Source organism: Chryseobacterium sp. TB1-D10 (assembly GCF_059803555.1).
Map to the genome: position 1 here is coordinate 115,344 of NZ_JAPFHB010000002.1, position 57,671 is coordinate 173,014.

Consider the following 57,671-nt stretch of genomic DNA (forward strand, 5'->3'; position numbering starts at 1 on the left):
ATTTGAAAACAAATTTAAGAAAGTATTCATAGCTTATTAATTTTAATTTTGTTAAAAATTGTTATAGTTTGATATTTAATTCAGATTATATTAAATAAATTTATGGCAGCTTTATCCGTCCTCCGTTCCCGCTATTTTTTTGCACTACGGTTTTACACTTTTTTAACCGTTTGACCAGGCAAAAAATGAGCTCCACTCAGGCCGGGCTGCGGGCAATTCAGGACAGAATTTAGAATCTAACATTTAGAAAGGATATGAAAAAAATATATCAGCTTTATCTTTTAATTATAATATCATTCACAGTTATTTCCTGTGCAGTTCAAAAAGCTGATTACGGGAAAAATGTCAAAAATTTCGACAAAAATTCCACCATAAAAGACAGCATTATTCACACCTTTTATTTGGTTGGCGACGCTGGAAATCTCGATAAGGATGAAGCTTTCCATAATATGAATATTTTAAAAGATTCATTGTCCAAAGCTTCTGAAAACAGTACATTAATATTTCTTGGCGACAATATTTATCCAGTTGGAATGCCGAAAAAAGAGGATGAGAACAGAGGTTTGGCTGAGAAAAAAATGGATAATCAAATCTCATTATCCAACCAATTCAAAGGAAAAACGATTTTCATTCCCGGAAACCACGATTGGTACAACAACGGCATCAAAGGTCTGAAACGTGAAGAAGACTATGTGACAGAAAAATTAGGAGACAAAAACACCTTTGCGCCCAGAAATGGCTGTCCAATCGAGACCCGAAAAATCAGTAAAAAACTGACTTTAATTCTCATTGATACAGAATGGGTTTTGGCTGATTGGAGTAAAAATCCCGGAATTAACGAAAAATGTGATCTCAAAACGAGAGAAGATTTTTACACAGAATTAGAAGATCAGCTTAATAAAAATCAAAACAAAACGATTGTAGTTGCCACGCATCACCCACTGATTACGCACGGCTCTCACGGAGGATATTATTCTTGGGACAAACAGATTTTCCCTTTAGAAAATAAAGTTCCGTTACCGGTTTTAGGCTCGGCTATCAATTTGACAAGAGCTACCGGTGGAATCACGCATCAGGATATTTCAAATCAGAATTATAAAAACCTGGCAGACAGAATCAAAACGTTGATTAGTGGAAGGAAAAATGTGGTTGTAGTTTCCGGTCACGATCATAATTTACAATATATCGAGCAAGGTGACATCAGACAAATTATCAGCGGCGCAGGTTCCAAAACCGAAGCTGCAAAAGCAGTTGGAAACAATGATTTTTCATTTGGAAAGAATGGTTATGCTGAGTTGAAAATCTCAAAATCTGGAAATGCGGAAGTGAGTTATTTTAATCTTGATTCCAAAAAATCTGATCTGCTTTTCAGAAAAACGGTTCTTGGAAAAGAAGAAATTGCAATCAAAGATTATCCGAAAAAATTCCCTCGAAATTCGGAAGCATCGATTTATGATTCTGCAATGATGAAGAAGAATAAGTTCTATGAATTCCTTTGGGGAAAACATTACAGAGAATATTATTCAAAGAGAATCAATGTCAGAAATCTGGCTTTGGACACGCTTTTTGGCGGTGTGAAAACCGATAGAGCAGGAGGTGGACATCAAACCAAATCTTTGCGATTGGAAACCAAAAATGGGGAAGAATATGTGATCCGTGCGCTTAAGAAAAGTGGTGTCAGATTTTTGCAGTCAGTAGCTTTCAAAAATCAATATGTGATTGATGATTTTTCAGGCAGTTATGCAGATAAGTTTCTTTTGGATTTTTACACCACCTCGCATCCTTACACGCCGTTGGTTATCGGAGATATGTCGGATAAATTGGGAATTCGTCATTCCACGCCGCAACTTTTTTATATTCCGAAACAGAAAACTCTGAAGAACTTTAATGATCAATTCGGAGACGAACTGTATTATCTGGAAGACAGACCAATGGAAACGGATGATAATCCAAACAAAGTTCTCGGAACAGACGAAGTAATTCTTAATCTGGCCAAAGACGAAAAATATAAAATCGATGAAAAAGCCTGGATTAAAGTGCGTTTGTTTGATATGCTGATTGGCGATTGGGACAGACATCACGACCAATGGAAATTCGAAGAAAAAATGGAAAACGGGAACTTTATCTACAGCCCGATTCCTAAAGACAGAGACCAGGCTTTCGCAAAATATGACGGTTTTGTCACAGGAGTTTTGATGGAATTTCCGGAACTGAAACATATGCAGACTTTTGATAGTGAAATTGAAAGTGTGAAGTGGTTCAACCGAGAACCTTATCCGTTGGATTTGGTTTTTGCTAAAAATTCAATACAAAAAGATTGGCTGACGCAAGCAGAATTTATTCAAAATAATCTGACAGAAAACGATATTAGAGAAGCTTTTAAAAATCTGCCAAAAGAAGTTCAGGACAAAGTTTCAGAAGATTTGATTCAGAAATTATTGGTCAGAAAAAATGACCTTCAGAAGTATGCTTCGATTTATTTCAAATTCCTCCAGGAAAAAGTGATTCTTACCGGAACCAACAAAAAGGACAAATTTGTCATTACAAGGTTGCCGAATAACGAAACTGAAATCAGAATCTACCGCTTGAAAAAATCCGGCGAAGAATTAGCTTCTTCCAAATTATATTCAGGCTTATTGACGAAAGAAATTTTGCTTTACGGACTGGATGACGATGATGAATTTATAGTGGAAGGCAAACAAAAATCGAGTATAGAAGTTAGGCTTCTGGGTGGTTTGGATAATGATAAATATTCAGTTTCCAATTCCAAAAAAGTAAAAATATACGATTATAAAAGCAAAAGGAATGATTTCGAAAATAAAGGAAATACAACACTGAAACTGACAGACGATTACGACATCAACCAATACAATTACCGAAATCCGAAATACAACGTTTTCACAACGTATATGAATTTTAATTTCAATCCGGATGACGCTTTGGCTGTAGGTTTCAATGCAGATTATACAGTAAATGATTTTATCAAAAATCCGTATTCCCAGAAGCATCATTTTGCAGCGAATTATTTTACAGGAACTGAGGGCTACGAATTGGCTTATCAGGGCTTATTTCCTACGTTGACAGGCGGTTGGTTCTATGGTTTGGATACGAGAATCACAAGTTCACATTACATCCGGAATTTCTTCGGAATTGGAAACGAAACCATCAAGCTAAGCAATGAATTGGGAGAAAGGTTTAATAATGTGAGAGCACGTGAATTTGCATTTTCACCATCAATTAATTGGAATAGAAACGCCGCAACTTTCTCGGCAAAATTGAAATATGAAATTCTGGAAATTGCCAAAACAGCCAATCGGTATATTTCTTTGCCAGGCGTTGTGAATGAGGATGTCTTCAGTGCAAAACAATTTGGAGGCGCCGATGTTTCATTCAATTATGAAAATTATGATAACAAAGCGAATCCAAAATCGGGAATGAAATTCGATGTCAGAACGGTTTATAATATCAATCTTCAAAATACGGACAGACAGTTTACATCAGTCGAAACCGGACTCGGTTTTCTGCATTATCTGACACAAAATCAAAAACTGGTTTGGTCATCTTATGCGAAGGCAAAATGGCTTTTAGGAAACGATTACGAGTTTTATCAGATGTCGACTTTAGGCGGAAATACAGATTTGCGCGGGTTTTCTTTCAACCGTTTTTATGGAAAAAATTCTTTTTATCAAACTTCGGATTTTCGATATGAAGTTGGCAAGATTAAAAACTCGATTTTACCTTTGAGTTACGGTTTTTTTGGTGGATTTGATCTGGGACGAGTTTGGGTTCCGAATGTAACTTCCCACAAATGGCACAACTCTTACGGCGGTGGATTTTGGATGAATGCTGTTGATGCAATCTCTGCGAACGTTTCTTATTTCACGTCTTCCGATGGTGGAAGATTGGTTGTGGGAATTGGTGGGACTTTTTAAACCAATGTAATGATAGAAACAGAACGTCTTATTTTGAAACCTTATTCTCTGGATTTTGTAAAGGAATTTTATACTAAATTTCAGAATGACAAAACTTACCTTGAAGACTATTTTTCAAAAACTTTAAGCGTTACCAAAACTCTCGAAGAAACCGAACTCTACTTCACGAAGAAAATTGAAAGTTTTCAAAATAATGAAGGTTTTTATTTCGGAATTTTTCTCAAAGAATCATATGAATTAATTGGTCATATTTCTTTCCGAGAAATAGATTGGACGGTTCCAAAAGGTGAATTGGCATATTTTATTTTCAGTGATTTTTCAGGCCAAAAATACTCTTACGAAGCTTTGAAAATTTTTAGAGATTTTTGTATCAATGAAAAAGAAATGCTTCGAATCTTTATGAAAATTGCGCCTGACAATATTGCCAGCAAAAAAGTGGCAGAGTTTTGTAGTTTTGAGTTGGAAGGTTTATTAAGAAATGACTACAGAAAAAGACAGGAGATTCTGACAGATATGTTGCTTTATTCTTTTACGAAGTAAATTTATTTTAGCTTCAACTGATAAAGATTCCCCGTAATTTTCTTATCACCTTCATCGGTCATTAGAATCGTATTTTCATCCTTGAAACAAAGTCCTTCTTTTTGTGTATGATGATTCAGTTCTATTTTTTCAACATTTCCGGAGAAGAAATTATCGCCTTTCCAATTGGTAAAGATCCAGACTTTATCAGAGCTCAAAATCGCAACTTTATCTTTATCTGGACTTATACCTGCGCTTGTCACAGCACAATGATTAAATTGGTCGCAAGTCACAAAACTGCCGAGTTTCTTAGCCGGCAATTTCTGAAGTGGATTATTTTCAACTTCATAAAGAACAGTTGTTCCATCAAATTTTGAGCTTCGGTTTTTCGTGAACAGATAAAATTTGTTCTTGTAAATAAAGAAAGATTCAACGTCAAAAATTCTGTCTTTTTTCTTCGGAGGAAATTCCGTTTGTTCCGGATAATAGAATTGAACGATAAAATGCGCTTTTGCTTCGTCTTTGTTTAGATCTGCAGCATTTATTTTATAGATAGCGAGATTTTGTCGGTCGTTATCATTATTTCCAAAATCGCCGATGTAGATATTACCCTCATCGTCAGAAGTCAGATCTTCCCAATCATTATTTTCGACGTTTGTGATGGTAATCTCCTTCACCAATTCTCCTTTTTCATTGAAGCCAAAAAGAATATTATGATTGTGATTGTCTTCAATTGTCCAGATCAACGGCGAGCCTTTCGAGATTTCGCAAGCCGAAGCTTCTTTTATTTTTTTTGGTAATGAAGCGATTACAGAAAAATTTTCCTGAGTCTGCGAACAGGAAAATGTGATGGATAATAAGGCCAAAAAGGAAAATGCTTTCATCTGATGAAATTAAAGAAAATATGAGACATAAAAAAATGCGCAACCAAAGCTGCGCATAATTTTGTTTTTATTTTGCTACAGATGCACGAATAATTAATACAATATTTGTGCATTTGTAGCCATAAATATTCTTAAAGGATCAGCATTGCGTCTCCGTAAGAATAAAATTTGTATTTTTCTTTGATTGCTTCTTCATAAGCTCTCATCACAAAATCTTTGTTCGCAAAAGCAGCGATCATCATAATTAATGTAGATTTTGGTGTGTGAAAATTGGTAATCATCGCATTAGCAACACCAAAATCGTGAGGCGGATAGATGAATTTGTTGGTCCAGCCTCTGTAAGCAGAGATTTTTTTGTTAGAAGAAACAGATGTTTCCAAAGCTCTCATCGTAGTTGTACCCACGGCACAAACTCTGCGTCCTTCCTCAACAGCTTTATTGATTTTCGCTGCATTTTTCTCATCGATGATGGCTTCTTCAGATTCCATTTTGTGCTTGGAAAGATCTTCAACTTCAATTGGGTTGAACGTTCCAAGACCCACGTGAAGTGTAATTTCAGCAAAATCGATTCCTTTGATCTCCAATCTTTTCATCAAATGTTTTGAGAAATGCAAACCAGCAGTTGGAGCTGCAACAGCGCCTTCTACTTTTGCGTAGATCGTCTGATATCTTTCAGCATCTTCCGGTTCTACATCTCTTTTGATATATTTTGGAAGTGGCGTTTCACCAAGTTCTGTCAGTTTTGTACGGAATTCTTCATAAGAACCATCGAATAAAAATCTCAAGGTTCTTCCTCTTGAAGTCGTGTTATCGATAACTTCAGCAACCAAAGATTCGTCCTCTGTGAAGAATAATTTGTTACCGATTCTGATTTTTCTTGCAGGATCTACCAAAACATCCCAAACGCGGGTTTCACGATCTAATTCTCTAAGCAGGAAAACCTCTATCTTAGCACCAGTTTTTTCTTTATTTCCGAATAATCTTGCAGGAAAAACCTTCGTATTGTTGAAGATGAAAAGATCTTTCTCGTCGAAATATTCTATAACGTCTTTGAAAAGTCTGTGGGTAATGGTTTCAGTTTTTCTGTCAAGAACCATCAATCTCGCTTCGTCGCGGTTTTCTGATGGGTGTTCTGCTAATAATTCTTCTGGCAGATCAAAGTTAAAATCGGATGTCTTCATAAAATTTACGGATTTTATTGTATTATGCAGGAAAGCCTGCGTTTAAATTAAGGTTTGCAAAGATACAACATTAGAAAGCCTTTGTCAAGTAAAACTGGCTTTTTGAAAATCGAATTGATGACATTATGAATTATTTTATATTTTTTTGGAAAATTAGTAATGTTATTTGGTGTTTTCTACAAAAAACATTTAATTTAGTGCATTTAAAAGTTGTTATCGCCAATTAATTCGCTTTGTTATGAGTATTGAAAACGAAAATCCTGAAATTGAAAAACCAAATTCTGAGGTCAATCCTGCTGAGAATCAATCAGTAGAGGAGGTGAATCCAGAAGATGTTTCGGAAAATGAAAAACCAGAGTCTGAAGTAGAATCTGCTGAAAATGAATCAGTAGAAGAGGTTACTGCAGAAGAAGTTTCAGAAACTGAAGCTGAACAAGAAACTGAACATCAGGAAATCGAAATTGCAGAAGAAAATTATTCCAATCTTTCCCTAAAAGAAACATTAGATGAAATGGAATCCATCGTCAATAAAGATGATGCGCATTCTTCTTCAAAAAAATTCACTGCGCTGAAAGATCACGCAAATCATAAAATAGCGGACGAAGTAGAAGATAAAAAGCACGAGTTTGTAGAACAGGGAAATGAGGAAGAACATTTTGAATTCCATCATCCGCAAGCTTCAAAACTTTCTGCTTTGGTTAATATCTTCAGAGAGAAACAGGACAAATTCCACAAATCTCAGGAAGCGGATCATCAGAAAAATCTGGACGAAAGATTAGGTATTATTGAAAGACTTAAGAATCTGTATTCCAATTCTGAACCGGGCGTGAATCTTTTTAAATCGATAAGAGAAATCAAAGAAGCTTGGGGGAATGCTGGTCAAGTCGCAAAATCCGAATTTAAAAATCTTAACAATAATTATTTCCATCATCTGAAAATGTTCAATGAGATGTTGGATCTGAATAAAGAATTTCTTCATCAGGAATTTGCCCACAATCTTGAAAAAAGACAACATATCATTTCCAGAGCAAAAGAGCTTCTTGACGAAAAAGTAGTTCAAAAAGCTTTGAATGAATTGCAATATCTTCACAAGCTTTGGAAAGAAGAAGCCGAGCCTGTTGCAGAGGAATTCCGTGAGAAAACATGGGAAGAATTCAAAGAAGTTTCCAACAAGATTCACGAGAGAAAATCTGAATTGATTGCAGTAATTGAATCTGAGCAACTGGAAAATCTTCAGAAGAAAACTAAAATTATTGAGGAACTAAAAACGCTTGCAAAGCCAGAATCCATTAATCATACATATTGGCAGCAGGCAATCAAAAGAGTAGAAGATCTTCGTGCTGAATTCCTAAAGTTGGGACCAGTTCCCAAGAAAGTTTCCAACCAGAACTGGACAGATTTCAAGGTCGTTTTGAGAGAATTCAACACAGGAAAAAATGATTTCTATAAAAATTTGAAAGGATCTCAAATCCATAATCTTGAAACAAAACAAGGATTGATAAAAACCGCTCAGGACAACATGAATTCTGAAGATTGGGATGTTGTGGTGCCGCTTTTCAAAAAACTTCAGGAAGACTGGAAAACAATTGGTCATGTTCCGAGAAGCCAGGCAAATAAAGTTTGGGATGAGTTCCGTGACGCTTGCAATACATTTTTCAAAAATTACAGAGAGAAAAATAATGCAACCGGCGACAACTGGAAAGAAAATTACAAAAGCAAAAAAACGTTACTTGATGACTTAAAAGCTTTGACAGATGAAGAGGGTTCTGTTGAGAAAATTGAAAATATCAAAAATGCATGGAATGCAATCGGAAAAGTTCCGAAAGATAAACTGTCCATCAATACGGAATTCAATAAGACGCTTAGAGAGAAACTCAAACTCAACAAGATCAATGAATTTGATTTGAAAGAAGAAAACCTTTCTGAAAGCCAGCTGACAGACAAAGCAAGAAAAATCAAAAATCAAATTGCTGATCTGGAATCTGAGATTGTACAATTGGAAAATAACCTGTCGTTCTTCGGCGCTGCAAAACGAGATAATCCCCTTCTGAAAGATACTTACGATAAATTGGACAGTAAAAAAGAACAACTGGATAGCTTGAAGTTAACACTTCATAATATTATTTCTGGAGAATAAGTCCATTATTTTTATATACAAATCCCCTCTTTGCAGGGGATTTTTTTATTTAGTTAATGAATGTAAACTATTATTAATAATCAATTTCAAAATAATAAATGAAATCTTGTAAAAAAATGATATTTTTATGACTCAATTCTAAGAAACATTTTATATTGAAAAAATACTTATTTATACTATCTGTTTTACCGGCTTTTGCAATAGCGCAAGCTCCGGCAGGATACTATTCCGGAACAGAAAGTTTGACAGGTTATGCCCTGAAAACCAAACTTCACGATATTATATCCACAAAGACTTACAATTATCATTATGATGATCTGAAGACTTTGTACGGACAAACGGATATTGATAAATATTATGATTATGATGCAAGTAACACAACTTATTTGCTCGATATTTATTCTAATAATCCAACGGGTACAACAGCATATCATTATACACTTAATAATATTATTGGAAGTGCAAATGCAGAAGGACTGGGATGGAATCGTGAACATATGATGCCGCAAAGTTCCTTTAATAGTGCCTATCCGATGTATTCTGATTTGTTTTTTGTGATTCCGACGGATGCAAGAATCAATCAGTTGAGAAGTAATTATCCATATGGGAAAGCAGGTTCAACGGTTTATTATAATTTTACAAATGGATCCAAACAGGCCTCCAACGGAACGGCAAATGCGACTTACACAGGACGGGTTTTTGAACCGGTTGACAGATTCAAAGGTGATGTTGCAAGAGCGCTTTTGTATTTCGCAGTAAGATACGAAGGGAAATTAGGCGCTTTCAATTTTACAACAAATGCTGCTGATCCTACAAAAGATCAAAATCCTCTGGACGGAAGCGAAGAAAAGGCTTACGAAAACTGGTACATCGCCATGTTGCTTAATTGGCATCAGCAAGATCCTGTTTCGCAAAGAGAAATCGATCGAAATAATGCAATTTTTAATATTCAGAAAAATAGAAATCCTTTTGTAGATCATCCGGAATGGGTGAGTGCCATTTGGAATCAAACACCGGACAGTGTCGCGCCATCAGCGCCTTATTCATTAGTATTAGCCAGAAATTCAGCTTATTTTGTAGATCTAACCTGGGCGGCAAATGCAGAATCTGATGTGATTGGTTACAGGATTTATCAGGATAATATTTTAGTTGCCACTTCAAAAACAAATTCAGTTTCTGTCGATCATTTGACTCCCGGAACTGGTTATAATTTTACTGTAAAAGCTTATGATAATTCTTACCTGGAAAGCCCGCAAAGCAATACTTTGAACGTTACAACTTTAGTTAACGATGTGTTTGCAAAAGATTTACAGATAATTAAATATCTTGAAGGAACTGGTAATAATAAAGCCTTGGAAATTGCCAACAAAACAGGTCACGCCATTGATCTTGAAAAATATAAATTGGGAATCCAGTTGAAAATCAGTAATTATTTTTTTGGAGAACCAACGGAATTAGAAGGTAAAATTGAAAATAATCAAAGCTTTGTCGTAATCAATCCAAATGCAAACTTCAGTTGTTTCAATATTTCTAATGCGAAATTTGTAACTGCAGCGCCAGCACTTACTTTTACAGGGAGCAATTATGTGGAATTATCTTATAAATCTACCACAATAGACGCCATCGGAAGCAAAGGTGTGGACAATACGAACGCAAACAAATCGCTTTACAGAAACTCAAATGTTAATGATCCAACTTCGACTTTCGAAATTAATGAATGGACTGCTTATGCTTCAGACTACTGTTTGAATCTTGGAACATTAGCTGTTAATGATATTAATAATAAAGTGTCTGATTTTAGTGTTTATCCAAATCCGGTGACAGAAATTCTCCATATCAACGGCGATGTCAGCAAAGCGAAATCAGTTAAAATTTATGATATTTCAGGGAAATTAGTAAAAAATATTACCAATACATTTGTGAATCAAAAATCAATAGACGTTCGTTCTTTATTGCCAAATACTTACATTCTGAGTATCGATGGACAATCAATCAAGTTTATCAAAAAATAAATTATAAGACTTTATACTTAGAAACTCCTTTTTTACGAAAGGAGTTTTTTTTATTAAGATTTTGTGTGAATTCAGAAATAGCATTATCGTTTTTATCAATTTAGATTTAACAAATAATTTCGTAAATTTGTGCATAAATCTAACAGTAAAAGGTTTAAACGGAAATCGTAGTGAAAGCGAATTCTGTTTAAAAAAATGAAAGTCATTATGAGTCAAAAGAAAGAAATGCTTTACGAAGGTAAGGCTAAACAGGTTTTTGCTACAGACAAGCCTGACGAAGTTGTTGTACGTTACAAAGATGATGCTACAGCCTTCAATGCACAAAAACGCGGACAGTTCGATAGAAAAGGCGAACTGAACAATGCAATTTCTACACTTATTTTCGGATATCTTGCAGAAAAAGGAATTTCAACGCACTTTATCGCAAAGCTGGATGACAGAGAACAGCTGGTAAAAAAAGTAGATATCATTCCTTTGGAAATGGTCGTTCGCAATTATGTTGCCGGAAGTATGGCTCAGAGATTGGGTGTTGAAGAAGGACGTAAATCTCCGGTTACCATTTTTGATCTTTGTTATAAAAGAGATGATTTGGGAGATCCGTTAATCAACGATCATCACGCCGTTTTCTTAGGAGCAGCAACTTACGACGAACTGAATGAAATGTACGCTTTAACAGATAAGATCAACAAACTTTTGATCGATCTTTTTGATAAAGCCAATGTGATCCTTGTCGATTTCAAAATCGAATTAGGGAAAACTTCAGACGGTAAAATTGTTTTAGCGGATGAGATCTCTCCTGATACTTGCAGACTTTGGGACAAGGATACAATGAAAAAGCTGGATAAGGATAGATTCAGAAGAGATCTTGGCGAAATCACAGAAGCCTACGTTGAGATCTACGACAGACTACAAACCGCTTTAGCTAAATAATCCAAAAACAAAAAAATGGATTTAGAATTTCAAGAATATAGCACATTACCGAAATATGCTTTCCAAAACCGCTATCAGGAATTCGAAGAAACCAAACATCTCTCAAAAGAAGAAAAGGAGGCTCATTATCCTTTCGATAAAATGGAAGAGGAATGTGGCGTTTTTGGATTGCATTCAACGGAAAATCAGGATACATTTTCGCTTTCGCAGTTTGGACTTTTTGCCTTGCAGCATCGTGGTCAGGAAGCTTGCGGAATAGCTGTTGGGAACAATGGGAAAATCCTTTCTGTAAAAGATGAGGGTCTGGTTTTGGACGTTTTCAAATCAATAGAAGATCCTCAGCAATATATGGGAAGTACCGTCATCGGTCACACCAGATATACGACTGCGGGAGACAAAAAGAAATATAACTTTCAGCCGTTTTTTGCGAAGAATGAGTACGATCAGATTATACTTTCGATAGCTCATAACGGGAATCTGACCAATGCAAAGCAACTTAGAAAAGAACTCGAAGATGAAGGCGTGGTTTTCCGTGCAACTTCCGACACCGAGGTGATTTTGAGGTTAATTCAGAAAAACCTGGATCTTGGACTTCGTGGCGCAATAAAAGCGACGATGGAGAAGATAGAAGGTGCCTATTCTGTAGTCGGAATTACTAGAAATAAGTTTTTTGCTTTTCGGGATTTCAACGGCATCAGACCTTTGGTTTTAGGTGCAATCGATGAAAATACATTTGTTGTCGCTTCAGAAAGTTGTGCGTTAGATGGAGTAGGAGCGCAATATGTGCGAGATATTTTGCCTGGCGAGATTATTTACACCAGCGATAACGAAGAAGGTTTGCAGTCTTACATTGTGAAAGACGACTGTGTCAACAAAATCTGTGCTTTCGAATATATCTATTTTGCAAGACCGGATTCTACTTTGGAATGCATCAATGTTCACGAAGTGCGTGAAAAATCCGGAATGAAAATTTGGGAACAGGCGCCAGTGGAAGCCGATATTGTGATTGGTGTTCCGGATTCAGGCGTTCCGGCTGCAATTGGATTTTCCAAAGCTTCAGGTATTCCTTTTCGTCCGGTTTTGATCAAGAACAGATATATTGGACGTTCATTCATTATTCCTTCACAGGAAATGAGAGAACATTTGGTCAACCTGAAACTGAATCCAATTGTTTCTGAGATCAAAGGTAAACGAGTCGTAATCATAGATGATTCTATTGTTCGTGGGACAACTTCCAAGCGTTTGGTTAAGATTTTGAAAAATGCTGGTGTTAAGGAAATCCATTTCCGAAGTGTGTCTCCACCGATTATTGCGCCTTGTTTCTTGGGAATTGATACACCAACTAAGGATGATTTGATCTCTGCGAATATGGATAAGGAAGAACTGAGAAAATACCTTGATGTTGACAGTTTGGAGTTTTTAAGTGTTGATAATTTGATTAATATTTTAGGCTCTCCGAATCATTGCTTTGCGTGTTTTACAGAAAAATATCCGGTTAAAAACCCAGACGAATTGGCATTTGTAGATCAAGGAGATTAGAATTTGACTACTTTGAACCATTGCATTAGGTTTGGGCAGCTTTTCCGCCTTCCGTTCTCAAACCTAGCGAAGTGGTTCGACGAAGTCAATCTTTTTTGCAGAAGATTTCCAATTCGATAGAACTTGAAGATCACGCAAAAAAGGATTTCCACTCAAGTCGGGCTGCAGATTGCATATATAAATAAGATACAGAATAATTTTGACATAAGTCAATTATAATATTAACTGCCAAAACAAATCAGTTCGTTTTGGCGGTTTTTTTATGTTCTTACCTAAGTTCTGAAAACAAAAAACCCTGCCGAAGCAGGGTAAAAACTAATAACCATGAAAACTCAAATTAAACATGAGAATCGAATATTAAGTAGCAAACTGTGTGCCAAAAAATATCTTTTCCCAGAAAAGAATTTCCGAGAGCAAATGTAACAAAATATTATTGTAAATTTGCACTTCTTTAAAAATAAAATTAAAATATGTCAGGAAAAATCACATTTACCATGATCAAGCCGGATGCTGTTGCAGACGGACACATTGGTGCGATCCTTGGAAAAATCAGTGAAGCTGGTTTTAAAATCAAAGCTTTGAAATTGACGCAGCTTACAGTTGCTGATGCTAAAAAATTCTACGAAGTACATTCTGAAAGACCTTTCTATGGAGAGTTGGTTGACTTTATGTCTTCTGGACCAATCGTAGCGGCGGTTTTAGAGAAAGATAATGCAGTAGAAGATTTCAGAACTACAATTGGCGCTACAAACCCTGCTGAAGCGGCTGAAGGAACTATCAGAAAGCTTTTCGCAAGAAGCATTGGAGAAAATGCAGTTCACGGATCTGATTCAGACGAGAACGCGCTTATCGAAGCTCAGTTTCATTTTTCCGGAAGAGAGATTTTCTAATCCCTTCTGAAAATTAAAATATAAAATAGGCTATCAAAACTGATAGCCTGTTTTTTTGTCTTATGGTCTTATAGCCCCGATGGGAACGGCATCCTTTTTATTTTTTTTGTACAAATTTTGTTTGGTGTGACAAATCGTCTTAAAAAAATAAAAAGATATAGTGGACAGCGGGAATTAGCTCCTAAATAATTTTAGAACTTCAAAAGTTCAATTGTTTTTTCCGGATCTTGTGATGAAAAAACGGCGTTTCCGGCAACCAAAACGTCGGCACCAGCATCAAATAATTTGGAAGCGTTATCCAGATTTACGCCGCCATCAATCTGAATCAATGCGGTGGAATTGTTGCTCAAAATCAAATCTTTGGTTTCACTGATTTTTTTATAAGTATTCTCAATGAACTTCTGTCCGCCGAATCCGGGGTTGACGCTCATCAATAACACTAAATCGACGTCTGCAATGATATCTTCCAACATCAAAACCGGAGTTGCAGGATTCAGAACTACGCCAGCTTTTGAGCCTTTGCTTTGGATGAGATGAATCGTTCTGTGGAGGTGAACGCAGGCTTCGTAATGTACAGAAACCAAATCTGCTCCAAGATCGATGAATTCTTCGACATATTTTTCAGGCTCAACGATCATCAAATGTACGTCCACAAATTTCTTAGCGTGCTGCTGAACGGTTTTCATTACTGGAAATCCGAAAGAAATATTAGGAACAAATCGCCCGTCCATAACGTCTACGTGGAACCAATCTGCCTGTGAATTGTTGAGCATCTCGATATCTCTCTGAAGATTCCCAAAATCTGCGGACAGCAGGGAAGGTGCTATAAGTTTTGTTTTCATTTTTACTTTATTAGATATTAGGATTTAGGTCTAAGGATTTAGGTGCTAATTAACTGAGGCCTAAATCCTAAAACCTTAATGATATTTCAGTTTCATTGTAGGTTCAATTTTAAGAAGACTTTCGTAAATTAATTTGATTACATTACTGACGTCTTCTTTGGAAACCATTTCAACTGTTGTGTGCATATATCGCAGAGGTAAAGATATCAACGCGCTCGGAACGCCACCGTTGGAATGTGCGAAAGCATCTGTGTCTGTTCCTGTGGCTCTGCTTGCAGCTGCTCTTTGGAAAGGGATTTCTTTTGTTTTAGCAGTGTCAATAATTAATTCACGGATGGTGTGATGTACACTTGGTGCGAAAAATACAACTGGTCCGTCGCCACATTTTTGATCGCCTTCTTTTTTCTTTTCGATCATTGGTGTTGTGGTGTCATGGGTGACGTCTGTCACAATGGCAATGTTTGGTTTGATGGTGTCAGCAATCATATCTGCGCCATAAAGTCCAACTTCTTCCTGAACAGAATTCGTGATGTAAAGTCCGAAAGGTAATTTCTTTTTGTTTTCTTTCAGAAGTCTGGCAACTTCAGCGATCATAAATCCGCCAATTCTGTTGTCTAATGCGCGGCAAACGAAATATCTGTCATTAAGTTCAAAAAACTCGTCAGGATAGGTAATCATACAGCCGACAAAAATTCCTAATTCTTCAACTTCTTTCTTGGAAATTGCCCCACAATCAATAAAAATATTTTCGATTTTTGGAACTGGTTCATTCGCATTCGCGCTTCTGGTATGAATTGCCGGCCATCCGAAAACACCTTTTACAATGCCTTTTTCTCCGTGGATGTTCACAACTTTAGAAGGCGCAATGGTTTGATCTGAGCCTCCATTTCTGATAACATAGATTAAACCGTCATCTGTTATATAATTGACATACCAGGAAATTTCGTCTACGTGAGCTTCTATCACAACTTTGAAGTCGGCTTCTGGATTAATAATTCCGTAAGCGGTTCCGTAATGATCGACTTCTATTTTGTCAACAAAAGGTTTGATGTAATCCATCCAGACTCTTTGTCCTTTGTGTTCGTAACCAGTTGGAGAAGCGGTGTTTAAATATTCTTCTAAGAATTTAATTGATTTCTTTTCGAATTTCATATCTAATGGGAATGATTTTTGATAATGATATTTGTTATTATAGATGATGTAAAAGTAATGATTTTTCGTAAACTGATCCCGATCCTTTTCGTATTTACAGGCATATTTTGTTATTCACAGCAAGATACTTTGCAGGTAAATTCTTTTGATGATATTCCTAAAAGTAAGTTACAAAAAGACGAATTCGGGAACGAATTTTTTTATGATGAAGTTCAGAAAGCCAAGATTTATAAGATAAATGGGGAACAGGTGATTGTACTGGATGAGTTAACTCTCAGAGCAAATCCGCATTTTAATAATCAATTAGATAGAAATTTTTATTTTTTTCTTAATAAAAAGCTCAACCGTGTTTATCCGTTATTTCTTGACGCATTGCAACAATATCGTGATATTCAAAAAGAAAGTGCCAATATGAAAGGTGCTGACAGAAGTCGCTACATGAAGCAAAGACAAACAGAATTGGCCGCCAGCTATGAAAAACAACTAAGACAGCTTACAACAACAGAAGGGCAGGTTTTTGCAAAATTAATGAACAGGGCAACCGGAAAAACGGTTTATGATATCATTAAAGAATTGAGAGGAGGATGGAGTGCATTTTGGTGGAATGTAAAAGGTAATATTGCAGATGTAAGCCTCAAAACACCTTATGATCCTCATAAATTTCGAGATGATCTTTTTATAGAATCATTGTTGCAATCCAATTGGAACCTGGGTTATCTTCAACCATATCCTGGTGCTAATGAATTTAAAATTCAAAAATAACTTAATGTTTAGTTATATAGTCAGTTTAAAATAAAAAACGCATTACAGATTTTTGTAATGCGTTTTTTATTTAATATTTTTATGTTTTATAATTCTGTAATCAGATAATTTTGATATTTGGATTTGTCAAAAGTAAATGTAGAAGGTGAAAGTGTCTGATTTTCCTTATAATTATTAATGCTAATGACGGCTAAATCATTATTATTAGAAACCTGCTCAAGTTTGATTAGTTTTTTCTGAGGTGTATTCACGTACAATGTAACACTCTTCAAACCGTTAGATTTTACAGGAGTCATTTTAATAATATCAACAGGGATTCCACTCATCGTTTTTTTACCGGAGTAAGTTACATTGTAATCTTTTTTATAAGAATCCAAATAACTCAAAGGAGAAAAAGCTGTTTGATTTTCGTTTGGTTTTGCAATTGTGATTTCTTTATCTTCATCACTTATACTATATACTTTGTTCCCATCAAAAATCTGCTCTGTTCCCATTATTTTTAATTTATATCTATTATTGTCTGAATAAAAGATACCTGTTTGGCTGGAACCTCCAGATGTGTACAAAAATTTGAAATAAGAATTTTTTTTGCTTTTGTAGCTTTTGGTAATGTCGTCTAATATTGTTTTTGATTTAGAATCAATAGTCTGACCAAAAAACATTAGATTTATTCCTAATAAAGCAATAGCAGAAAAAGATTTTGTGATATAATTTGTCATTTAATTTTTGCAATTTATTGTTATGCAAATTTAAGTTTTCAAGATTGATGCCAATTATTATGAATGATAAAGTTTGTTAACATCTTAAATAAAAAAACCTTTCCAATAGTTGGAAAGGTTTTGATTGGAAATATTTTTATTGATTATTCTACGATCAATTTTTCTGCATTGGATTTGCCATTTTCTGTAATTACAACAAGATAAATCCCTTTTAGAAGACCTTTTGTAGAAATAGCATCTGAACTGTTTTTCTTTCTTTCGAGAGATTTTACAAGTTTACCATTGAGGTCAAGAATCTCAACTTTAACAGTTGCATTTCCAACTGTAGGGGCAGTCTTGATGAAAAATTCTCCTCTTGCAGGATTCGGATAGATTCCAAATGCTTTGTTTTTAGCAATATCTTCTGTTCCAAGAATGATACAAGCTTCAGGAACATCAAATTTCTCAACCTGATCCGTGATACTTGATGCAGTTCCCGAAGAAGCTGTAAGACCTAAGCCTCTTTTTGCAAAAACATTCCAGATAAGGCAATTGTCTGCACCTCCTGCCAATTGATCTGCCTGTAAAATAGCATCTCTGCCAGAAATAAAATCAGGATTACAAGGTTGAAGTTTAAGGCCATCCATAACTAATTGAAGCGTTTTTGCACTTCCGGAATTTGCATCTGAAGTTATGTCATAATTATATCCATATTTTGCTGCCATTGCCCAATGAAGATCCCAAAGCATTGTAGCCCAGATTTCTCCAACTGCATGTGGTTGTCCTCCAGTAGAATTAGTGTCTGCATAAGTGTGAGGATTTACCGTCATATTGGTTGTATATCTGTACTGTCTTATTCCTGGGGATGTTGTTGAAGAATTGGTGGAATATGTGCCAATACCTCTGGCAGTAGTTGATGTATAACTTGGCGTATTTGTAAGCATCAGAGCAAAGAAATCAGACCAACCTTCTCCCATTTGTTCAAGGTTTGTTAAACAGCTATATCCTTGTCCAGTTAATCTATTTGAGATTCCGTGACCATATTCATGTATCATAACGCCATTGTCAAAACTTGAATTTTTATAACCTACAGCAAGATTTTTTAAATTCACATTTACCGTTCGGCCAGCAGTTATCTCCGAGGTAATAAAGTCTCCTTCATCTTTAGGTATCATTATGGACGGAATGCTAACATTTGTTACGTTGTTTACACTAATATTTGCGATAGTATTGGATGTCGTTCTGTGCACAATCAATCCTATTGCACCTGCATCCTGCATTGTTTTTGCCTTAATATTGTATCCGCAACCTCCCGTGGTGATTGCATTTACCATCGCAATTTTTCCAGTCAGGCTACCAGCTGCCATTGCTGTACATCCATTAGCAACAGGAGGAATTACAATATCGCCAGTGATTCCTGCTTCCATCAATTGTCGTCCGAAATTTGCAGAACCTGTATTTACAGGCGGTCTGGTGGATAATGCAGGATCTGTATAGAAGAGTCTCCTGTTTATCGTAACGCCGTAATTCCATAAGTACATCTGCATTCTAGGTGCTTGTGTAGAATATGAGCCGTTGCTATTTAATATCTCGTATCCGGATGCAAAATTAGCATTATTATAACCACTTCCGTCAAAGGCTTCTGCTCTTACAGCATCATTTCCTGCGCCTCCTTTTCCAAAATTATTGGATTGGAAGTTTCTTGTTGACTCTGTAAATCCAAATTTGTACATAATATCGTGAATCATGTTATTAGCATAAAACAAATTGGTTACAGCAGATGCTCTGTTGTCATAGGCACTCAAAGTTGTTCCTTCAGCAAAAGAAAAATCGAAAGTCAAACTGCCAGTTGTAGTACTTGCTGGCGAAAAACCAGCTGAGTTTGTGGCATTATTGTCAACATATGCAAGAACATTGTTACCATATGTATTGGTATAATTAGTTGTTCCGTTAGAATGCCAACCTTCTGGTGATGCTGTTAAATCCCAAGGATTTGTAACCGTGCTTTTGGCTCCAAATGTTGGTGCTTCAATTGGGAAAGGGAAAACACTGTAAGAAGCATCTGTAGCTGCTTTAGTTTGGTTTTTTGAAGCTGTATGATTATTAAAATGAACTACTAAATGATTTGAAACTTCTGAAGACGATTTTCCAGAAAAATGATCTGCTTCGAAGGAACATTCGTCAATCATTTTGTTATTTTCAAGAATCTCACCAGTTGTAAGACTTACCAAAGTTCCATAAAACTTGTTTTCTTTACTTTGATTAATGAAAAACAATTGCGCAGGAATCAAGCTATTATTTTTCTCAAAATAAAATCTGACACTTGCAACCTTATTGTCAGGAAGATTTATCAGATCTCCATCTTTTTCATCCATAAGTTGGAATCCGGTATTTTGGATATCCAAAAATCTTAATGCTGTGGAAAAAGCTTCTGATTTATCTATTTTATCGGCAACAATATTGCTGTTGACTTTTCTAAAATTATTATTAAATGAGACAACCTGCCCATCTCTTATCACAGCTTTTGCCAGAGATTTATAAATAGGAGTTGTACCATAATATTGCTGAACATTCACAATATTAGATTTCAAACTTGCAGAATTATCTTCATTTAAGATTTTGAATTCTGCACTCTCATTGTTACGGAAACTTACATCAGACTTGATGAAATTCTTGATAATTTTCTCACTAGATTGTGCATTCAGATTGGCAAAGAAAAAGAAAACGCCAATTCCTGCACATTTAGATAGTTGATTTATTTTCATATTAAAATTAAATTTATTTAAAAATCGGATTAACAAAAATATTGAAAATTTTCTTTTTTAATGAATTAAATATAAACAATTTTCAAATATTTAAGCTTTTGATAAAACTTTAACTATAATTTTATTAATAATATAATTAAAAAAGTTTGTTGCCTATGTAAACTACGTTTGGATTTTCTAGCAAAGATGAAATGGAATCACGGAATTTCATCATATGATCAGACACCTGATGGCTGTGAAGATCTTCACTGGTTTCCCAGGTTTCGTGGATGAAAAACACACCCTTGTTTCTATGATCTTCGAAAAGGTCATATTGAATACAGCCTTTTTCCTTGCGGGTTTCTATCACTAGTTTTTTAAGTAATTCTATCGCATCCATCATTGAGTTTTCTTTGATATGAATAACTGCGCTTAAGTAAATATTCATTATTTAATTCTAAAAATTTTGATTACCAAATGTATAAAAAAATGACTCTCGCAAATTTTAAAAAATAGAATTATATAATTAATAAAAAAAAATGTACTTTTGGACAAATTCAAAAACCAAGACAATGGCAGAATACAAACTATTGCTCCCGAGTATGGGCGAAGGAGTTATGGAAGCGACAATTATCAGCTGGATGTTCAATGAAGGTGATTTTATAAAAGAGGATGAATCTGTGGTAGAAATTGCTACAGACAAAGTAGATTCCGATGTTCCGACACCAGTTTCGGGGAAAATTATTAAAATCCTGAAGCACAAAGATGATGTTGCAAAAATTGGAGAAGCCATTGCGATTTTGGAAACAGAAGGAAGTTCTTCAAATGATCAAAGTCAAGAAGTTCCCGAGTCAAAATCTTATGAAGATGTGAAAGACCAGATTCATCAGCCTGAGCCGGAAGTGATCACTACTTTGGAGCAGCCTTTGTCTAATGTATCTGCATCATTTAATAATCAAAATTCTGATTTATATCTTTCACCTTTAGTGAAATCTGTTGTTCAGCAAGAGAATATTTCAGAATCTGAGCTTAAAACTATAAAAGGCGGCGGACTGGAAGGCAGAATTACAAAAGAAGACATCCTTGATTTTGTGAAAAATAGAGGAAATAAAGTTGAAGTTCAATCAACTCCTGTTCAGCAAGTGGTTTCCCAATCTATCCAAACTTTAGCACCAGCCCCAAAAGTTTCAAACACTCCAATTAAGGTTGGTGAAGGCGACGAGATCATCCAAATGGACCGTGTGCGCAAGATCATTGCAGAAGCGATGGTGAATAGCAAACATACTTCGCCACACGTAACATCATTTATCGAAACTGATGTGACTAATGTGGTAACCTGGAGAAATGCCAACAAAAATTCTTACCAAAAAAGAGACGGTGAAAAACTGACTTTTATGCCAATTTTCATCAGAGCGGTTGTGAAAGCAATTCAGGATTTCCCGATGATCAACGTTTCTGTGGATGGTGATAAAATTATCAAGAAAAAGAATATCAATATCGGAATGGCAACAGCTCTTCCAGACGGAAATCTAATTGTTCCTGTAATCAAAAATGCAGATCAATTAAGTTTATCAGGATTGGCAAAAGCGATTAATGATTTAGCTTACAGAGCAAGAAATAAAAAACTGACTCCAGCAGATACACAAGGTGCAACTTACACAATTTCCAATGTTGGAACTTTCGGAAACCTTATGGGAACGCCGATTATTCCTCAACCACAAGTTGCGATTTTGGCAGTTGGAGCGATTGTGAAAAAACCTGCTGTTATAGAAACTGAATTTGGAGATGTGATTGCAATCCGTCAGAAAATGTTTATGTCGCATTCTTACGACCATAGAGTAGTGGACGGAAGCTTGGGCGGAATGTTCCTGAAACACGTCAACGATTATCTCGAAAATTGGGATCTCAATACAGAAATATAAAATCAAAGCCTCAGAATTTTCTGAGTCTTTTTATGTTTTTCTTTTATTAGGAGATTGTCTATTGGAGAAAAATGATAAAATTTCAATATTCTCATTTTTTACACGATAATACATCGAATTGTATTTCAGTAAAACTGCTTTATGAATATTGTGATTTTCTGAAACTGGAAAAAAATTTGGATTTTTAGAGATTAGTGAAATTGTACTTTCAATTTTATTAGCCAGCATTTTTATTTCTTTTTCAGAAAAATTCTTTTCGAGATATTCAATTGTTTGATCTAATTCCTTTAAAGCGTTTGGTGTCCAAACGATATCATAACCACTTTTCATAGAGTTTCTTTGCTTCAGAATGTGGCTTTAAATCATTGTTGTCGGCTTCAGAAATTCCTTTTTCAATGGATTTTTTTTCTTCATCAGAAATTGATTCCCACCAATCTTTGGTTTCTTCTTGTCGGAATTTTAAAAGTTTTTCTATAATGGACTTATCCTCCAAAGTTGATAACCATTGGATTAATTCAAGTTTTTTATTGAGAATTTGTGTATTCATTATTTCAATACTTTATACCAAATTTAGAAATATTATTTCAAATTAACTTTAAATTTCTACAACTCATCCATTTCCCCACTTCCAGCTTGCCCTTCATTCATCAGATAAGCTTTTAGGAAAGGCGTGATATTCCCGTTCATTACACTGTCTACGTCGGAAGTTTCGTGCCCAGAGCGGACATCTTTTACCAATTTATACGGTTGCATTACATAATTTCTGATTTGGGAACCCCATTCTATTTTCATTTTTCCAGCCTCGATTTCATTTCTGGCTTTTAGGCGTTCATCAAGTTCAATTTGGTAAAGTCGGGATTTCAGGAGTTGCATTGCCTTTTCTTTATTTTGAAGCTGAGAACGAGATTCTGAATTTTCAATGATAATTCCCGTTGGCGCGTGACGAAGACGAACGGCCGTTTCCACCTTGTTCACGTTCTGTCCACCAGCTCCTGAACTTCGCATTGTTTCGAAGCTGATGTCGGCTGGATTGATGTTAATCTCAATCGTATCGTCTACCAAAGGATAAACATAAACGGAAACGAAACTCGTGTGACGTTTGGCATTGCTGTCAAAAGGCGAAATTCTCACCAATCTGTGAACACCATTTTCACCTTTCAAATATCCAAAAGCAAACTCGCCGTCGATTTCTATCGTTACGGTTTTGATTCCTGCAACATCGCCTTCCTGGAAGTTGAGCTCACGGAGTTTGTAACCTTGCTTGTCGGCCCACATTGTGTACATTCGCATCAGCATACTTGCCCAGTCGCAAGATTCTGTTCCGCCGGCTCCAGCTGTGATTTGAAGAACGGCAGAAAGTTCGTCGCCTTCGTTGGAAAGCATATTTTTGAATTCCAGATTTTCGACTTTTTCAACTAATTTTGGAAAAGCTTCGTCCAGTTCTTTTTCAGATTCCGGGTCTTCTTTTGCGAATTCTATTAATACTTGCAAATCTTCAAATTCTATTTTGATATCGTCGTAACCTTCCACCCATTTTTTCTTGGAACGGAGCTGTTTCAGGAAAACTTCGGCTTCTTTTGAGTTGTTCCAGAATTCGGGTGCTGCGGTTTTCTCGTCGTCGTTGGAAATTTCGATTTTTTTCTTTTCGATTTGGAGGAACTTGTGCAGGTCTTCGATTCTGGATTGAATATCTTTTATTTGGTCTGTGTTTACCACGTTTGTTTTAATTTTTGCAAAAATAAGAAGAAATTGATGAATGTTGAGAATTAATGATTGAAGTAGAAATTAAACGCAAAGTCCGCTAAGATTTTTAAATGATTGAAAATATTTTTAAGGTTCGCAAGGTCGCTTCGCTCAGCAAAGATTATGTAATTGAAAATTTCAATTGATGACGAATCCTGCAATAGGGATAGTAGTGGAAATCCTTTTTTGTGGCTTGGATATGTTGAATCAAATGGGAAAACGTCTTCCACAAAAATGATTGTAGCGGATAGCCCGACCCGAGCGGTGGCATTTGGAAAGGCGAGGGGATTGCCCAAGTATTGTAAAAAGTAGGATGTAAAATGTAAAAAGTATTTAAATTTATTTGACTGATAGTCAGTGGTTTGAAACTTAATTTTGATTAATTTTAAAAATCGAGGCAACCATTTTGGTATTTTGCCGTCTTATAGTCAGAAAGAGAAAATGAAAACAGATTTACAACATATCTTTTCCAAAGCAAAGAAAAATGACCGACTGGCTCAGAAGAGTTTGTTCGAGATGTTTTCGGGGAAAATGTTGTCGGTCGCCAATTCTTACATCAATAATCGGGATGATGCGGAAGATGTGTTGATGAATGCTTTCTACAAGGCGTTTACGAAGCTGGAAGATTGTAAAAACTATGAATCGTTTCCGTTTTGGCTGAGGAAAATTGTGGTGAATGATGCAATTAGTTTTATTCGGACAAACAAACATATTCTTTATGCGGAAACTGAGTTTACGGACTCGATTGCAGAACAAACGCAAGATATTAATGAGCTTTCTCGGGACATCGATTTGGAAGTGATTTTCAGGGAAATGCCGATTGGTTATAAGTTGGTTTTCAATCTTTCGGTTTTTGAGGAAAAGAAACATCAGGAGATTGCGGAAATCCTGAATATCACGGAAGGAACCAGCAAAAGTCAGCTGAGTAAGGCGAAAAAATGGCTAACAGATTATTTTAATCAACAAAACACGAAACAAAATGCAGAATCTGAAATCTAAATACGAACAAAGGGAAATGCGCGTTTCCGACAGTCTTTGGGACAGATTGGAAGAGAAACTCGACCAAGTTCCTGCAAAAGAGAAAAAGCCGAAAATATTTTGGTGGAGGTTTGTTGCAGTGATTATTCTAATTGTAAGTTTTAATGGTGTTTCCTGGATGACTAATATCGAAAACAAGGTGAAAAACAGTCAGGATTTTGAATTTCGAACTGACCAAATTTCAAGCGTACGTCAGCAATCTGAAGATAGTGATGAAATTCAACCATCAATCCCAATAGAAAATTCTGAAACTGAAAATCAAAGATTGGCAGTTGAAAATGTAAAAGATTCTTCGACTCCGCTCAGAATGACAGAGAGAATCAAAAAAGAAAATCAAACTGTTAATCAAGTTTCTGAAAAAGAAATTTTAATTAAAAAAGAAGAAATTTCTATTCCTCACCCAGAAGAAAAACTGGCTCAGAGTGAGATTCAGAAACCTAAAGAACGACCAAAATATATTACATCTTCCGATTTACTTTTCGGAGTGGAAATAGACAAAGCGAAATCTGAAACGCCAAAATCAGCAATGGGAATCAATGTTTCAAAACTAAGAAATGATTCGGATTTTCCCAATCCAAAACGTATCAAACTCTTCGGAATTACGCTTTACGACAAAGATTCTATAACAACTAAATAAACTAAAATGAAAGTCAAAATTCTACTTTTGGCAATGCTTTCAAGCTTTGCTACAGCTCAAACTACGCTCGATAATCAGATGAAATCTTACACGGAAAGAGTCAATTCCATCGTTTCAACAGAAAAAGCGAATATGAAATCTGAAACGGACAAAATCGATGAAGCTTTCTCTTCCGGAAAAATCACAAAAACGGAACAGATTGCTCAGAAAGAAGCGGTTTCTAAAAGGTACGAAACGCTCATCAATGAAAAAATTGAAAACGAGCGCGAGCAATTGGAAAATATTACGAAAACTGCGGTTACGAATTCGGTTTACGATATTAAGCCAGATACAATCAGAAACAAGAATTCTGTAAGTTTTGGAACTTCCGGACTGTCAATTAATATCAAAAAGAATGATAAATCGCCGAAGGAATACATCAATTCAAGTTCTTTAAGTGTTGGTTACGCGTTCGCAAATTTGACCAAAGACAAAGGCAGTTTCAACCCTTTTGAAAATGATTCTGAAATGAGAATCGGGAATTCTCACAGCATTGAAGTCCAGTTCAGAAAAGACCGTCAGTTGGGAAGTTTCACGAGTCCGTGGGTTTTGAGATACGGTTTGGCTTATAGAACCGACACTTATATGCCGAAACGTCCGCAGGTTTTTGTTCAGGAAAATTCGCAATTATTCCTTGAAGATTTTGAAGAAGGCAGATTGAAACGTTCAAAATTGAGAAATGTTTATCTGACCTTGCCAATTGAATTTCAGCTTTATCTAAATCCAAAATACACAGAATATGACGGCAAACAATATCTGGACGTGAGAAAAAAAATGTGGAAAATTGGCGTAGGAGCTTATGCGGGAATCAACACGAGAAGTATCGTAAAAGTGAAATATTACAACGAAAATGACAACTTCAAAAAGTACGATTACACTTTGGATGACGGCGTGAATGCTTTTCTTTTCGGAGGGAAATTCAGTCTGGGTTATGGCGGTGTTACTTTATTCATCAAGAAAGATTTCACACCAATCTTCAATGATAAAGCCATTTTACCAAACAAAAACGGAATCCAAATCGGAATCGAGATTGCCAATATTGATTTCTAATTGATAACATTTTTCATAGAACACTATTTTTATTATTATTTTTCTTATTAAATCACATCTTGAAAGAGATGTGATTTTTTTTGTTAAACAATAAATTCAAATTTCAAAAAATTAGCTTCCAGATTACAATTTTAACTCTAAACACTCAACAACGAGTATAAAATACTCAACGCCGAGACAAAAAGACTCAAAAACGAGTAAAAAAGACTCGATTACCAGTATAAAACATTGAACGAAGAGTATAAAAGACTCAAAATCCAGTATGAAAGATTCAGTGACGAGTATAAAAGTCTCAACGACGAATGTAAAAGACTCATAATACTTTTTTTGTAAGTCAAGAATTTTTATTTACATTGGCAAATAGGATTTAGAAATGAAAAATTTACAGTTAATCGGATTGTTTTTGGTTGTGGCAGGCAGTTTTCTGCCCTTGGTCCATATTCCAATTGTTGGAAACTGGAACTATTGGAAAGTGGATAACACACTCGCCATCATACTTTGGGGATTTTCTTTATTAACACTGGTTTTCATACTGATTGGCAAAACTAAACTCGTGAAAATAATGGCATTTTTAATGATATTGCTTTTTGTTTTCACAATTGTTGCCATAAAGCTAAAATCTTTGGATTATTTCAGTTTTTTACCTTTCAAATCCTGGCAATCTACATTTGCGGGAATCGTGAAATTATCCTGGGGATGGTTCATCGAGTTTCTGGGAGCGGTAGCCATTTTAGTCGCATCAAGAAAAAATAAAATTGAACCACAAAGTCACAAAGATTTGCACAATGAGCACAATTAATTTTGAAATTTGACAAAGTCAAACCTTGTGACCTTAAAACATTTAGTAGTAAAAAAAACTTTGTGCACTTTGTGTTAAAAATTTAATGTAAAATCAAAAAAAATTAAAAATATTATGAAAGAAGTATTCATTGTATCAGCGGTCAGAACACCAATGGGGAGTTTTATGGGAAGTCTTTCGACAGTTCCTGCTACACACTTGGGAACTGTTGCTGTAAAAGGAGCTTTAGACAAAATCAACCTTGACCCGACTTTGGTTGAGGAAATCTATATGGGGAATGTTCTGCAGGCTAGCGAAGGTCAGGCTCCGGCGAGACAAGTGGCTTTGGGCGCAGGTTTGTCTAATCATGCACCTTCTACAACCATCAATAAAGTTTGCGCTTCCGGAATGAAAGCTGTGACAATGGCAGCTCAAGCAATCAAAGCTGGCGATGTAGATATCATCGTAGCGGGCGGAATGGAAAATATGTCGATGGTTCCTCATTATATTGACGGAAGAAACGGCGTTAAACTCGGAGAAATCAAAATGCAAGACGGACTTCTAAAAGATGGTTTGACAGATGTTTACAACAAACAACATATGGGCGTTTGTGCAGAATTGTGTGCTAAAGAAAATGACATCACGAGAGAAGAGCAAGATGCTTTTGCAATCCAGTCTTACAAAAGGGCTGCATCTGCTTGGGAAGCTGGAAAATTTGCAGACGAAGTTGTTCCTGTTTCGATTCCTCAAAGAAAAGGAGAACCAATTATTTTCTCGGAAGATGAAGAATATAAAGCGGTTAAGTTTGATAAAATCCCAACTTTAGCGACAGTTTTTCAAAAAGAAAACGGAACAGTAACCGCAGCCAACGCATCAACTTTGAATGACGGCGCATCTGCTTTGATTTTGATGTCCAAAGAGAAAATGGAAGAATTGGGATTGAAACCTTTGGCGAAAATTATTTCATACGCTGATGCAGCTGTAGAACCTGAAAGATTCACAATGGCACCTTCGAAAGCTTTGCCAATTGCACTAAAGAAAGCAAATCTTTCAAAAGACGACATCGATTTCTTTGAATTAAATGAAGCATTTTCAGTAGTTGGTTTGGCGAATACCAAAGTTTTAGGATTGGACGCTTCAAAAGTAAATGTGAATGGAGGCGCAGTTTCCATAGGTCATCCGCTTGGAAGTTCTGGTTCTAGAATCATTGTCACCTTAATTAATGTTTTAAAACAAAACAATGGAAAATATGGCGCAGCTGCAATTTGCAACGGTGGCGGTGGCGCAACAGCTATTGTGATTGAGAATTTGCAATAATCTTTATTTAAAATAAAAACTTAAAACCCTTTCAGATTTCAAAGTTCGAAAGGGTTTTCTTATTAAATTTTTAATACAAACGCATTTTTTTGTCAACTTGTAATTCCTTTTTTTACTTTTGTCTAAATAATTATTTCCAATGTCCGAAATAGAAAAAACAATTCCAGAAAACTCAATCAAAAATAATCCGAAAATTATGCGCGCCTGGGCGTTGTATGACTGGGCAAACTCGGTTTATTCCTTGGTCATCACGTCCACAATTTTTCCGATTTATTATGCAATCCTTACCACGGCGTATGAAAAGAAAGAATATGTTGCAGAAACCAAGCAATGGATTGATGTTGCGGTGCCTCATATGATTACCATTTTTGGGAAGCAGTACCATCCAGACACGGTTTATGGCTATTCTCTCACGCTTTCCTTTTTGATTGTCGTTTTGCTTTCCCCGATTTTATCGTCGCTGGCAGACACGATTGGGAACAAGAAATCTTTCCTTCAGTTTTTCTGTTATCTGGGCGCGACATCTTGTATGGGATTGGCGATGTTTACAGGAATGGGAACGGTTTGGCTGGGCTTGTTGTTCAGCGTTACGGCGAGTGTTGGTTTCTGGGGAAGTTTGGTTTTCTACAATTCATTTTTGCCGGATATTGCAACACCGGACAAGCAGGATGCGCTTTCTGCAAAAGGTTACGTTTACGGTTATATGGGTTCGGTGATTTTGGTGATTATCTGTTTGGTTCTGATTCAAGTATTTGCGGAAACACCTAAGCAAGCTGCTATTTATACGCGTGTGAGTTTCCTTTTGACTGGTGCTTGGTGGTTTGGCTTTTCTCAATATACCTTCAAACATTTGCCGCAATTTGGTCAGGTCAAAGAGCAATTGCCGAAAGATTTGGTATTGCTTAATTATAAAAACATCTTTAAAAGTCATACGGAACAAGGTGGTTTCTTTGAAGTTTTGAAGGATAATTTTGGTTTTTACTTTGATGTATTTAAGCAAAGTTTCCGTGAATTGTTCAAGGTCGGTGGTCATCTTTTTGCCGATAAAAATCTGAAATTCTTCCTTTCCAGTTTCTTTTTCTACAGTGTTGGGATGCAGACGATTTTCCTGATGGCAACATTATTTGGCAAGCGTGAAATTAATATGGCTCAGGATAAATTAATAATGACGCTTTTATTAATTCAAATCGAAGCGATTATCGGAGCTTTGTTTTTCTCTTGGTTATCGAAAAAAATCGGGAACAAAAATGTAATCAGTATTACCGTTGCCTTGTGGATTGGAGCTTGTCTTTCAGCATATTATTTGAATAAAGAAAATCCGAATGTCGAATATCAATTCTACGGAATCGCCGCTGTTATTGGTTTGGTGATGGGCGGTTTGCAGGCGATGTCGAGGTCAACATATTCCAAGTTGTTGCCTCAGGATTCTATGGACAACACGACGTTTTTTAGTTTTTATGATGTCTTGGAAAAAATCGCTATTATTTTGGGAACTTTCATCTTTGCAACGTTGATAGAATATTACAACAATATGCGTTACGCCGCTTTATCGATGACGATTTTCTTCGCTATTGGATTGATACTAATTCGTTTTATGAAAGTTAAAAATAATACCAAATAATTGTCATTTTGAGAATATTAGGTTTCCTGTTTTTATTACTGTTTACAGCTTTCAACGCTCAAACTCCGGTTTCAGAAGATTTGATTATTGGAAAGAAAATCACTTTGGATTCTAAGATTCTTAATGAAAAAAGAACATTGAATATCTATCTTCCGCAGACTTATGATAAGGCCAAAAGTTACCCTGTTATTTATATTCTGGATGGAAGTATGAATGAGGATTTCATACATTTGGTCGGACTTCAGCAGTTTTTTAATATGCAGTTCAAAATGCCGGATTTCATAATCGTTGGTATTGCGAATGTTGATAGGAAAAGAGATTTCACGTTCCATACAGATTTGAAAGATTTGCAGAAAGATTATCCTACGGCAGGACATTCGGATAAATTTATTGAATTTATTGAAAAAGAATTGCAACCTTTCATTAATGAAAATTATAAGACAGATAATACAAAATATATCATTGGTCAATCGCTCGGCGGACTTTTGGCAACTGAGATTTTATTAAAGAAACCAGAACTTTTTACCCATTATTTCATCATCAGTCCAAGTCTCTGGTGGGATGATGAAAGTCTTTTGAATAAGGCTAATTCATTGCTTTCCTCACAAAAAGATGAAGAAAAATTTGTTTATGTTTCTGTTGGGAAAAAGGAACATAAAACGATGGTGAAAGATGCGGATTCACTTTTTCAAATTCTTAAAAATTCAGGAAAAAAGAAACTGAAATTAGAATATAATCTGATGACCGATGACAACCACGCAACCAATTTGCACAAAAGTGTTTACGAGGGTTTCCTGAAATTATTTCCTTACAAAGATTAATTTCAATAATTAATAAAAATTTAAAATTTCGGTTTGTTATTTGATATTAATGGAATAGTTTATTTTTTTTGTAAATTTGCAACATCAAAACACATTATGACAAACCCTTTATTTTACGCGAAAATTCTTCTCTTCGGTGAGTATGGCATTATTGAGGATTCTCAAGGGCTCACTTTACCGTATAGTTTTTATAAAGGAACACTCAAATTTTCCGATTTGAACAACGATTTCGAAAAGAAATCCAACCGATCTCTGGAAAAATATTCCAATTATCTTTTGGATTTGGAATTGCATGAGGAATATAAACTCAACGTACAATCTTTCAAAGCAGACATTGCAGAAGGTTTGTTCTTCGATTCCAATATTCCGCAAGGTTATGGCGTAGGGAGTTCAGGCGCTTTGGTGGCCGCGATTTTCGAAAAATATTCTTTCACAAAAAGAGAACCTGATACAATTTCAAAAAACGAACTGAAGGATTTGAAAATGATTTTCGGTCAGTTGGAAAGTTATTTTCACGGAAAAAGTTCAGGAATCGACCCGTTGATTTGCTTTATGAATCTTCCGATTCTGATTGAAAGTAAAGACAGCGTTGACAAGGTTTCTATTCCAGCCGAAGAATTGGGCAAAGGTGCAATCTTCCTGATTGATTCTGGAACGATTGGCGAAACCGGACCAATGATTCAAATCTTCTTTGAAAAGTTGAAAAATGAAGGTTTCCGCAAGACTTTGAAAGAAGAATTCATCCGTTACAACAACGCTTGCATCGACGCTTTCCTAAGAAAAGATATGAATCCGTTTTTCAAAAATCTGAAGAAATTATCGGTTTGGGCTTACGAACATTTCCGCCCGATGATTCCGGAAAATCTTTTCAACATCTGGAAAAAGGGAATCGATTCCAATGCTTATTACCTCAAACTTTGTGGTAGCGGAGGCGGAGGTTATATTCTTGGCTTCTCCAAAGATTATGAAAAGGCGGAGAAAATGCTCGAAGGTTTTCACAAAGAAGTGATTTACAGATTCTAGTTTCAACCACAAAAGTCACAAAAGGTTAGCTTGAAGATTTCACTTATAAGTCTACAAAAGTTCACTTTTTTGCTCTTTTGAATTTACTTTTTTAATTTTAATTCTCAATTGTATCACGATCTTTTGTGACTTTTGTGATTAAAAGATTTATTTAAAATAAAAAATGAGCAACGAAACGAAACCAACTTCCCGAAATGCCATGTACCGTGTTTCTCAGTTGATGGGTTTTCTGTTGGGCGCTCGTTTTTTCGTGGCGGTTTTGCTCACATTTGCACTTTACGTTTCCACATTTTTCCTGTTCAATCGCGAAGAAAGTTTCAGAAATTTTGTCTTCGATTATAAGGTTCATTTTATCATCATTTGTTCCGTTCTAAGCATTTTAGCTGGCGGAATTATCAATCGGTTTTACGATAAGGAAAAAGACCAATTGGTCAAGCCTTTTCGTTCCAGATTACAGAATTTCCTCAAGGAAAAATATTTTCTGACCGCTTATGTCATTCTCAACGCATTGTCGCTTGGATTGGCGTTTTTTGTGTCGCATCGGGTTTTTATTTTCTTCCTGATTTATCAGTTTTTAATGTGGTTTTACAGCCATAAACTCAGCAAAATCATTATTCTAAATAACTTCACTTTTGTCGCGTTGACACTTTATCCATTCTTTGGAATGTTGATTTATTATCAGACGTTTTCTTTGAAGATTTTATTCCTTGCAATTTTCCTTTTCCTAATGCTTTTCATCATCGATATTACAAAAGATACGTTGACCAAAAACGCAGATAAAATGTTTGGCTACGAGACGATTGCGAACCGATTGGGATTTCAAAACACAAGGTCGATTTTATTAATTTTATTAATTATCACCTTGATTGTTTCATTGATTTTAAGTGTTGGAATTGGTTTCAAAAATATTATTGCTTGGTACTTTTTATTGACGATAATAGTAATTCTCGGAACAGTTTATATGTTGTTCAGAAATCAAAAAAATGATAAATTTAAATCTTTGAATCTTCTAAGACTTTGGATTTTCTTCGGAATTCTGGCAATGCTTTTAGATGGGATTTATCACAAATATCCTTGGTTAATTTAAAATATTTTCAAAAAAATGTCAGTAATCATTAGAGAAAACAAAGTCGAAGACAACACCATTCTCGCCAAAATCATCAGAACAGCCTTTCACGATTTTGAAGTAAGTTGTACCAATGGAACAGTTTATTCCGACCCGACGACAGATGACTTATATTCATTGTTTCAAACTGAGAAATCAGCTTTATTCGTAGCAGAGGAAGATGGTTTGATTCTAGGCTGTTGCGGAATTTTTCCAACGGATAATTTACCTGATGACACAATTGAGCTTGCCAAATTCTATCTTTCGAAAGAGGAGAGAGGAAAAGGAACCGGAAAATTATTGCTCGAAAAATGTCTTGAAAAAGCTAAAGATTTAGGATACAAAAAAGTTTACCTCGAAAGCATTCCGGAATTTAGCAAAGCGGTTTCCATTTATGAAAAACAAGGGTTTCAATATTTGGAAAAACCATTAGGGAATTCGGGGCATTCTGGTTGTAATCTATGGATGATTAAAAATCTTGACTAATGCTTGAGAAAAAATATCTTATCAAGTAAGAAATAAAAAAGTCCACTAACCTTCTGGAATTGGACTTATTAAAGAATTAGTTTTAAGTTTATTTACCCGAAAACATCATTCAGCACTTTCGCCAAACGCAAACCGCCGTACAACAATTGTCTTTCAACGGTCGATTCAAAACGGTAATTGTAATCGTAGCTCAATTTGGAATCTTTCGGTGTGTGAAAGTAGATGGAGTTTGCAATCTTCTGACTGTCATACAACCAATCCTGCAAAGTTCCACCTTGAATAGTTTTCACTTCATCTTTCGATTTGATATCAATCAAATTTGCAAATTCTGTGTAAGAATATTTTCTGTCTTCCACCATTTTCGAATCCCAAAGTGAATGCAAGTTAGTGTTTTGTCCAAAATAAGTCACATTGATTTTATTTCCTCCCAAATCCTCGTAACGTCCAACGTGAAGTGGCTGATGTAAGTCACCCATCAAATGAACAAGGAAAATTAAAGAATTTTTCTTATCAGATTCCGAAGTGTTTTTATCCTTAATTTTCTTTGCTAGATTTTCAATTTGCGTATAAAGATTCGGACTTTTCTGAGCTTCCAAAGAATCTTTGAATTGCTGGAAATTCTTTTGTGCATTGATGTTTACATAATGCCAGGACGATGTTTCTTTCCAAACGCCCGTCGTATCAGATTTGATGAAATCCGGCCAATTCGAATAGTAAGCTAATTTCTGATTTTCCAGAAGTTTCTTGATTTTTCTTTCAGCTTTAGAACTCAAATGATGTTGTGCAATTTCTGCAATCACGCGGTGACCAGTCAAACCCCAAGCAAAACAGTAGAATGAAGAAAATACTAGAACGCCAAATGTGATTTTTGATAAAATACTTTTCATTTTTTAATTTATTTCAAGCGGCAAAGATAGGTTTATCAAAAATTTATTTAAAGCCAAATCTCTGTTAAATATTATTAAACTTGAATTAAGGTAAACCATAATCGTCAATTAAATTCCGTAAATTTGCGTTTTCCCAGAATTGGACTTTTCAATGAAATCGCTGTCATTAAAAAGTGAAGAACCAATAAAAATTAGCGATTCCATTTGACCTTTAAAAAAGAAATGAATATCTATAAATGAAAGATAATCAGGAGTTTATCGAAATATACGGCGCTAGAGAACACAACCTCAAGAATATTACCGTCAAAATCCCACGAAACGAATTGGTGGTCATTACAGGACTTTCCGGAAGCGGAAAATCTTCCCTCGCATTTGATACGATTTTTGCGGAAGGGCAAAGGCGTTACATCGAGACGTTTTCTGCATATGCAAGACAGTTTCTTGGCGGATTGGAACGTCCGGATGTTGATAAGATTGAAGGACTTTCTCCCGTAATTGCCATCGAACAAAAAACGACCAATAAAAATCCACGTTCAACCGTTGGAACGATTACCGAACTTTACGATTATCTGAGACTTTTGTTCGCAAGAGTTTCCGATGCTTATTCAATGAGCTCTGGGAAACGTTTGGTAAGTTATACGGAAGACCAGATTCTTGATACGATTAAGGAAAACTTCAAAGGGAAAAAGGTCTATCTGATGGCGCCGGTTGTGCGTTCCAGAAAAGGACATTACCACGAGTTGTTCATTCATCTTTCCAAAAAAGGTTATTCTCAGGCAAGAATTGATGGCGTTCTTCAAGACATCGAATATGATTTGAAACTCGACCGTTACAAAACCCACGATGTGGAAGTGGTGGTGGACCGATGGATTATCGGAGAATCTGCGACTGAACTGAGAATGCAAAAATCTCTGAAAACCGCTTCCGATATGGGCGAAGGATTGATTGCAATTCAAGAAATGGGAAGTGAAGAAATTCATTTTTTCTCGAAGAATTTGATGGACGATATCACGGGAGATTCGATGGCTTTGCCGGAACCAAATACATTTTCATTCAACTCACCGAAAGGAAGTTGCGAAACGTGCAAAGGTCTTGGTACCATCAAAAAAGTGAACACCGACTATTTTGTCGAAAATGATAAATTATCAATCAATCAAGGTGCTTTATTACCTTTAGAACAAATAAAATCCAACAAATGGATTCTTTCTCAGATTAAATTAATCCTGGAAGTTTTCGATTTGAGTTTGACAACGCCGTTCAAAGATATTCCGAAAGAAGCTTTGGAGTACATCTATTACGGTCATAATAAGGACATTACGAAAGAACTGAAACACGCCGGAATCTCGAAAAAGATTAAAATCAACTTCGAAGGTTTGGTTCATATTCTTGAAGAAATTGTGGACGAGCGTGAAAACTATGATGCCGTTTTGGTGGAAAGAAATTTCACAACGGAAGAAGTTTGCCCGACTTGTAAAGGTGCACGTCTTCGTCAGGAAAGTCTGAGTTTCAAGATTGATGGAAAAAATATTGCAGAAATCAACGGTCTTTCTTTATTGGATTTGAAAGAATGGCTGGCTGATGTGAAAGATACTTTCAGTGAGAAAAATAAAATTATCGCGTACGAAATCCTTAGAGAAATCGAAACGAGACTGCAATTCCTTTTGGATGTTGGTTTGGATTATCTGAGTTTGAGTCGAAGCTCGAAAACCCTTTCTGGAGGCGAATCTCAACGAATCCGTTTGGCAACACAAATTGGTTCTCAATTGGTAAATGTACTTTATATTTTGGATGAACCTTCGATTGGTTTACATCAAAGAGATAACGAAAGATTGATTAATTCCTTGAAACATCTTCGTGATATCGGGAATTCGGTTTTGGTGGTGGAACACGATAAAGATATGATTATGGAAGCCGACCACGTTTTGGATATTGGTCCAAGAGCGGGAAAATTCGGTGGTGAAATCCTTTGGCAAGGTCATCCGAAAGACATCAAAAAAGCCAATACAATTACGGCTGACTATTTAACTGGAAAACGTAAAATCGAAATTCCTGCAGAACGAAGAGCCGGAAATGGAAAGTTAATTGTGTTAAAAGGCGCAACTGGAAACAACCTTAAAAATGTCAACCTTGAAATTCCATTAGGAAAATTGGTTGTCGTTTCGGGAATTTCCGGAAGTGGAAAATCGTCTTTGATTAATGGAACACTTTATCCAATTCTGAACCGTCATTTTTACAGAGCGATTCAGGAACCTTTACCTTACAAAAGTATTGAAGGTATTGATAATATCGACAAAATAGTTGATGTTGACCAAAGTCCGATTGGAAGAACACCACGTTCCAATCCAGCGACTTACACGGGAATGTTTACGGATATTCGTAATCTTTTTGCCGAATTGCCAGAGAGTAAAATCCGTGGTTACAAAGCCGGAAGATTCTCTTTCAACGTGAAAGGCGGACGTTGCGAAACCTGTCAGGGAGGCGGTTTGAAAGTCATTGAAATGAATTTCTTACCCGATGTTTATGTGCATTGCGAAACCTGCCACGGAAAACGTTTCAACCGTGAAACTTTGGAAGTGCGTTACAAAGGAAAATCGATTTCCGATGTTCTGGAAATGACAATCAATGAAGCGGTAGAATTCTTCCAGCCGATTCCAAAAATCTACATCAGAGTGAAAACTTTGCAGGATGTTGGTTTGGGTTACATCACGATTGGACAACAATCCACAACTTTGAGCGGAGGAGAAGCGCAGCGTGTAAAATTGGCAACGGAACTTTCCAAAAGACAAACCGGAAACACACTTTACATTTTGGATGAGCCAACAACAGGACTTCATTTCGAAGATGTGAAAGTCTTGATGGAAGCGATTAATCAATTGGTGGAATTAGGAAATTCCTTCATCATCATCGAACATAATATGGACGTTATCAAATTGGCTGACCACATTATTGATGTTGGTCCGGAAGGTGGAAAACACGGTGGACAAATCATCGCTGAAGGAACGCCTGAGCAGATTATCAAGTCTAAAAAAAGTTTGACGGCCAAGTTCTTGAAGAAGGAAATGTAACTTAGAAGTTAGAGCTTAGACTTTATTAATAAATAAAAAATGTCAGTCCAAGTGGAGTGACATTTTTTGTTTGATATTTTTAATTATAAATCCCATTAGCTTCCGTCAAAATCATTGGTTTTCCATCTGTCACAACAATCGTATGTTCGTGTTGCGCCATAAAACCACCTTTGTTTCCTACCATTGTCCAACCATCTTTTTGCGTGTCTGCAATCGTGGAAGTTGTGGAAATGAAAGTCTCAATCGCCACCACAGAATTCTTCTTGAATCTTTGTGTATTGAATCGGTCGCGGTAATTCGCAATCTCGTGTGGTTCCTCGTGCAGACTTCTGCCAACGCCGTGTCCAGTCAGGTTTTTGATGACTTTGTAACCGCGTTTTTTGGCTTCGGTTTCCATCAGATGGCCGATGTCAGAGATTCTCACGCCACCTTTGATATTGGAAATTGCTTTCTGCAGGATTTCTTTGGAAGCGTCAATCAGTTTTTGATGTTGGTTGATGTCTTCGCCAATCACAAAAGAACCACCGTTGTCTGACCAAAATCCATCCAGTTCCGCAGAAACATCGATGTTAATCAAATCGCCTTCTTTCAGAATCGTTTTCTCGGACGGAATCCCGTGGCAGAACTCGTTATTCACGCTGATGCAAGTGTAACCCGGAAAACCGTAAGTCAGATATGGAGCAGATTTTGCGCCCATTTCTTCAAGGATTTTTCCGCCGAAATCATCTAATTCCTTAGTCGAAATCCCTGCTTTTGCAAAGTTTCTCATTTCCTTCAAAGCGTAAGCTACAGCCTCGCTTGCCTTTTGCATTCCGATTAATTCTGACTCGTTGGTGATGGACATATTTATATTTTTAATTCAGTAAGAATCAAATTTATCGATTATCATTAGAAAAAACAAATGTTGAACTCTTTACTTAAATTGATAAATTTCTAATGGTATCAATTTTGTCATTAATCTTAAAAATAAAAGTTATGAAATCAATTAAAATTTATTTGTCATTAATCATCTTCGCAATTGGTTTGACATCTTGTGGAACACCTCCAAGACCACCGAAACCACCAAAACACCCAAGTGGTAAACCAATGCCGCCGGGACAAGCGAAAAAAGTTTTCGGAACCAAATCTGCAAAACCATTTGCGCCGGGACAAAATAAATAATCACCAAGATATTAATTAAAAATTCCAAGATGTGAAAATGTCCTGGAATTTCTGTTTTTGATTCCAATGTTAAATTTTCACTTTCAATGTTAATTTAATATGAACGGAATATTAAAATGTTGTAACTTTGTCTTTTAATTAGATAATTATTCACTTAAAATCAATTGATTATGGAAATGAAAATGATTAGTAAAATGGTTGCATTATCAATATTTGTATTTGCAGGTTTGTTCAGTGTAGCTCAAGCTCAGGAATCTGAGAAAAATATACAGGAAGTGGTGCTTCGTTCCGGCGACGCGTTTGGGGAACTTAGGAAACTCGTAAAAGATAATTTCGATTTCACAGCTTCGGAATATAAGGAAGGCGTAATTAATTCTGATGTCAGATTCAGCCTTGCTGAGAACGGAAAAATTACCAATATCCATGCAAATGGAGACTGTAAAAATGTAAGCAAAGAATTGGAGAACGTTTTGGCTAATCTGCTTTACAAAGTGGACGTCAACAAACTGAACCAAAATATGATGGCTACGACTTACGTGATGCCAGTGAGCGTCACGATAGATAATAGATAAATGTTTAAATTGTTATTAAAGAAAGTCATGTGCAACCCTGTATATGGCTTTTTTTTTGTGAATTATTTGGACGCCTTTATCCGTCTTCCACTCCCGCTTTTTTGTGCCAAGGCTTTTCCAGCGCTAACAAAAAGAGCTCCGTTCAAGCCGGGGCGCGCTTCGCAAAATAGAAAGTTTTGTTATTAAATTTTCACATCAGCATCCAATCAATTTTCCTGATTTATTAAATCCATTTTCATAAAATTAAGTCCGATTACATTGTCAGGCTGAGCGGAGTCGAAGTCTTTCTCAATAGAAATAATCTTTTCTCTATTTTCTTTCCTCTACTCAAGCGGATTTTTTTATATTTATGAACTTAGAAACTGAAAGACAAAAACTCAATTTTATGATTGATAAAAGAGTGAAAAACGCCCAGGAAGCGGTAAAAGATATAGAAAGCGGAATGACGATAATGCTAGGCGGATTCGGTCTTTGCGGAATTCCGGAGAATTGCATCACAGAATTGGTCAACAAAAATGTGACGGATTTGACCTGCATCTCCAACAATGCTGGCGTCGACGACTTCGGATTGGGATTACTTTTGCAGAAAAAACAAATAAAAAAAATGATTTCTTCTTATGTTGGAGAAAACGCAGAATTCGAACGTCAAATGCTCTCCGGAGAATTGGAAGTCGAACTCACGCCACAAGGCACACTTGCCGAAAAATGCAGAGCCGCACAAGCCGGAATTCCCGCATTTTATACGCCAACAGGATTTGGAACCGAAATCGCTGAAGGCAAAGAAGTCAAAGATTTTGATGGAAAACCACACATTTTGGAACACGCTTACAAAGCAGAATTCTCCATCGTAAAAGCCTGGAAAGGTGACCACGCAGGAAACTTGATTTTCAAAGGTTCAGCCCGTAATTTCAATTTTCCAATGGCAGGCGCCGGAAAAATTACGATTGCAGAAGTAGAAGAGTTGGTAGAACCCGGAAAGTTGGATCCGAACGAAATCCACATTCCAGGAATTATGGTTCAAAGGATTTTCCAAGGCGAGAATTATGAGAAAAGGATAGAGCAGAGGACTGTGAGGAAGAAAGATTAAAAAACAAAACCGTTTCATTATAAAATGAAGCGGTTTTTTTTATAATTAGTTGAATTCTCTTTGAAGAATTGAACTATATACTTTCCCATATATTTTTTTTGTCAATGGTCAAGAGTTTTCCTTCTTTTTTCTCTTTTCGAGCTTCGGTTATTTTCTTTTCGAGTTCAGTGTTTATGGGTTCAATTTCATTTTTTTCATATCTGAACTGGATTTTCATTTCTTCCAGCAATAATTTGAGCAAATGTAATTGCTTTTCATTTTTAGGCGTGATTAAAATGTTGTCCATAATCCTGTTTTTTACAAAGTTATTGATTTTTAAAATCCTTAAATTTAAAATTACAAAATTTTCTTCAAATAAGCTTGTGATCTATTATTGTTAGATTTAGATAATGAAACGAACGAAATCCACATTCCCGGAATTATGGTTCAAAGGATTTTCCAAGGCGAGAATTATGAGAAGAGGATAGAGCAGAGGACTGTGAGGAAGAGATAAAAAATGCGCTGAGTTTTTCCGGCGCATTTTTTATAAATAATTATTGAATTTTGGTTTTAAAGTAACCTCTGCCTTTATGTATGGATTTTTGGTTTCCTTCCATTTCTAAAGACGAAAAATCAATGAATCCAAAAATACTATCTCCTTTCTTATAATTAGTCTTATCTAATACAAGTCTTTGATTATGAAAAAAATGTTTTGGAGTTGGTTGTTGTATTTCTTTTCCATTATCATCCACAAATATTGCTATATTATCAGTTTCATAATATGGTACAATATTATATTTTTTGTCATAATATAATATTTCGAATCCCTTCGATGAAAAACCAGTTGAAAAACCGATGTTAATATTTAAAGTATCATTTACGATTTTTGCTTCACATATATTCTTATTGTAATCATTATCATAGATTACAAAAGAAGTTTTTTTGTTGATAGACATAGAATCATCGTAAAATTCTTCTGGATCATAAAACTTATTCATTAGTTTCATACTATCATTATTAGAAATTTTTTCATCAAAAACCGTTTGATTCCAGTCTTGTTTTTTATGACAAGATATAATAATTGATAGAATACTGAATATAATAACTTTATGTAAATTATTCATTTTGTTATGTATGTTACACTTAAAAGCTAAATATATCTAATTATGACGTTAAATAATAATCGGTGTTAAGACTTCCTCTCCCCAATCTGCTGTCTCCACATCGCATAATACAAACCTTTTTCGGCAATCAGATTGTCGTGGGAACCCATTTCTATGACTTGTCCGCGTTCCAAAACGTAGATTCTGTCGGCGTGCATTATGGTGCTCAATCGGTGGGCGATGAGAACGGTGATTTGTTCTTTTTGTTCAGAAATATCTTTGATGGTGGTTGTGATTTCTTCTTCCGTGATGCTGTCCAAAGCAGAAGTGGCCTCATCAAAAATCAAGAGATGCGGTTTTCTTAATAAAGCTCTTGCAATGGCAATTCTCTGTTTTTCGCCACCGCTTAATTTCAAGCCACCTTCGCCGATGACTGTTTCGATGCCTTTTTCGGCGCGTTCCAATAAGCCAGTGCAACTTGATTTTTTCAAGGCCATTTGGATGTCAGCTTCCGTGGCGTCGGGATTTACGAAAAGAAGATTTTCTCGGATGGTTCCAGCGAAAAGTTGCGTGTCTTGGGTCACAAAACCGATTTGATTTCTCAATTCATCAAAATCGAATTCTTTCCCATTGATTTCATTATAAAAAATATTCCCTTCCTGAGCGCGGTAAAGTCCCACCAAAAGTTTCACCAACGTACTTTTCCCGGAACCACTTGGCCCGACAAACGCTATCGTTTCGCCATTTTTGACATCAAATGAAATATTGTTCAAAGCTTTGTATTGCGCAGACTGATGTTTGAATGAAACGTGCCTGAATTCCAGTTCCTCAATCGCACCAATTTGTTTTGGGGTCAAAGGCTTTTCTTCGACTGGCTTTTTCATCAGGTTATCGAAGTTTTTTAAGGAAGCTTCGGCTTCACGATACGAAATAATAATGTTTCCAATCTCCTGCATCGGACCGAAAATAAAGAATCCGTAGAACATCAATGACAAATATTGTCCAGGCGTCACGATATTCCTGAAAATCAAATATAGAAGCGTTAACGTAATCAACTGCTGAAGAAAATTCACCATCGTGCCTTGGATGAAACTTAATGAACGAATGCTTTTGACTTTCTTTAATTCTAGTCCGAGGATTTTGTAAGTATTGTTATTCAGTCGTTTAACTTCTTGTTTGGTTAATCCTAAACTTTTTACAATTTCGATATTTCTCAAACTTTCCGTTGTGCTTCCTGCCAAACTTGTGGTTTCTGTAACAATTGTTTTTTGAATATTTTTAATTCTTTTGCTTAATAGATTTGTGATAAAAGCAATGAGAAAGATTCCGACCACATAAACCGGCATTATCGACCAATGCAAGCGAATCGCATAAACGGAAACGAAAATAATACTCACCAAAATTCCAAAGAAAATATTGATGAAATTGGTAATAAACTTCACCGAATCTTCTCTAACCTTGGTCAAAATCGATAAAGTCTCGCCACTTCTCTGGTCTTCAAATTCCTGATAAGGCAGCGCCATCGAATGCTGTAAACCATCCGTGAAAATATTTGCCCCAAATTTCTGCGTAATTACACTTACCACATAATCCTGAAATGCTTTGGCAATACGGCTTATCATCGCAGTCCCAATTAATAAACCAAGAAAATAAAACGCACCGTGGAAAACATCATTCCCATAAAGAAATTGATTCAGGTTTCTGGGCATCAATTTTTCTTTATCGAAAAAGTTGGGATGTGTGACCAATTGGTCGAGAATATTTCCTGTGATAGCGGGCGCAAACAAAGAAAAAACCTGGTTGATTGTTGCTAAAACTAACGAAGTAATCAACAACCATTTGTGAGGTTTGAGATAATGTAATAATGTCTTCATAATAATTGGTGCAAAATTACTGATATAAATCTGAAGCATTTCTCTGTAAACCTAATTTTATATATATTGCAGTTATAAGTTTTTACTATGTTGACCAAAGAACAAATCGCACAGCGCATCTCCAAAGAAGTGAAAGACGGCTACTACGTAAACCTCGGAATCGGGATTCCGACATTGGTGGCAAACTACGTTCCAGACAATCTTTCCGTAGAATTCCAAAGTGAAAATGGCGTTCTAGGAATGGGACCTTTTCCGTTCGAAGGCGAAGAAGATGCAGACCTTATCAATGCTGGAAAACAAACCATCACGATTCTGCCAGGCGGTTCTTTTTTTGATTCGGCTTTCAGTTTCGGGATGATTAGAAGTCAAAAAGTTGACCTCACAATTCTCGGCGCAATGGAAGTTTCCGAAAACGGCGATATTGCCAACTGGAAAATTCCGGGAAAAATGGTGAAAGGAATGGGCGGCGCAATGGATTTGGTGGCCTCTGCAGAAAATATCATCGTTGCAATGATGCACGTGAACAAAGCTGGAGAATCCAAGATTTTAAAGAATTGTACATTGCCTTTGACAGGTGTGAATTGTGTTAAAAAGGTAGTGACAGAATTAGCCGTTTTGGAATTTACCGACAAAGGTTTCAAACTTCTGGAAAGAGCTCCTGGAATTTCCGTTGATGATATCATCAAAGCAACAGAAGCGGAATTGATCATCGAGGGTGATATTCCGGAAATGCAATTTTAGAAGATTAAAATGTTAAAAATAAAATTCGCAAAGTGAAAACTCTGCGAATTTTATTTTGATACAAGTTTATATATCAATTACAAGTAATTATCAACGTAAGCAGTTTTAAATATTTAAATCATTAATCAACAATCTGCACTGTCCAGTCAGCTTTCCATTCTTCATTCTTCTCCAACTTCAAAATCCCAAATTTCTCTGTCAATTCCTGATTATGATCTTCAAGATCTGCAATGCCCTGCCAAGGTTCCAGACAAACAAAATCCGCGTTTTTTGCGGCCCAAATTCCGAAATAAGGAAAGTTGGAAAATGTAAAAATAACTTTGTGATTGTTTCGATTATTTCTCAAAATCAATTCCTTACTTTTCATATTTGTCATTACCCAAGCATCCTTGGCGAACAATTCGTAGGAAAGTGGAAGTGTTTTATTTTCCAGATTAATTGTTTTGGTTTCTTTGCTGATTAGATTATCAATCAGAGGATGGATTTCCAGCTTATCATCATCAGAAAAAGTGATTTCATAATCATCATATTTGAGTCCATTCTTCGTGTCAATCGCAAATCCGGGATGTGCACCCAAAGAAAAATACATTTCTTTTTGGGAAGTGTTTTTCACATTATATGAAACCGTCAGTCTATTTTTAATCAAAGTATATTTAATTTCCAAACTGAATTCGAAAGGGTAAAATTTCAATGTTTCTTCATCCGAATTTAATTCAAAAATAATTTCAGTTTCTGATGAATTTTTCACTTCAAAGAATTTTCTTCGTGCAAAACCGTGTCTTGGCATTTCGTAAGTTTTACCTTCGAAAATATATTGATCATTTTTCAAAGCGCCAACCGTCGGGAAAAGAACCGGGCTTTTTCCACCCCAAAAATCGGGATTTCCTTCCCACACTAGTTCTTTTTCGGTTTGAAGATTGATAAGCGAAATGAGTTCTGCTCCAAGTTCGTTGAAAGTTGCTTTTAAAAGGTCATTTTCTAAAGTGATCATTCATTTTAATTTGTGCTAAAATTACAAAAGCTTTTATACGGACGAAATTTTTAACACAAAAAATCAACATTTTTTTATACACAATATTTTGCTAAATTGCCGTTTTATAAGCAAGAATGAGAGGATTTAATTTTCTGAAGAGGATCAACAGTTGGGTGGTATATTTTATACTCACAGCTATCGTTTTTGGGATTGCAATCTCTTCATTTATCCTGATCAATCAGATGAGGGAACAGGAAATCAAAAAAGTGGAGCTGATTGCAACTGCTCTTAAAGCTTATACTGATGACGAAATCTCCGCTGATCCCAAAATACAAGAATTGTATCTTGCTGTGATGCAGGATAATACCAATTTGCCAATTGTTGTAACAGACAAATATAAAACACCGATTTTCCAGGCCAATGTTCCCGAACATATAGAACAGGATTCTGTAAAGCTGAAAAACCTGATCCGGAAAATGGAAAATTCTTATGAGCCATTTGTCGTGGAATTGCCTTCAAAACAAAATCAGTATATCTATTATGACAACTCAGATCTGCTGAATTATTTCCGGTTTTACCCTTATGTTATTGCTTTATTTATAGGTGCTTATCTTATTTTTTCATTTTGGTTTCTGAGAACTTTAAAGAAAACCGATGAAGGTTTTGTCTGGGCAGGTTTGGCGAAGGAAACGGCGCACCAGATTGGGACCCCTTTGTCTTCAATGATCGGTTGGGTCGAGATTATGAAGCTGGAAGATGAAAACGGTTTGGGCGTGAAGGAACTCGAAAAAGATGTTGACCGACTGAAGACCATTTCCGAAAGATTCTCAAAAATAGGTTCGATTCCGGCACTTAATGATCTCGATATCAATGAAACTGTTCAGCAGAATTTCGATTATTTAAAATCCAGGATTTCTACAAGGGTTAATTTCACTTTGAGAAAAACTTACGAACCGATTCTGATTCCACACAGTAGAATTTTGATGAGTTGGGTGATAGAAAACTTAATCAAAAATGCCGTAGATGCGATGAAAGGAGAAGGGAAACTGGAATTGTCACTATATAAAAAAAATAGAAGCGTTTACATAGATGTGACCGATACCGGAAGCGGAATGACAAAACAACAAGTCCGAAATGCCTTCAAACCAGGATTTTCCACCAAGAAACGTGGCTGGGGATTAGGCCTTTCTTTAACGAAAAGAGTTGTTACAGAATATCACAAAGGCGAAGTGAAAATTGCACAATCCGAAGTTGGAAAAGGAACAACTTTCAGAATTATTTTGAAGGAAAAGCAGAAATAAATTTTATAATTATCTCAAAAAATCAATAGTTTTTCTGTTGATTTCAAAATCCCTATCTTTGCCGATTGAAACTGAAAAGAAATTCAATTCTTTCAGTTTCATTTTACCACTTTAAAAATAAATTTTCCCAGATGAAAACCACTTTTGCAGACTTCGATTTACCGGAAAAGATTCTGGACGTTCTTGCCGATCTCAACCTTTTTGAACCAACACCTATTCAGGAAAAAAGCATCGGTCCGATACTTTCCGGACGCGATGTGATGGGAATAGCCCAAACCGGAACAGGGAAAACTTTGGCCTACACACTTCCGGTTCTTAAAACCTGGAAATACAACAAAACAGGAAACCCAACGGTTTTGGTTTTGGTTCCAACAAGAGAATTGGTGGTTCAGGTAGCAGAAGTGATCACAAAAATGACGGAAAATCTGACCGCAAGAGTAATCGGAATCTATGGTGGAAAAAACATCAATACACAAAAATTATTATTCAATGACGGTTGCGACATCTTGGTGGGAACGCCAGGTAGAGTAATGGATCTTGCGATTGACAATGCCATTTCTTTGAAGGAAGTAGGCAAATTGATCATCGATGAGTTTGACGAAATGCTAAATCTTGGTTTCCGTCCACAACTCACGCACATCTTCGAAATGATGAAGGAGAAAAGACAAAACATCCTTTTTTCTGCAACGATGACAGATGCTGTAGATGCTTTGTTGAACGAATATTTCGCTGGTCCAATTGAGATTTCACTGGCTAGGTCAGGAACACCTTTGGAGAAGATTTCACAATCTGCAGTTCCGGTTGAGAATTTCAACACCAAACTGAATTTATTAATTCACCTTCTTAAAACAGAAACAGATCTAGAAAAAATTCTAATTTTCGCTAATAATAAAAAACACGCCGATCTCATCTTCGAAAAACTGAATGTCGAATTTCCAGACCAATTTGGTGTCATTCACTCGAACAAATCTCAGAATTTCAGATTAAGAGTAATGCAGGAATTCACGAATGAAGAATTGCGAGGCGTTATCACAACGGATATTATGGCGAGAGGTCTGGATATTCCGGATATTTCGCACGTTTTCAACTTCGAGATTCCAGAAGTTCCTGAACAGTACATTCACAGAATTGGTAGAACAGGTAGAGCGGACAAAGAAGGAATCTCCATAAGTTTCTTTACGAAAAAAGAAGAATCTCAGCTTTTGGACATCGAACTTTTGATGGACAGAGAAATCAAAAAAACTGAATTTCCGGAAGCAGTCACAATTTCCAAAGTAAAAATCGCATCGGAACAGGAAGAAGTGAAGATGAAATTCTTAACTACGGCAAAACTGAACGAAGGCGATTCTGCTTTCCACGAGAAAAAAGCCAAGAACAAGAAAACCAATCTTGGCGGACCAAGCAAAAGAAAAGAACCGAAGAAATTCGGAGCGAACAGAGCTCAGCAAAAACAAAAATCCATTGCTAAGAGAAAGAAATAAAAAAGAGATTCCAAATTTGGAATCTCTTTTTAGTTTGTTATGACTATAATTTCAAATTATAATTTAGTAGATTTTTTAATGATTTTAGGAAGATTACCATCCAGATCTTTCAATAATTCTTCTAAAGCACTTTCGCACATAGGAAGGATTTTGTCCGGAGACATTACAGGAATTCCGCCAACCATAACGCCTGTTTTCTTAGAATCTGCACTTTCATTGATAACCCAGACTTTGTTTCCGTTTTTGTCATACAATGCAATTCTTGCAAAAGCTTTCATTTTTACAGTTGCCATTCCGCCAATACCAAATCCTTTTTTCAGAGAGAAATAGATCTCGGTAAACAAAACACCATCAGCCTGATCTTTGAAAATATTGGCAACGCCTACTTCATTTGCTTTTCCATTGAAACCTTCATAGATGTATTTGTAGTTTTTATAAACAGTATATTTTTTCAAATCTTCTTCTGTTGCAGCATATTTCGGAGTGAAATCTATGTATTGCTGATTGGATGTTACTGCATCTTCCGGTAATAATTTGAAAGGAAATTTAGAAGCGTAATCATTGAAAAAAGCGTTGTGGTATTTTTCCAAAATCGGATTCAGATTGAATTTAGGATTATCTCTAAGGTTAAGAATATTATTGATAAGTTCTTCACTACCTAATCCAAGTTCCTTATAATCTATCATTCTGTTGGAATAAAAAGATACTACGGCTACTTTCTTGTCCTGAGAAAATAAATTCATCGAAAGACTGAAAAATAAAATAATTGCTAAAAAATGTTTTAAATGTTTCATAATTTAATTTGTTTATTGTTTTCTGTTATTGTTTTGTTTTTAATTCGGCTAAACTATTGAAATATATTTAATTGAGGAAATTAATATTAATTAATGAAGAATTCAACTCACAAATAAAAAAATCCTCAGAAAAGTCTAAGGATTTTTAGTTTATTGTTTTTTATAAATTTTAAGGATTTTATCGGGAATTCCATCGCCATCTTGGTCCATATTATCACTCACCAAGATTTGCAGCTCCGTTTTTGTCAAAGAATAGACATTGATTACATCTTGTGTCAAACCATCAAGTTTATAAGTGATTTTCTGTTCGGATTCATTATAGATATAATCCATTTCTTCCGGGAAACTAGTATTGCCACACTGTCCGGTTTGAATATTGAGGAAATATTCTCCTACAAACTTCCCATTTTCTCTATATGTGTATTTTGATTTTCTGATACAGTCAGTTTCCGGGATTGTATTAGAAAAAATTACAGAATCATCTTTTCCGGAAATAGCTTTATAATCAGTAGTTTTCCAGGTTCCTACGATTAAAGATTCTTCTTTTTCATCATCATCTTTCCTACAAGAAACAATTGATAATGAAACTAAAGCAATTATAATTAGTTTTTTCAAGGTATTAATTTTCTACAAATAAAATGAAAATTAATTTAACAATGAAATCTAACTCCTAATCCACTTCCAAATCTCCTTCAAAGTCGCCTTGTTCCCATACATCAAAATCCCGACTCTGTAGATTTTCGCCGCAATAAAAACCATTAATAGAGTAGAAGCGATCAATAAAAATATAGATAACAAAATTTCCCAAAGCGGAACACCAAACGGAATCCTCGCAATCATTGCAACCGGCGACGTAAACGGAATGATGGACAACCAAAAAGCCATCGGACCATCCGGATTATTCATTATCGTGAAACTTCCATAAAGACCCAACATCAGAGGAACAACAGCAAATAAAGTAAATTGCTGCGTCTCAGTTTCATTATCAACCGCACTTCCAATTGCCGCATACATCGAACTGTAGAAGATGTAACCGAACAAAAAGAAAAACACGAAAACGCCGATGATTCCTACATAATTCATATCCAAAAGAATGTGCGAAACTTCCGTCGCAATTTGTTGAATGTCCAAGTTTTTAAGAACACCTTCATCTCCAGCCGGAATATTTTTCTGCATCGCCGAGAATCCTGTATTCAGGACAATAGCCGCCGTTACGGTCATCGCAATCCAAACGATGAACTGCGTCAATGCCACCAAAGTCACACCCAAGATTTTTCCCATCATCAACTCAAATGGTTTCACAGATGAAATAATAATTTCCACAACGCGGTTGTTTTTCTCCTCCAAAACGCTTCGCATCACACGAACACCATAGATGATAATGAACATAAATACAACATACATCAATCCCATACTCAGCGCAGTTTTGATGCCGAATGCAAGGTCGCTTTCCGGCTTGTCGCTTTCCGTTACGTTTTGAGAAATCAGTTTGAAATTCTTATCAAGATTCACAATTCTATCTTCCTTGATTCCAAGTTGTTTGATTTTTTCTTTCTTCAGAATATTACTCAAATCAGCCGAAACTGCAACTTTCGTATCCATCCCGATTTTCTTGTTGGTCAACAGTTTTGTTCCGCTTTCCAAAGCATCAAAATTCATTTCTTTCAGTTCCGGGATGATGAGTAAGCCGTCTGTTCCCTTCAAATCTTTCAGGTTTTTGACGAGTGTATTTTCAGTATTTTCAGGCACAAAAGTATAAGTGATTTCTTTCGTCGATTTCAATTGACCAGCGAAAAGTCCGCTTTTGTCCACCACATCAAAATGATATTCCGCTTCATTGGCCTTGAACATAAAACCAATCAAAACTCCGAAACCAACCATCAAAAGTGGCGCAAGAATCGTCAGAATAATAAAAGATTTCTTCTTGACCTGCGTCAAAAATTCTCTCTTGGTAATTAAATATATATTTTTCATTTATTGTAAAAAGTAAAATGTAGTAAGTAGAATCATTTATCAATTATCATTCATTAATTATGACTGCACCGCATTAATAAAAACCTCATTCATACTAGGAATCTTCTCGTTGAAAGTCCGTATCGTTCCCGTCTTCACCAAATCCTGAAGCAGGATATTTTGATTCTCAGAATTCTTCAGTTCAAAATGAAACAAACCATTGTTCGTCGTCATATTTTCAATCTGATATTTTCTCGTCAGTTCCTCCAGGCTTTCCGAATTCGTATCCGCCAAAACCACAGAGAAAACGTTCTGTTTGAATTGCTCGCGAACATCAAAAACTTTCCCGTCCAAAACCTTTTTAGAATTGTTGATCAGCGCCACAAAATCACACATTTCTTCCACACTTTCCATTCGGTGCGTCGATAGGATGATGGTCGTTCCCTCATTTTTCAATCGGATGATTTGGTCTTTGATGAGGTTCGCATTCACAGGGTCAAAACCCGAAAAAGGCTCATCTAGAATTAACAACTTCGGGCGATGTAAAACCGTCACCACAAACTGGATTTTCTGCGCCATCCCTTTCGACAGTTCGCTCAACTTTTTTTTCCACCATTGATCGATGTTCAGTTGCTCAAACCAGAATTTCGCTTGCGAAAGCGCTTCCGCTCGCGACATTCCTTTCAGTTCTCCAAAATACAGAAGCTGGTCGCCCACCGTCATATTCTTGTAAAGTCCGCGTTCCTCCGGCATATAGCCGATGTTTCGGATGTGCTCCGGATTCAGTTCCTTACCATCAATCCAGACCTTGCCTTCGTCCGCCTGCGTAATTTGATTAATAATTCGGATAAACGAAGTTTTGCCCGCGCCATTCGGACCCAAAAGCCCATAAATACTGGCAGTTGGCACCTCTAGAGAAAAATCCTGAAGCGCAATTTTCTTTCCCGCGTTGTATGTTTTTTTGATATTTTCAGCTTTCAGCATTGATAATCTGTAATAAAAAATGAATAATTAATTTTTGGGAGCATCAAGTTTTGTCTCCTATTCAATTGTCCAACCCGCTGTCCGCTGTATCTTTTTTTGCTATGAAGCTTTGTCATCAAAACAAAATTGAGTCAAAGCAAAAAAAGGATGCCGCTACCATCGGGGCTATGTTGAGGTTTTATACTTCTTTTCAACGATTTTTAAAACCTCACAAAATTAGTTCATTAATCTCAAAAATGTTACAGAAATACTTCGTAATTCAACTGTACTTTATCATTGAATTCGTAAAATGTAAAATCACATCGAATCAAAAAGTTCTATGCCAGAATTATTCAGAAATACAACTTCACTATATTAATGACGAAATAAGCTTGTGTGATAACTTGCTGATTTATAACAAAATAGATTCATCTGCCTCATCGTAATGAATCAACGGCTCAACGTAATGAATCACTAGCTCAACGTAATAAATCACTGACCTAATGTAATGAATCAACGGCGCAACGTAATAAATCAATGACTTAACATAGTGAATCATCGATCTAGCGAAATTAATCAACGAGGCTTTGTAATGAATCAACGTCTTATTGAAACGTGTTTGCGAACATTTTCAAGATATTGACTTAAGTATTACAATAAAATCAATAGGGTTGGAGTTCAGTCCGATTAAAAAGTATAACATAGAATTGGCTTTAGCAGAAACTTGAGTTTTGTTTTCATTGCTTTGTCAAAGTTCAAAACTTTGACAAGGCTTTTCATCAACTTCAAATCTTCAAGGTTTTAAAAATCAACTTTTAAAAAATTGTAATCATGCAACGAGATATGATGCCGTACCTCCGGCACTCTTTTTTTTGGCTTTGCAATTTCTACAAATATATTGCTCCTAGCGGAGCATCAAAAAGATTGCTGATTTTTCACAAAAAAGCTCCATTGGGAGCGGAATGTTTGTAGAAATTATTTCTTTCACAGAGTAGAAGCTCCGTAGGAGCGATACGATTTGATATCTCATTTATCATTCCAATTTTCAATTGAAATACGGATGTCTCATCAAAAATCAATTTTCACAAAGCTTTATTAATTCTTAAATTAGCCAACCAAAACTAATCCGCAAAAGCTAATAGCTAAAAGCCGATTGTCAAAAGCCACATTATGACTCAAGAATTTTTGGGAAATTCCCAATTCAACATATCAAACCAAGCGGTTTCCGCAAGCTGTCCGTCCAATATTGCACTCATTAAATATTGGGGAAAATACGAAAACCAAATCCCTGCAAATCCCAGCATCAGCTACACTTTGAATCATTGCAGAACCAATACTTCAATGGAGTTTTTTGCAGGAGAAGAATTTTCGGTTCATACTTTTTTATCCGGAAATGAGGAGCAGAAATTCGCTGAAAAAATCGAAAAATATTTCAAAAATATCGAGCAATATCTCCCTTGGATTCTAAAAGGAAGATACATCATCAAAACAGAAAATACCTTTCCGCACAGTTCAGGAATTGCAAGTTCCGCTTCAGGTTTCGGCGCGATTGCAAAATGCCTGATGAATCTGAATGATATTTTTTCAGGAAATTCAGATTCAAATTTTAAAACAAAAAAAGAAAGTTTCTTAGCTAGATTGGGAAGTGGAAGTGCGTCCAGAAGTCTGTACGAAGGTTTGGTAGTTTGGGGAAAAACCGAAGAAGTGGAAGGGAGTTCAGACCTATTCGCTGTTCCCTATAATAACAACGAAATCCATCCAATCTTCAAAAACTTTCGCGATTGGGTTTTGCTCATTCACGAAGGTCAGAAATCCGTTTCATCCACCGTTGGTCACGGCTTGATGAAGACCAATCCTTACGCCGAAAGACGTTTTCAGGAAGCGCACGAAAACTTCGCAAAATTGAAAACCATCCTCGCAACAGGCGATATGGAAGGTTTCATCCAACTTGTAGAACACGAAGCGTTGACACTTCACGCTATGATGATGATGAGCGAACCGGCTTTCATCCTGATGCAGACCGGAACGTTACAGGTCATCAACAAAATTTGGGAATTCAGAAAAATCACAGGTTTGGCTTTGTTTTTTACTTTGGATGCTGGCGCAAACGTTCATTTGCTCTTCCCGAATGATATTGATAACAAAAAAATTACAGATTTTATCACGACAGAGCTGATTCCATTGACGCAGAATGGCGGTATTGTGAAGGATGTGATGAAGTTTTAATTTGTAAAATGTATTATGTACAAAGTAAAATGTACTTAATATTTTATATATTCTACTTTATAAAAAAGAAAATTATGAAAAAACTCCCTCTAATATTTCTAATAATTATTTCCATTTCCGGAATTGCACAAACTGTAAAAGAACCAAAAAATAATCCGAAAGATTGGTCGCAACCTTACGAACCTTTTAGAATTGTAGGAAATTTGTATTACGTTGGAACTTACGATTTGGCTTCTTATCTCATTGTCACGGACAAAGGAAACATCCTTATCAACACAGGTTTGGCAGATTCTTATCCTCAAATCAAAGCGAATATTGAGAAATTAGGATTCAAATATAAAGACACGAAAATCCTGACTTTGACCCAGGCACATTTCGACCATATGGGTGCGATGGCCGATATTAAAAAAGAAACGGGCGCAAAACTTTATGTTGACGAAGCAGATGTTGCAGAACTGAAATCTGGCGGAAAATCAGATTATGAATTGGGAAAATATGGCATGACTTTCAAACCATTAAATCCTGATTTTCTTCTGAAAAATAATGGCAAAATCAAATTAGGAAATACGACTTTGACTTTGCTTCATCATCCAGGACATACGAAAGGCTCGTGCAGTTTTATCTTCGAAACGAAAGATGAAAATGGAAAATACAAATTTTTGATTGCGAATATGCCTTCTATAATTATTGACCACAAGTTCTCTGATGTGAAAGCTTATCCGACCATCCAAAAAGATTATGCCTACACTTTGGAAGCGATGAAAAAACTGGATTTTGATGTTTGGGTCGCTTCTCACGCCAGCCAATTCGACCTTCACAAAAAACGAAAAGAAGGCGATGCTTATAATCCAAAACTGTTTATGGATAAGGAAAATTATTTCAAAAGTTTGAAAGATTTGGAAGATGATTATTTGGAAAAGGTTAAAGAGGAATCTCAAACAAAAGAAATCTATTAGAATCGGCGTTTATCAAAGAAAAGAATGAGAAATAAATTTCTACTCTGTAATTTTGTTTTTGTTTTCAGTTTAATTGTACTTTTTCTAAATGACCATTTTTTGAAATTGTATTTTCATAATTGGTTTACTGGGAAATTGTCTGATGTTGCAGGGATTATTTTGCTTCCTCTTTTGCTGAGTTTCTTATTTCCGAAAATTCGTCATCATTCTATTTACATTACAGGATTGTTTTTTACATTTTGGAAATCTTCGTATTCAGAGAAATTCATTGAGTTCTATAATGTAATTTCGCCCATTTCGATTCATCGTGTTGTAGATTACACAGATCTGTTGACTGTTGTTTTTCTTTTTATTCCTTATTATTTTATTACAGATCAGGATAAAATAGAGGCATTTGCGATTAGAAAGATTTCGCCAGCATTTCTTTTTTTTCCAAGTATTCTTATATTGATGTCAACTTCGCCAGGCCATTATTACTATTATGATCCAGAGACCGGAAATGTTAAGTTTACTAATTTTGATATTGTAGTTGACGGAAAAAATAAGCAGGAAGTTATTGAGGAATTCAAAAAGAAAAAAATTCTAATTCATAAAGATACTGTCAGGATTGTTAATTCTGGATATTATCAATTTGTCAATGGTAAACTCGAGCAAAAAAATCTACAATCAAAATCAGAACTTTATAAAATTAATCAGGATTCTTTAAAATTATCAATTTTCCGAGAGATAGAGAGAAGTGAATATTATATTATTGATTCTTTGAAAATTGGAGATGAAGTTATTAAGGAAATTAAATTCTATATGTATGATTTTACCGATAAGAAAAAAGGAAAATCTACAGGATTGAATGTTGGAAGCTTAAAAAGTGATAAGAGTCTAACAGAAAAAAAAGTAGAAAGGAAACTTAAAAAGATGTACAAAGAGGCTCTCAAATCGGAATTTAAAATAAACTAGTTATGCAAATACATCACATCGCCATCATCTGCTCAGATTACGACGTTTCCAAAAAATTCTACACCGAAGTTTTAGGCTTGAACATCATTCGTGAGGTTTATCGTGAAGCGAGGCAATCTTACAAATTAGATTTGGCAATCGGAGAACATTATGTCATCGAATTATTTTCGTTTCCAAATCCACCTGAACGACCTTCCAGACCAGAAAGTTGTGGACTTCGTCATTTGGCTTTTTCTGTTGACAACGTCGAAGAAAAAAGAAATGAATTAATAGAAAAAGGTTTGGATTGCGAAGACATCAGAATTGATGAGTTTACGGAGAAGAAATTCTTTTTTACAACCGACCCAGACAATTTGCCTTTGGAGTTTTACGAGAATTAGAGATGATATATTTAGAGATTTTAGACGTAGAGAGAATAGATTATTTGAAGAATCAAAAAATTATCATCTATAATTTATAATTAATGTGCGTAACCTGTTAAAAAACTTACGGTCATAATTGCCAGAACAATCATAGAAATCACAACATATACGTAATCTTTCTCCTTAAGATAGCCAATCAATGCAAAGATGATTCTTACCAGTGGTGTTAAAATCAGGAACAAAATTCCAAGCTGAATAATCGCCATTCCTTCGCCCTTCATCAGCGAGTTCCAGAACTGTCCCCAGACTTTTTCTGACGTTGTTCCCATATCCAGAAGTTTATATTTTTTCGGCATTACGAAACCTTCCATGAAAAGCTTAGTAAATCCAACCAAAGATGTTACAACAGAAAGCAGAACGCCTAATCTCAGTAGATTTCCGACAGAACGGTTAAGGTCTATGTCAGTAAAAGGTTTTGTTCTCATTAATTGAAATTTTTAGCAACGCCGTTGTACATCATATAAATTGAAAGCAAAGTAATAACAATTGCGAAAAACACCTTCAGTTTTTTTGTTTTTGAAATCATCAAAGTTTTTGAGCCGATAAAGCTTCCAACCACAACACCAATTAAAACAGGAGCTGCAATCACAGGAATAATTTGTCCTCTTTGAAAATAGATCATCGCTCCGGCAACCGCCGTTACGCCAATCATAAAATTACTCGTCGTAGTCGAAACTTTGAAGGGCAATTTCATCATATTATCCATCGCCAAAACTTTCAGTGCGCCAGAACCAATTCCTAAAAGTCCGGACATTGCACCAGCGAATATCATCATCAGAAATCCAGGAATTGTATTTCGTGAAGCATAATGCTTTATTCCATCTTTATCCGGAAAAGTGCCGTAGAGTTTCAGTTTGTCAGCGAGGCTTCCTTTTATAAGTTCTTCTTGATGATCAGGTTTTCCTTTTAGATTCAATAAAACAGTCAAAATCAGAATGCTTGCGAAGATGATTCCAATCGTGTTGGGGTTCAGAAACCCTGAAACTAATGCTCCTACAACGGCTCCGGCTGTAGTGGCAATTTCCAGAAACATCCCGATTCTCATATTCGTAAATCCTTCTTTTACAAAGGCAACAGCTGCGCCTGAGGAGGTTCCTATCACGGAAATAAGAGATGCTCCGATGGCATAATGCATTGGAACACCAAAACCGAGTGTAAGCAAAGGAATAATGATGACGCCGCCGCCCAATCCAGTAAGAGATCCCATCAATCCGGCTGCGATAGCTCCAATAAATAGAATTATGATTTCTGACATCCAGCAAATATAAAAGTATTGATTTGGGTACACAAACTTTGAAAAAGATTATTTTGATGTATTTTTGTAAGACTATTTTTTTGAATGAAATTATTCTACGTGATTCTGGGAGCTACAACTAC

At 35.9% G+C, this 57,671-nt stretch carries 53 protein-coding genes and 1 pseudogene (1 of these 54 only partly in view); 32 read left to right on the forward strand and 22 right to left on the reverse strand.

What is annotated here, in order from left to right; translation table 11 throughout:
* The first annotated feature begins 254 nt into the window (after positions 1-254).
* Together OPU68_RS02830 and OPU68_RS02835 are read left to right on the forward strand one after the other, a co-directional pair.
* Positions 255-3,932: a metallophosphoesterase gene (locus OPU68_RS02830; RefSeq protein ID WP_498472470.1), complete on the forward strand. Its 3,678-nt coding sequence runs from the start codon at positions 255-257 to the stop codon at positions 3,930-3,932.
* A 9-nt stretch (positions 3,933-3,941) separates the two neighbouring features.
* A complete protein-coding gene (locus OPU68_RS02835) occupies positions 3,942-4,472 on the forward strand; it encodes a GNAT family N-acetyltransferase (protein ID WP_498472471.1) in 531 nt (176 codons plus the stop codon).
* Between the two features lie 2 nt (positions 4,473-4,474).
* Here OPU68_RS02835 and OPU68_RS02840 read toward each other — a convergent pair whose 3' ends face one another.
* Complete coding sequence (locus tag OPU68_RS02840; RefSeq protein WP_498472472.1) at positions 4,475-5,335, reverse strand: hypothetical protein; 861 nt, start codon at positions 5,333-5,335, stop codon at positions 4,475-4,477.
* Positions 5,336-5,466: 131 nt separating this feature from the next.
* On the reverse strand, positions 5,467-6,516 hold the full coding sequence (gene queA, locus OPU68_RS02845) for a tRNA preQ1(34) S-adenosylmethionine ribosyltransferase-isomerase QueA (RefSeq protein WP_498472473.1): 1,050 nt from the start codon (positions 6,514-6,516) through the stop codon (positions 5,467-5,469).
* Between the two features lie 319 nt (positions 6,517-6,835).
* Here queA and OPU68_RS02850 point away from each other — a divergent pair, with 319 nt between their 5' ends.
* From OPU68_RS02850 to OPU68_RS02870, 5 genes are all read left to right on the forward strand, one after another.
* On the forward strand, positions 6,836-8,653 hold the full coding sequence (locus tag OPU68_RS02850; protein WP_498472800.1) for a DUF349 domain-containing protein: 1,818 nt from the start codon (positions 6,836-6,838) through the stop codon (positions 8,651-8,653).
* Positions 8,654-8,808: 155 nt separating this feature from the next.
* Positions 8,809-10,665 carry an endonuclease gene (locus OPU68_RS02855; RefSeq protein ID WP_498472475.1) on the forward strand — a complete coding sequence of 619 codons (1,857 nt, stop codon included), beginning with the start codon at positions 8,809-8,811 and terminating at the stop codon, positions 10,663-10,665.
* 207 nt (positions 10,666-10,872) lie between these two features.
* Entirely contained in the window at positions 10,873-11,595 is a 723-nt protein-coding gene (gene purC / locus OPU68_RS02860; protein ID WP_498472476.1) for a phosphoribosylaminoimidazolesuccinocarboxamide synthase, read from the forward strand.
* Between the two features lie 15 nt (positions 11,596-11,610).
* The gene (gene purF / locus OPU68_RS02865) at positions 11,611-13,134 is read left to right on the forward strand and encodes an amidophosphoribosyltransferase (protein ID WP_498472477.1); all 1,524 of its coding nucleotides are present in this window, start codon (positions 11,611-11,613) and stop codon (positions 13,132-13,134) included.
* 470 nt (positions 13,135-13,604) lie between these two features.
* Entirely contained in the window at positions 13,605-14,024 is a 420-nt protein-coding gene (locus tag OPU68_RS02870) for a nucleoside-diphosphate kinase (protein WP_034965572.1), read from the forward strand.
* A 191-nt stretch (positions 14,025-14,215) separates the two neighbouring features.
* Here OPU68_RS02870 and rpe read toward each other — a convergent pair whose 3' ends face one another.
* The gene (gene rpe, locus OPU68_RS02875; protein WP_498472478.1) at positions 14,216-14,866 is read right to left on the reverse strand and encodes a ribulose-phosphate 3-epimerase; all 651 of its coding nucleotides are present in this window, start codon (positions 14,864-14,866) and stop codon (positions 14,216-14,218) included.
* A 75-nt stretch (positions 14,867-14,941) separates the two neighbouring features.
* On the reverse strand, positions 14,942-16,018 hold the full coding sequence (gene chrP / locus OPU68_RS02880; protein WP_498472479.1) for a chryseobasin maturation metalloprotease ChrP: 1,077 nt from the start codon (positions 16,016-16,018) through the stop codon (positions 14,942-14,944).
* A 57-nt stretch (positions 16,019-16,075) separates the two neighbouring features.
* Between chrP and OPU68_RS02885 the strand changes: the two genes are divergently transcribed.
* Positions 16,076-16,780, forward strand: a complete 705-nt coding sequence (locus OPU68_RS02885; protein WP_498472801.1) for a DUF4294 domain-containing protein — start codon at positions 16,076-16,078, stop codon at positions 16,778-16,780.
* An 86-nt stretch (positions 16,781-16,866) separates the two neighbouring features.
* On the opposite strand, the gene lolA1 is transcribed toward OPU68_RS02885, so the two are convergent.
* From lolA1 to OPU68_RS02900, 3 genes are all read right to left on the reverse strand, one after another.
* On the reverse strand, positions 16,867-17,499 hold the full coding sequence (gene lolA1 / locus OPU68_RS02890; protein WP_498472480.1) for an outer membrane lipoprotein periplasmic chaperone LolA1: 633 nt from the start codon (positions 17,497-17,499) through the stop codon (positions 16,867-16,869).
* Positions 17,500-17,642: 143 nt separating this feature from the next.
* Positions 17,643-20,243 (reverse strand): T9SS-dependent M36 family metallopeptidase, encoded by a 2,601-nt coding sequence (locus OPU68_RS02895; protein ID WP_498472481.1) that lies wholly within the window; start codon positions 20,241-20,243, stop codon positions 17,643-17,645.
* A gap of 136 nt (positions 20,244-20,379) precedes the next feature.
* On the reverse strand, positions 20,380-20,670 hold the full coding sequence (locus OPU68_RS02900; RefSeq protein WP_498472483.1) for a putative quinol monooxygenase: 291 nt from the start codon (positions 20,668-20,670) through the stop codon (positions 20,380-20,382).
* Positions 20,671-20,794: 124 nt separating this feature from the next.
* Here OPU68_RS02900 and OPU68_RS02905 point away from each other — a divergent pair, with 124 nt between their 5' ends.
* Complete coding sequence (locus OPU68_RS02905) at positions 20,795-22,144, forward strand: dihydrolipoamide acetyltransferase family protein (protein ID WP_498472484.1); 1,350 nt, start codon at positions 20,795-20,797, stop codon at positions 22,142-22,144.
* A 30-nt stretch (positions 22,145-22,174) separates the two neighbouring features.
* Here the strand turns inward: OPU68_RS02905 and OPU68_RS02910 are convergent, their stop codons facing one another.
* From OPU68_RS02910 to prfB, 3 genes are read right to left on the reverse strand one after another with little or no spacing between them, the layout of a single operon-like run.
* Positions 22,175-22,474, reverse strand: coding sequence for a type II toxin-antitoxin system RelE/ParE family toxin (locus tag OPU68_RS02910; protein WP_498472485.1), 300 nt, complete (start codon positions 22,472-22,474; stop codon positions 22,175-22,177).
* Complete coding sequence (locus OPU68_RS02915; RefSeq protein WP_498472487.1) at positions 22,458-22,691, reverse strand: hypothetical protein; 234 nt, start codon at positions 22,689-22,691, stop codon at positions 22,458-22,460. The genes OPU68_RS02910 and OPU68_RS02915 overlap by 17 nt, the downstream gene beginning before the upstream one ends.
* Positions 22,692-22,747: 56 nt before the next feature.
* Entirely contained in the window at positions 22,748-23,860 is a 1,113-nt protein-coding gene (prfB, locus tag OPU68_RS02920; protein ID WP_498472488.1) for a peptide chain release factor 2, read from the reverse strand.
* A gap of 468 nt (positions 23,861-24,328) precedes the next feature.
* Here prfB and OPU68_RS02925 point away from each other — a divergent pair, with 468 nt between their 5' ends.
* From OPU68_RS02925 to OPU68_RS02970, 10 genes are all read left to right on the forward strand, one after another.
* Positions 24,329-24,886: an RNA polymerase sigma factor gene (locus OPU68_RS02925; protein WP_498472489.1), complete on the forward strand. Its 558-nt coding sequence runs from the start codon at positions 24,329-24,331 to the stop codon at positions 24,884-24,886.
* Positions 24,867-25,562 carry a hypothetical protein gene (locus tag OPU68_RS02930; RefSeq protein ID WP_498472490.1) on the forward strand — a complete coding sequence of 232 codons (696 nt, stop codon included), beginning with the start codon at positions 24,867-24,869 and terminating at the stop codon, positions 25,560-25,562. Before OPU68_RS02925 ends, OPU68_RS02930 begins: the two co-directional genes overlap by 20 nt.
* Before the next feature lie 6 nt (positions 25,563-25,568).
* Entirely contained in the window at positions 25,569-26,651 is a 1,083-nt protein-coding gene (locus tag OPU68_RS02935) for a hypothetical protein (protein ID WP_498472491.1), read from the forward strand.
* A gap of 373 nt (positions 26,652-27,024) precedes the next feature.
* A complete protein-coding gene (locus OPU68_RS02940; protein WP_498472493.1) occupies positions 27,025-27,450 on the forward strand; it encodes a hypothetical protein in 426 nt (141 codons plus the stop codon).
* A 114-nt stretch (positions 27,451-27,564) separates the two neighbouring features.
* On the forward strand, positions 27,565-28,746 hold the full coding sequence (locus OPU68_RS02945; protein WP_498472494.1) for a thiolase family protein: 1,182 nt from the start codon (positions 27,565-27,567) through the stop codon (positions 28,744-28,746).
* Positions 28,747-28,885: 139 nt separating this feature from the next.
* A complete protein-coding gene (locus OPU68_RS02950; protein ID WP_498472496.1) occupies positions 28,886-30,367 on the forward strand; it encodes an MFS transporter in 1,482 nt (493 codons plus the stop codon).
* Between the two features lie 8 nt (positions 30,368-30,375).
* Positions 30,376-31,188 (forward strand): alpha/beta hydrolase, encoded by an 813-nt coding sequence (locus OPU68_RS02955; RefSeq protein WP_498472497.1) that lies wholly within the window; start codon positions 30,376-30,378, stop codon positions 31,186-31,188.
* Between the two features lie 96 nt (positions 31,189-31,284).
* The gene (locus tag OPU68_RS02960) at positions 31,285-32,211 is read left to right on the forward strand and encodes a mevalonate kinase family protein (protein WP_498472499.1); all 927 of its coding nucleotides are present in this window, start codon (positions 31,285-31,287) and stop codon (positions 32,209-32,211) included.
* A gap of 163 nt (positions 32,212-32,374) precedes the next feature.
* Positions 32,375-33,298 (forward strand): UbiA family prenyltransferase, encoded by a 924-nt coding sequence (locus OPU68_RS02965; RefSeq protein WP_498472500.1) that lies wholly within the window; start codon positions 32,375-32,377, stop codon positions 33,296-33,298.
* Between the two features lie 15 nt (positions 33,299-33,313).
* Positions 33,314-33,802, forward strand: a complete 489-nt coding sequence (locus OPU68_RS02970; protein ID WP_498472501.1) for a GNAT family N-acetyltransferase — start codon at positions 33,314-33,316, stop codon at positions 33,800-33,802.
* A gap of 92 nt (positions 33,803-33,894) precedes the next feature.
* Here OPU68_RS02970 and OPU68_RS02975 read toward each other — a convergent pair whose 3' ends face one another.
* On the reverse strand, positions 33,895-34,689 hold the full coding sequence (locus OPU68_RS02975; RefSeq protein ID WP_498472502.1) for a S1/P1 nuclease: 795 nt from the start codon (positions 34,687-34,689) through the stop codon (positions 33,895-33,897).
* Between the two features lie 236 nt (positions 34,690-34,925).
* Here OPU68_RS02975 and uvrA point away from each other — a divergent pair, with 236 nt between their 5' ends.
* On the forward strand, positions 34,926-37,754 hold the full coding sequence (uvrA, locus tag OPU68_RS02980) for an excinuclease ABC subunit UvrA (RefSeq protein WP_498472503.1): 2,829 nt from the start codon (positions 34,926-34,928) through the stop codon (positions 37,752-37,754).
* A 79-nt stretch (positions 37,755-37,833) separates the two neighbouring features.
* Here uvrA and map read toward each other — a convergent pair whose 3' ends face one another.
* Positions 37,834-38,598: a type I methionyl aminopeptidase gene (gene map / locus OPU68_RS02985; RefSeq protein WP_498472504.1), complete on the reverse strand. Its 765-nt coding sequence runs from the start codon at positions 38,596-38,598 to the stop codon at positions 37,834-37,836.
* A gap of 131 nt (positions 38,599-38,729) precedes the next feature.
* On the opposite strand from map, the gene OPU68_RS02990 reads away from it, so the two are divergent.
* From OPU68_RS02990 to OPU68_RS03000, 3 genes are all read left to right on the forward strand, one after another.
* A complete protein-coding gene (locus OPU68_RS02990) occupies positions 38,730-38,915 on the forward strand; it encodes a hypothetical protein (protein WP_498472505.1) in 186 nt (61 codons plus the stop codon).
* A gap of 170 nt (positions 38,916-39,085) precedes the next feature.
* The gene (locus tag OPU68_RS02995; RefSeq protein ID WP_498472506.1) at positions 39,086-39,487 is read left to right on the forward strand and encodes a hypothetical protein; all 402 of its coding nucleotides are present in this window, start codon (positions 39,086-39,088) and stop codon (positions 39,485-39,487) included.
* Positions 39,488-39,872: 385 nt separating this feature from the next.
* The gene (locus OPU68_RS03000; protein WP_498472802.1) at positions 39,873-40,574 is read left to right on the forward strand and encodes a CoA transferase subunit A; all 702 of its coding nucleotides are present in this window, start codon (positions 39,873-39,875) and stop codon (positions 40,572-40,574) included.
* A 73-nt stretch (positions 40,575-40,647) separates the two neighbouring features.
* Here OPU68_RS03000 and OPU68_RS03005 read toward each other — a convergent pair whose 3' ends face one another.
* Positions 40,648-40,860 (reverse strand): DUF2683 family protein, encoded by a 213-nt coding sequence (locus OPU68_RS03005; RefSeq protein WP_498472508.1) that lies wholly within the window; start codon positions 40,858-40,860, stop codon positions 40,648-40,650.
* Positions 40,861-40,965: 105 nt separating this feature from the next.
* On the opposite strand from OPU68_RS03005, the pseudogene OPU68_RS03010 reads away from it, so the two are divergent.
* Positions 40,966-41,067 (forward strand): annotated as a pseudogene (locus OPU68_RS03010) (succinyl-CoA--3-ketoacid-CoA transferase); the annotation flags it as partial.
* Positions 41,068-41,107: 40 nt separating this feature from the next.
* Here the strand turns inward: OPU68_RS03010 and OPU68_RS03015 are convergent.
* The gene (locus tag OPU68_RS03015; RefSeq protein WP_498472509.1) at positions 41,108-41,677 is read right to left on the reverse strand and encodes a hypothetical protein; all 570 of its coding nucleotides are present in this window, start codon (positions 41,675-41,677) and stop codon (positions 41,108-41,110) included.
* Between the two features lie 65 nt (positions 41,678-41,742).
* Positions 41,743-43,530, reverse strand: a complete 1,788-nt coding sequence (locus tag OPU68_RS03020; RefSeq protein ID WP_498472511.1) for an ABC transporter ATP-binding protein — start codon at positions 43,528-43,530, stop codon at positions 41,743-41,745.
* Positions 43,531-43,617: 87 nt separating this feature from the next.
* Between OPU68_RS03020 and OPU68_RS03025 the strand changes: the two genes are divergently transcribed.
* Positions 43,618-44,271 carry a CoA transferase subunit B gene (locus tag OPU68_RS03025; protein WP_498472512.1) on the forward strand — a complete coding sequence of 218 codons (654 nt, stop codon included), beginning with the start codon at positions 43,618-43,620 and terminating at the stop codon, positions 44,269-44,271.
* A gap of 121 nt (positions 44,272-44,392) precedes the next feature.
* Here the strand turns inward: OPU68_RS03025 and OPU68_RS03030 are convergent, their stop codons facing one another.
* A complete protein-coding gene (locus OPU68_RS03030) occupies positions 44,393-45,262 on the reverse strand; it encodes an aldose 1-epimerase family protein (RefSeq protein WP_498472513.1) in 870 nt (289 codons plus the stop codon).
* Positions 45,263-45,378: 116 nt separating this feature from the next.
* Between OPU68_RS03030 and OPU68_RS03035 the strand changes: the two genes are divergently transcribed.
* Entirely contained in the window at positions 45,379-46,545 is a 1,167-nt protein-coding gene (locus tag OPU68_RS03035) for a sensor histidine kinase (protein ID WP_498472515.1), read from the forward strand.
* Positions 46,546-46,676: 131 nt separating this feature from the next.
* Positions 46,677-48,026, forward strand: a complete 1,350-nt coding sequence (locus OPU68_RS03040) for a DEAD/DEAH box helicase (protein ID WP_498472516.1) — start codon at positions 46,677-46,679, stop codon at positions 48,024-48,026.
* A 56-nt stretch (positions 48,027-48,082) separates the two neighbouring features.
* On the opposite strand, the gene OPU68_RS03045 is transcribed toward OPU68_RS03040, so the two are convergent.
* The 4 genes from OPU68_RS03045 to OPU68_RS03060 all read right to left on the reverse strand — a co-directional run bounded on the left by OPU68_RS03045 (position 48,083) and on the right by OPU68_RS03060 (position 51,757).
* On the reverse strand, positions 48,083-48,820 hold the full coding sequence (locus OPU68_RS03045) for a hypothetical protein (RefSeq protein ID WP_498472518.1): 738 nt from the start codon (positions 48,818-48,820) through the stop codon (positions 48,083-48,085).
* Positions 48,821-48,970: 150 nt separating this feature from the next.
* The gene (locus tag OPU68_RS03050; protein WP_498472519.1) at positions 48,971-49,435 is read right to left on the reverse strand and encodes a lipocalin-like domain-containing protein; all 465 of its coding nucleotides are present in this window, start codon (positions 49,433-49,435) and stop codon (positions 48,971-48,973) included.
* A gap of 48 nt (positions 49,436-49,483) precedes the next feature.
* Positions 49,484-50,794, reverse strand: a complete 1,311-nt coding sequence (locus tag OPU68_RS03055; RefSeq protein ID WP_498472520.1) for an ABC transporter permease — start codon at positions 50,792-50,794, stop codon at positions 49,484-49,486.
* 57 nt (positions 50,795-50,851) lie between these two features.
* The gene (locus OPU68_RS03060) at positions 50,852-51,757 is read right to left on the reverse strand and encodes an ABC transporter ATP-binding protein (protein WP_498472521.1); all 906 of its coding nucleotides are present in this window, start codon (positions 51,755-51,757) and stop codon (positions 50,852-50,854) included.
* A 1,149-nt stretch (positions 51,758-52,906) separates the two neighbouring features.
* On the opposite strand from OPU68_RS03060, the gene OPU68_RS03065 reads away from it, so the two are divergent.
* From OPU68_RS03065 to gloA2, 4 genes are all read left to right on the forward strand, one after another.
* On the forward strand, positions 52,907-53,962 hold the full coding sequence (locus OPU68_RS03065) for a diphosphomevalonate decarboxylase (protein ID WP_498472522.1): 1,056 nt from the start codon (positions 52,907-52,909) through the stop codon (positions 53,960-53,962).
* A gap of 74 nt (positions 53,963-54,036) precedes the next feature.
* Positions 54,037-54,918 carry an ESP-1 family subclass B3 metallo-beta-lactamase gene (blaESP, locus tag OPU68_RS03070; RefSeq protein ID WP_498472523.1) on the forward strand — a complete coding sequence of 294 codons (882 nt, stop codon included), beginning with the start codon at positions 54,037-54,039 and terminating at the stop codon, positions 54,916-54,918.
* 24 nt (positions 54,919-54,942) lie between these two features.
* A complete protein-coding gene (locus OPU68_RS03075) occupies positions 54,943-55,872 on the forward strand; it encodes a hypothetical protein (RefSeq protein WP_498472524.1) in 930 nt (309 codons plus the stop codon).
* Between the two features lie 2 nt (positions 55,873-55,874).
* The gene (gene gloA2, locus OPU68_RS03080) at positions 55,875-56,252 is read left to right on the forward strand and encodes an SMU1112c/YaeR family gloxylase I-like metalloprotein (RefSeq protein WP_498472525.1); all 378 of its coding nucleotides are present in this window, start codon (positions 55,875-55,877) and stop codon (positions 56,250-56,252) included.
* Positions 56,253-56,332: 80 nt separating this feature from the next.
* Here gloA2 and OPU68_RS03085 read toward each other — a convergent pair whose 3' ends face one another.
* Both OPU68_RS03085 and OPU68_RS03090 read right to left on the reverse strand, forming a co-directional pair.
* Complete coding sequence (locus OPU68_RS03085; protein WP_498472526.1) at positions 56,333-56,719, reverse strand: DUF1634 domain-containing protein; 387 nt, start codon at positions 56,717-56,719, stop codon at positions 56,333-56,335.
* Positions 56,719-57,549, reverse strand: coding sequence for a sulfite exporter TauE/SafE family protein (locus tag OPU68_RS03090; RefSeq protein WP_498472528.1), 831 nt, complete (start codon positions 57,547-57,549; stop codon positions 56,719-56,721). The genes OPU68_RS03085 and OPU68_RS03090 overlap by 1 nt, the downstream gene beginning before the upstream one ends.
* An 84-nt stretch (positions 57,550-57,633) precedes the next feature.
* Here OPU68_RS03090 and OPU68_RS03095 point away from each other — a divergent pair, with 84 nt between their 5' ends.
* Positions 57,634-57,671: the beginning of a DUF1543 domain-containing protein gene (locus tag OPU68_RS03095; protein ID WP_498472529.1), read on the forward strand. 499 nt of this gene lie beyond the right edge of the window; the window shows 38 of its 537 coding nt (coding positions 1-38); its start codon is at positions 57,634-57,636; its stop codon lies off the right edge, out of view.

Coding starts and splice junctions, on each gene's coding strand:
- OPU68_RS02830 (WP_498472470.1), top strand. CDS start 255: ATGAAAAAAATATATCAGCTTTATCTTTTAATTATAATATCATTCACA.
- OPU68_RS02835 (WP_498472471.1), top strand. CDS start 3,942: ATGATAGAAACAGAACGTCTTATTTTGAAACCTTATTCTCTGGATTTT.
- OPU68_RS02840 (WP_498472472.1), bottom strand. CDS start 5,335: ATGAAAGCATTTTCCTTTTTGGCCTTATTATCCATCACATTTTCCTGT.
- queA (WP_498472473.1), bottom strand. CDS start 6,516: ATGAAGACATCCGATTTTAACTTTGATCTGCCAGAAGAATTATTAGCA.
- purC (WP_498472476.1), top strand. CDS start 10,873: ATGAGTCAAAAGAAAGAAATGCTTTACGAAGGTAAGGCTAAACAGGTT.
- purF (WP_498472477.1), top strand. CDS start 11,611: ATGGATTTAGAATTTCAAGAATATAGCACATTACCGAAATATGCTTTC.
- OPU68_RS02870 (WP_034965572.1), top strand. CDS start 13,605: ATGTCAGGAAAAATCACATTTACCATGATCAAGCCGGATGCTGTTGCA.
- rpe (WP_498472478.1), bottom strand. CDS start 14,866: ATGAAAACAAAACTTATAGCACCTTCCCTGCTGTCCGCAGATTTTGGG.
- chrP (WP_498472479.1), bottom strand. CDS start 16,018: ATGAAATTCGAAAAGAAATCAATTAAATTCTTAGAAGAATATTTAAAC.
- OPU68_RS02885 (WP_498472801.1), top strand. CDS start 16,076: ATGATTTTTCGTAAACTGATCCCGATCCTTTTCGTATTTACAGGCATA.
- lolA1 (WP_498472480.1), bottom strand. CDS start 17,499: ATGACAAATTATATCACAAAATCTTTTTCTGCTATTGCTTTATTAGGA.
- OPU68_RS02895 (WP_498472481.1), bottom strand. CDS start 20,243: ATGAAAATAAATCAACTATCTAAATGTGCAGGAATTGGCGTTTTCTTT.
- OPU68_RS02900 (WP_498472483.1), bottom strand. CDS start 20,670: ATGAATATTTACTTAAGCGCAGTTATTCATATCAAAGAAAACTCAATG.
- OPU68_RS02905 (WP_498472484.1), top strand. CDS start 20,795: ATGGCAGAATACAAACTATTGCTCCCGAGTATGGGCGAAGGAGTTATG.
- OPU68_RS02910 (WP_498472485.1), bottom strand. CDS start 22,474: ATGAAAAGTGGTTATGATATCGTTTGGACACCAAACGCTTTAAAGGAA.
- OPU68_RS02915 (WP_498472487.1), bottom strand. CDS start 22,691: ATGAATACACAAATTCTCAATAAAAAACTTGAATTAATCCAATGGTTA.
- OPU68_RS02925 (WP_498472489.1), top strand. CDS start 24,329: ATGAAAACAGATTTACAACATATCTTTTCCAAAGCAAAGAAAAATGAC.
- OPU68_RS02930 (WP_498472490.1), top strand. CDS start 24,867: ATGCAGAATCTGAAATCTAAATACGAACAAAGGGAAATGCGCGTTTCC.
- OPU68_RS02935 (WP_498472491.1), top strand. CDS start 25,569: ATGAAAGTCAAAATTCTACTTTTGGCAATGCTTTCAAGCTTTGCTACA.
- OPU68_RS02940 (WP_498472493.1), top strand. CDS start 27,025: ATGAAAAATTTACAGTTAATCGGATTGTTTTTGGTTGTGGCAGGCAGT.
- OPU68_RS02945 (WP_498472494.1), top strand. CDS start 27,565: ATGAAAGAAGTATTCATTGTATCAGCGGTCAGAACACCAATGGGGAGT.
- OPU68_RS02950 (WP_498472496.1), top strand. CDS start 28,886: ATGTCCGAAATAGAAAAAACAATTCCAGAAAACTCAATCAAAAATAAT.
- OPU68_RS02960 (WP_498472499.1), top strand. CDS start 31,285: ATGACAAACCCTTTATTTTACGCGAAAATTCTTCTCTTCGGTGAGTAT.
- OPU68_RS02965 (WP_498472500.1), top strand. CDS start 32,375: ATGAGCAACGAAACGAAACCAACTTCCCGAAATGCCATGTACCGTGTT.
- OPU68_RS02970 (WP_498472501.1), top strand. CDS start 33,314: ATGTCAGTAATCATTAGAGAAAACAAAGTCGAAGACAACACCATTCTC.
- OPU68_RS02975 (WP_498472502.1), bottom strand. CDS start 34,689: ATGAAAAGTATTTTATCAAAAATCACATTTGGCGTTCTAGTATTTTCT.
- uvrA (WP_498472503.1), top strand. CDS start 34,926: ATGAAAGATAATCAGGAGTTTATCGAAATATACGGCGCTAGAGAACAC.
- map (WP_498472504.1), bottom strand. CDS start 38,598: ATGTCCATCACCAACGAGTCAGAATTAATCGGAATGCAAAAGGCAAGC.
- OPU68_RS02990 (WP_498472505.1), top strand. CDS start 38,730: ATGAAATCAATTAAAATTTATTTGTCATTAATCATCTTCGCAATTGGT.
- OPU68_RS02995 (WP_498472506.1), top strand. CDS start 39,086: ATGGAAATGAAAATGATTAGTAAAATGGTTGCATTATCAATATTTGTA.
- OPU68_RS03000 (WP_498472802.1), top strand. CDS start 39,873: ATGATTGATAAAAGAGTGAAAAACGCCCAGGAAGCGGTAAAAGATATA.
- OPU68_RS03005 (WP_498472508.1), bottom strand. CDS start 40,860: ATGGACAACATTTTAATCACGCCTAAAAATGAAAAGCAATTACATTTG.
- OPU68_RS03015 (WP_498472509.1), bottom strand. CDS start 41,677: ATGAATAATTTACATAAAGTTATTATATTCAGTATTCTATCAATTATT.
- OPU68_RS03020 (WP_498472511.1), bottom strand. CDS start 43,530: ATGAAGACATTATTACATTATCTCAAACCTCACAAATGGTTGTTGATT.
- OPU68_RS03025 (WP_498472512.1), top strand. CDS start 43,618: ATGTTGACCAAAGAACAAATCGCACAGCGCATCTCCAAAGAAGTGAAA.
- OPU68_RS03030 (WP_498472513.1), bottom strand. CDS start 45,262: ATGATCACTTTAGAAAATGACCTTTTAAAAGCAACTTTCAACGAACTT.
- OPU68_RS03035 (WP_498472515.1), top strand. CDS start 45,379: ATGAGAGGATTTAATTTTCTGAAGAGGATCAACAGTTGGGTGGTATAT.
- OPU68_RS03040 (WP_498472516.1), top strand. CDS start 46,677: ATGAAAACCACTTTTGCAGACTTCGATTTACCGGAAAAGATTCTGGAC.
- OPU68_RS03045 (WP_498472518.1), bottom strand. CDS start 48,820: ATGAAACATTTAAAACATTTTTTAGCAATTATTTTATTTTTCAGTCTT.
- OPU68_RS03055 (WP_498472520.1), bottom strand. CDS start 50,794: ATGAAAAATATATATTTAATTACCAAGAGAGAATTTTTGACGCAGGTC.
- OPU68_RS03060 (WP_498472521.1), bottom strand. CDS start 51,757: ATGCTGAAAGCTGAAAATATCAAAAAAACATACAACGCGGGAAAGAAA.
- OPU68_RS03065 (WP_498472522.1), top strand. CDS start 52,907: ATGACTCAAGAATTTTTGGGAAATTCCCAATTCAACATATCAAACCAA.
- blaESP (WP_498472523.1), top strand. CDS start 54,037: ATGAAAAAACTCCCTCTAATATTTCTAATAATTATTTCCATTTCCGGA.
- OPU68_RS03075 (WP_498472524.1), top strand. CDS start 54,943: ATGAGAAATAAATTTCTACTCTGTAATTTTGTTTTTGTTTTCAGTTTA.
- gloA2 (WP_498472525.1), top strand. CDS start 55,875: ATGCAAATACATCACATCGCCATCATCTGCTCAGATTACGACGTTTCC.
- OPU68_RS03085 (WP_498472526.1), bottom strand. CDS start 56,719: ATGAGAACAAAACCTTTTACTGACATAGACCTTAACCGTTCTGTCGGA.
- OPU68_RS03090 (WP_498472528.1), bottom strand. CDS start 57,549: ATGTCAGAAATCATAATTCTATTTATTGGAGCTATCGCAGCCGGATTG.